Origin of the sequence: Microcoleus sp. T2B6, assembly GCF_036700475.1 — a bacterium.
Taxonomy (GTDB): domain Bacteria; phylum Cyanobacteriota; class Cyanobacteriia; order Cyanobacteriales; family Microcoleaceae; genus Microcoleus.
Genome location: NZ_JAUBOZ010000002.1, coordinates 47,436 through 103,499, shown reverse-complemented (window position 1 = coordinate 103,499; position 56,064 = coordinate 47,436). Strand labels below are relative to the sequence as shown.

Below are 56,064 nucleotides of genomic sequence, written 5' to 3'. Positions count from 1 at the left end.
GGTTTCTTCGGGTGCAGTTGGGGTTGGCTGCGCGCGCTTGGGTTTGACGGAACGCCCGCGAAATATCGCTCTGAAACAGGCTGTGGCGGCTGTGGGCCAAGGGCGACTGATGCGGGTGTACGATGACTTGTTTACTACTCTGCAACAGCCGATCGCTCAAGTATTGCTCACGAGGGGCGATTTAGTGCAGCGTAATGGTTATGTTAACGCTTGCAATACTTTTCAACAACTGCTCAGGTTGGGCGTGATTCCGATCGTCAATGAAAACGATACAGTAGCGGTAGACGAGCTTAAATTTGGCGATAACGACACGCTTTCGGCGCTAGTAGCGAGTTTGGTAGAAGCAGATTGGTTGTTTGTGCTCACAGATGTCGATCGGCTGTATTCCGCTGATCCGCGCAGCAATCCCGACGCGCAGCCGATCGTCCTAGTCCAAAGTATGGCACAGCTAACAGAATTTCAGGTGCAAACAGGAGATTCCCGCAGTGGTTGGGGAACCGGCGGTATGGTGACAAAAATTGAAGCGGCGAGAATAGCAACTGCATCGGGAGTGCGGACTGTCATCACTGACGGCTGCTTTCCTGGTAATATCGAGAAAATACTCAACGGAGAGTCGATCGGTACTCAATTTGAGCCTCAACCGCGCCCTGTAAACGCTCGCAAACACTGGATAGCTAACGTGCTAATTCCGGCAGGAAAACTATATTTAGATGCGGGTGCTGTCAAGGCAATTTCCCACGGCGGAAAATCGCTTTTAGCTGCGGGTATTGCTCAAGTAGAAGGAGAATTTCAAGCTGATGATTCCGTGCAGTTGTGCGATGCTGCCGGCAAGCAAATTGCTAGAGGGCTTGTGAATTATAGCAGTTTAGAATTGAGACAAATCCAGGGCTGCAAGTCAGAGAAAATTGCTGAGATTTTAGGCTATGCCGGCGTAGAAACGGCGGTACACCGAGATAATTTAGTGATTGTTTAAACTAACAAATATCGAGACAGTCGATCGGGCAATGAGCGAAGGTAGAAATTGAGGATATTTGCAGCACAGTCTTGCAAGAATTTGTTTGGCTGTGTTGGAATAGCTCGTTCATCGCTTCTGTAAACAGTTCAAATACATTTTGTGCTAATTCTAAAGCTGCTTGGCATTCCGCATTAGTAAGTTTGATCTCTGCTAAAACTTCCAACATCTCTGGCGCGTTTAAAAGGTGATAATTTTCTAAACCCCCATAACCTCCTCCAAAATCAACATATTCTTTTTGGGTAACTTGCTGTAATTCCATTACCACTGCAAGCGCCGCCTCAAAAAAAACTTTTGCCGTTCCTTCGAGGACTTCCACTAACACCAGTTTCTCAATGGGAGAGGCTTTCCAAGCGTAGCGTTCAAGCACTGAACAGAGCGATCGAGTTTTTTTAGTTTCTTCACCCCAAAGCAGTCTGAAGTCGCCGTAACTCATTAATTGGTTTAAGCCTAGTTCCTCTAGGTATTCTAGATAGTCGTGCCAGTAATAGTTTTTTTTATATGTATATTTATTAATTAGTTCCTGAACTTTGCTATTACTAGAAGATTCTCGCAATACATATTTATTTAAATCGCTCAATCCCACAGCCAAAGGAGCGAGTACAGGTGCAAAAATTAGTCGTTGATTCGCGTGGATGTGTTTATTGGCTAGAAAGTCAAATAAGGGCAATTTTGCAAACTCTTGCTTTTTGGGTTCAATGAATGCTACAATGGATTTCATACTTTTTTCGTCTGAATGGTGGCTGTCAAGATAATCTTCATACCTCTGTTAATTATCTATATTTTTGAGCCTAAATAATTGTGTTTATTATCATACATATTTGTATTTGAGATCATAGGTAAGACTGTTTGCAGTCACAGGAAATTGTGACTTGTATCATATTGTGCCAGAAGTGCGAGCATCTTGTTCGCTAGAGATAAAATGTTCTATAGCAATCCTAAATCATTCATGTAAATTTGTAGGGTAGTGCCTTTCTTTGCCTACCTCCTATCTATCGGGGCAACCACGGGGGGATTGCCCCTACAATAATTACGCGAATGATTTAGGGTTGCTATACATTTAGATTGGATATTTAGGGCCTTGCTCCAAGCCACCCCACAAGAGTTGGATTATTTATTGACCGATAATTTAAAGGCTGATTAACTTAATATAGGCAAATGAGCATTCTGCTCGAACTCCTAAAAAATGCTGTTTACAAAATCGGGATGCTCCCTGCAACTCAGTCCTAGACGCATAGGAGTCTAGAAACCGGGTTTCTTTGCAGATTCATCCCTGCTCAACAAAAATTTATCGTAGAAACCCGGTTTCTTTAACCCTTGCTTTTATTAGACCTCTTGCAAAAATAGCTGGGACGGGCAAGATGCCCATCCCACAAAAAGTTTTTTCTCTCGTGGGATGGGCATCTTGCCCGTCCGAAAATTTGCTTAAAAGGACTTTTGCAAAAAGTCTATTGCTTCTTCCCTCTTTTCTCTTCCCTCTTCTTATTCCTTCTTCCTTCTTCCGGCGGCCATCAGCCTCCAAATGACAATTTCCAATTCTCAGAATTGCCTTTAGGTGCGTTGTGAGTTACTCTATCTTTTGGATCAGTTAACACAATTATAGGAGTTAATCTTGGAACGGACTTTTTTAGCGATTAAGCCAGACGGCGTACAACGCGGACTCGTCGGCGAAATTATCGGTCGTTTTGAAGCCAAGGGCTTTAAGCTAGTTGGTATGAAGCTAATGACGGCGAGTCGCGAACTAGCGGAACAACATTATGATGTTCACAAAGAAAAACCCTTCTTTGCTGGATTGGTAAACTTTATCACTTCAGGCCCTGTAGTGGCGATGGTGTGGGAAGGCGACGGCGTTGTGGCGTCGGCGAGAAAAATCATTGGCGCAACAAATCCTCTGAATGCAGAACCTGCGACAATTCGGGGAGATTTTGCTGTCAATGTCGGCCGTAATCTGATTCACGGTTCTGATGCTGTCGAGACTGCCCGTGCGGAAATTAGCCTTTGGTTCAAGGAAGAAGAATTGAGTGCTTGGACACCTTCTTTAACTCCTTGGATTGTGGAATAGTTTTGATATTCTCCCGATTGATTAATCGGGAGATATAGCCTTTCTCAGATAGATGATATCGATTCCGGTTGCAGCGTCCGTAATTGTTGACTGTTGACTGTTGACTGTTGACTGTTGACTGTTGACTGTTGACTGTTGACAAGGGAAATATTTTACACCTAATTTCCACCTCCCAGATTCATGTGTGGAGTCAAATCTAAAATCTAAAATCTAAAATCTAAAATCTAAAATCTAAAATCGACTGACTGTTGACTCTTGACTGTTGACTTGCTGTCAAAAAAATGAAATTTGCGCCAATTATTTGTTGGCCGCTTGATTCGACTTTACGCCCGATGAATCGCCGATTTGAGATCATTCCGCCGCAGCCGGAATTGATATGAAATATCATGTGGCTGACTCACTCATCACCGTAAAATATAGAATAGTTTGAGATTTCTTCTAGTTACCAGGAGTTTCTTGATAACTAGAAAAAAAACGTTAATCGGAACTTAAAAACTCCAAATAATTATTAGTCAATTCTTTGACTGCTAATTCGTAAAACTGCTGACCTTGTTCGGGGGTTGCTAAGCCCGGATTTGAGCCCATTCTCCCGTCGGGAAATCGGCGGCGGAAGTCAGCAGCACCGAAAATTTTGTGCCCGGAAGCGACTTCTTCCGAAAGCGGAGCTTGCTTGATTGCTTCTGGATAAAGGTACTGGGTTAAGGCGATTTCGCTGGGGGTGGCGTGGGAACCTTCTTGGTTTCCGTACAATTCTTTTGCTAGTTTGTAGACTGAGCCGCACATGAACCAGTTGCCGATTTGACACTGGATTCGATCGGCATTCGGTAAATTTAAGTCAGACAAATGCGCGTAAGTCTCGGAAAATGCTGCTTTCATGGTGGCAATGTTGCCACCGTGACCGTTGATGAAGAAATATTTCTCAAATCCCGCTTTTGCCAAAGATGTGATGTAATCCCTGATTACCAGTATCAGCGTCTGCGGTCGGAGGCTGATTGTGCCGGGAAAGCTGGTGTGGTGCAAGGCCATCCCTACATTAATTGTCGGGCCGATTAAGGCATTGGCAGCTTCGCCGACACCGCGGGCGATCGCCTTGGCAGCAATGGCGTCAGTCCCGATCAAGCCGGTGGGCCCGTGCTGTTCGGTGGAGCCGATCGGGATAATTATGCCTCGGGAGCTTTCGAGATAAGCTTCTACCTCGGGCCAGGTACTCAAATGCAGCAACATGATAGGCAGTCTACAGAATTTTTACTTGCTATCGTCGATCGTAGCCGGCACGGGAAGAAAAAGGAATTTGGAGCAACTTATTATTGTATTCTTAAAAAAAGCTCTACAGTGCGATCGCAACTTTACCGTTATATTACTTAACGTTAATAATTTAACCAATTGATTACCAAAATTTTACCTTTTAATAACCTTTTAAGAGTAGTATAACAAGCATATCCCTATAGATTGGGTGTTATGTGGTCAATTAACAGCGGGCAATGTTTTATGAAATTAACACCGACCCCGAAAAATGACCAGACTTCTGTGGCCTGGACCCAGGCAGACAGCGCGGCTCCGGCAACTGCTCTACGGTTGTATTCCTTGCATGAGCAAGTAGCAAAGGTCGAGCGCGTGTCTGTGGGATGGACTGGCGAAGGATTCTAAGCGATCGAACTTTCTGGCGATCGTACAAACGATCGCAGCGCGAGAGTACCTCAGCTACTGAAGAAGGTACCTCGCGCTAGCCACATACAAACATCACTCCCACTGATATTTATGTCTTCTGCTGAATTAAGCGAAAGTCCTTCAAGGTTGGCTGTTGGACAAGCCGGCCGTATCTTGTTATTGGAAGGTGAAGACCTGTTGCGGGAAATGCTAGCTTTAGCCCTTAAAGAACAGGGCTACGAGGTGGTGGTTACTAGCGACGGGCGCAACGCTCTGCCTTCTGTACAGGCTGCTTCGTCATACCACGGTGAATTTGCCTTTAACCTGTTAATTATGGATTCAATTAACGGTTTGGATCTGTGTCGAATGTTACGGCATCAAGGAAATCCCGTCCCTATTTTGATTATCGGTGCTAGAGGAAGTGCCAACAATTGCGCTTTTTACCTAGAAGCCGGATCGGATGATTATCTGACCAAGCCTTTTGGAATGCGGGAGTTTATCGCTCGCTGTCGGGCGCTGATGCGGCGCCAGCGCCTCAGTCGGTTACCGGAAGCGAGGACGCTGCAATATAAGAGCATAACTCTGTATCCTGAAGAGTGCCGCGTGTTGGTTCGTGGTCTGGAAGTGAAATTTTCTCCTAAACAGTTTCGCTTACTAGAACTATTTATGAGTAATCCCCGGCGAGTTTGGTCTCGCGATCAGTTGCTGGAAAAAATTTGGGGTCAAGATTTTATCGGAGACAGCAAAACAGTTGACGTTCACATCCGCTGGCTGCGCGAAAAGTTGGAAATCGATCCGGGCCAACCGGAATATATCATTACGGTACGCGGGTTTGGCTATCGATTTGGTTAAATTATTAAATCAGTTGTAGAGTGGCAAATTGCAGTCGAATAGACAAATAAGGACACAACATTTTTGTGTCCTTATTTGTCTATGGAGGGTGTGCAATACAATAGCTTGGAGGTGCAACCAGTAGACCTATTCCAGCGACTGTTGCCGTTCTCTTTTACCCTGGGCGATCGGTATAAACTCACCTCTTGCACCATTCTCAGGAACAGGCAAGATGCCTGTTCCACAAAGAGTGAATTTTCTTTCTTGTGGAACAGGCATCTTGCGTCAGCAACAGGCAAGATGCCTGTTCCACAAAGAGTGAATTCTCTTTCTTGTGGAACAGGCATCTTGCGCCAGCAACAGGCAAGATGCCTGTTCCACAAAGAGTGAATTTTCTTTCTTGTGGAACAGGCATCTTGCCTGTTCATAAAAAGCTTATTGATAATGCTGCAACATCTCAGCATAAATTAAAACTCCCCTGTCCACTCCCAACAATGAAGTTTCCAGCAATCTCCTGCAACCGCAACAGCCGCCACCATATCAGAACCGGGAAATAATTCAATTAAAGACCATCTCGATGCTTCTTCGGGGTTTTCTTCAACATTTAACAGCGCTGCAGGTTCTCCTGGTGCGAGGCTGACATCAAACTGATTCAGGGGAATAGAAAGTCCTTTACCAACTGCTTTGATATAGGCTTCTTTGCGAGTCCAGCAGGTGAAAAAAGCGCGGGGTTGGATCTGTTCTGGGAGCGAACGCAACACAGAGTGTTCTAAGGGTGAAAAAAACTTTTCAGCAATTTCTAGGCAAGAAAAGTTTGGATTTATGCTTTCAATATCGACACCAATATCTCGATTTTTGGTAATCGCAATTAGAGCCATGTTTCCTGAGTGAGACAAATTGAAACGGAGGGAATTTCCACCTTGGGCGACGATGAGAGAGGGTTTGCCGTAGGGATTGTAGTCAAAGCGCAAAATGTGAGAACTTATGTTAAGATAGCGACTCAGAATCGCTCTGAGTGCGCCACGACTCACAATAAATTGCGATCGACCTTTGGGAAAGTGAAAACCCTCGGCTTTTGTCCGCTCGTCGGTAGAGAGAGTCTCTTGTAAACTCTGCAAGCAAGATTCTGTTTGAGCCAGAGACACGCGCCAAACATGAATTTCGCCCAGATCCAATGTCATGTTTTGCGGTGGGGACTTCCACGAATCAAAAGCAGCAATCATGTATTTATCTTCTTTTCTGAGTCACCTCATCCAGCATTCCCAGAAACAGGCAAGATGCCTGTTCTACTTTGAGAAACAGGCAAGATGCCTGTTCTACTTTGAGAAAGATGCCTGTTCTACAACAGATGAATTTCAATTGCAAGGGTCAATTAATCCAGGTTTGTACAACTTTTCCTGCTAATTGCTGTCCCAACCAAGGCGTATTTGCCGATCGCGACTTCAGACTTGACCCGTCAACAGTCCAACTCATTGCCGGGTCGAACAAAATCAACTCAGCAGAGACTCCCGGTGCAACCGTGAGGGGGATTTGTCCGAGACAAACGGCAGGGCCTGCGCTCAAAACTCGCCACAGTTCTAAAGCCGAAAATTCGCCAGTTTCTACCAGTCCGTGCCATAGCAAAGGCAAAGCTAATTCCAAGCCGATCGCCCCCGGCGGACTATCAGCAAAAGCCACAGTTTTCTCCTCATAAGTATGCGGCTTGTGGTCGATCGCGATCGCATCAATTACCCCATCTTTCACAGCTTGAATCAGCGCTAATTGGTCGTTGAGATTGCCCAACGGCGGTTCAAGGCGTAAATTCGGATCGTAGGGCAACGAAGCAGTCAGAGCATTTTTCCCGCCGCCGGAATCTTGAGAGTTTCCTGAAATTGCCCCGACATTCAACAGCAAGTGCATCCAAGTCACACTCGCAGTCACCGGCAAACCCCGCGCCTTCGCATCTCGAATCAATTCCACGCTGCGCGCCGTAGAAACCCGCATAATGTGCACTCCTGTGCCCGCAGATGCCACCAACTCCAGGATTGCCGCCAAAGCCGAAGTTTCCGCACTCGCCGGAATTCCCGGTAAACCCAACCGCACCGACACCGCACCCTCCCGCGCCGCGCCATTTCCTGCCAAAGTTCGATCGCACGGCCACAAAGCCACAGACTTGCCCAAAGGCTGGATATACTCAAGCAAACGCCTCACCAGAGCCGGATTAGACAGCGGCAAACCGTCGGCAAAACCCACCACTGCACAGGAGGCCAGCTCCCCCAACTCGGCCATCTGCTGCCCTTTAACGCCCGCTGTCAGCGCACCCCAAAAATACAAGCGGGGCAGGCCGGGCGGCAAATTGCGGATATGTTGCTGCAACAATGCTAAACCGGCCAAATTGTCAACAGGCGGCGACGTATCCGGCAAAATCGCCACTCGCGTAAAACCGCCAGCCACCGCAGCCTGCATCAAAGATTCCAGGGTTTCTCGATCCTCAAAACCCGGTTCTCCGCTGTGACTGTAGATATCTGTTAATCCCGGCCCCAAAATCAGTCCCTGGCAATCCCGCACTTGGGTGTCAGCGGGAAACTCAGCAATTTTTTCTGCAATGGCTTCGATCTGGCCTTCGGTAATTAGAATATCAGCGATGCGATCGCTCCCTGAAACTGGATCTAGCACTCGTACATTTTGTAGCAGTTCGCGGCTCATATAACAGAAGGAAGAAGGAAGTTCGGCAACGGATTATGTAACGGATGTAACGGATGTCAGGAAGAAGGAAGAAGGAAGAAGGAAGAAGCAATCCACCGCATTAGTTTCAGGAATTAAGAACTTCCTAAGCATCGGGCGCGATTGTTATCAAAATTCAAACATTTTTTAGGCGCGAACTCGTAGCGGTGGGCAGTGGTGTTAACTTAAGCCTAAAAGCTTTGATAAATTTCGCTTTGACACGAGTCTCGATCCCCCTAACTCCCCCTTAAAAAGGGGAGTAGGGGTTGACTTTAAGAAGGCTCCTGTCCCACCCCCTACTCCCCTTCGTAGGGGCGGTGCGACCCCTACTCCCCGTGCCCGCCCTAGGCGCCGGGGGGATCGAAGGCCTAATCGTCAAACAGCAGACCGGTTATACGTCTACGGTTTCGCGCCCAGCACTTTACCGATTACAGTGCTCCTGCGGCTGTTTGGTCAAAAACGCCGCCGCTCAAATGAGTTGTGACATTCATCGCTTGTAATACCGGCAAACCATCGGGGCCGTGGGGATAATCTATCACGCTAACGGCTCCGTTTCCTTGTTTGAACTTCCAGAAATGTTCGGGTTCCAAACCGAATAGGTGGCAGAGAATTGCTTTGTTAATGGCATCGTGAGCAACGACAATTCCAGTACCAGAAACTGATTGTACAATTTCTCGCCAAGCTGCGATCGCCCGATCCCAAACGTGCTGCAAATTCTCTCCTTCGGGCATTTGGACTGTTTCAGGAGATGTTTTCCATTCGTGTAACAAACCCGGATAGGATTGTTCTATTTCTGATTCAAACTTTCCTTCCCAAAGTCCGTGGCTGATTTCTCTCAACTCGTCGCGGAGTTCCAGTTGCAAACCGCCGTGATATTGAAGAATAATTTCCGCCGTTTCTTTCGGGCGCAGCATGGAACTGCTGATCGCAAAATCTAATTTTACATCCTTGAGAAATTCTGCTGCTCGCCTGGATTGTTCGCGACCGTTATCGTTGAGAGGTACGTCAATTTGTCCCTGAAATTTACCTGCTTTATTCCAGTCGGTTTCGCCGTGACGCACCAGCAACAATCGCGGCCCTTGGTGTCCGTCCCTCGGTTTGGGAAAAATTTCCCCGGTATGGGAAGTTAAATTGATCGATTCTAATTGAACTGCAACTTTCTTTTTTGGTTCTCCGAGTTCGTCGTTGGTAACAGGGGAAGTTCCAAAATTAATGACGCTAATTCCGCAATTTGACTGTTGAATTGATTGATAGTAATCCGGGGTAATTTCCGACGCGGTGGCGATGAGAGCGCGGTTGATTCCGTTGTGACCTACTACTAGAATTGTGCCGTCTTGGTGGCGCGATAAAAGTTCTTGCCAAAAATGACGGGCGTTAGCAAAAATTGCCAATACGGGAAAGTGTTCGATGTCTCCGTCAGCAGATGGCAGTTTCATGGAAAATTTGTCTGGCTGTTTTTGCCACTGCTGATATGCTTCGGGGAATTTGTCTATAGCATCTTGCCGCAGCATTCCTTCCCACAGAGGCAAATCGATTTCCATCAAATTATCAGTTGGCTGGAGTTGTGGCGGATTTGTCAAGCGCGACAGGATGATTTCCGCTGTTTCTTTGGCTCGTTGCAGGGGACTGGTATAGGCGGCATCAAAGGCGATACTGCTGAGTGTGTCGCCTACTTGCAGGGCGGCGCTGCGGCCTGCTTCTGTCAAAATTGATTTATCGAGGCGGCCTTGGATGCGGCGTTCTTGATTGTAGGTGCTTTTGCCGTGACGGACTAAGATAATGCGAGTCATTCGATTTTAGATTTTAGATTTTAGATTTTAGATTTAGCCTGTTACTGCGCTTCGGGTGCGCGGTGCACCCATTGGTGTCAACAATCGCCTGAAACCCCTGATAAATGTCGCTTTTAGGCAAAGTCTAGATCCCCCTAAATCCCCCTTCATAAGCAGGGCTGTTTCATTCTTGGTAGGGGCCGTGCCCCCGTGCCGGCCCTTTTGGCCTGAAACCCCCATTCGATGGTTGGTGGCGGGGGTAGGCACGGGGGCACTACCCCTACAAAAACCTCATTTTTGGTGAGAATGAAACAGCCCTGCCTTCATAAGGGGAGTAGGGGTTGACTTTGAGAAGACTCCTGTGCCCCCCTTCGTAGGGGCGGTGCCCCCGTGCCCGCCCTTGGCTAGGGGGGATCTGATCTTAATAGTCCAACATCAGTCTATAACTGGGTTTGACGTTAAGTTAACACCAATGGTACGCACCTTACCCATACATGGCGGAGCGAGGATTTGTGGCGTAAGTCTTGTTGAGGCGAGTCAAAAAGATGAGCCAGTGAAATTTTACCAGTTGTCGGGATACTCTCGTCTGCAACGACCTATGATTAAAGACGGAAAAGATTTAGCCACGGATTCGCGCGGGACGGAAAAGCAGGAATGACACTGAAGCGGGTTATTTTAGGTATTTTAACGGCGATCGCGATCGCCCTGGTCGGTTTATCTTTACTTGCTAGTTGGAATCAGCCGCAAATTCAAAGCCGGCTGGAACTCTACCAGACAAATTTGCTGCTGCACGCCTCGGAGTGGCAAGGAGAAAATAATCAGAGTGATAATTTAAGTTCGGCGCGCACCAATATTGTCGGTGCAGATCCTTTAAATACGGCTTTGACGCAATATCAAGAAGCGCGAGACTCGACTCGCAAAACTCTCGAAACATCTCAAGCACAAGTTAAAGAAATTCAGTCTGCCATTGCCTCTAAGTCGGAGGACAATACTCTGAATTTGGCTCAAAATAAGGCGGCGTCCGAGTCGATAAAGCAACAGTCAGTGCTGCTAAATGAACTTGACTTGCGATTGGGAATTTTGCAGGCAAGCAGTGGCAAAACTGAGGCGGCTCTCCAAAGTTGGAAAAATTTAGTTGAGCGCTACAAAACTAAAAGTGATGATGATTCTTCGGTGGAAACTGCTCAAGTTTTAACGGGAATTTGGAGCAATCCGGCTCAACTGCTGCCGGATGCTGAGCCGAGCATTCAAAAGTCTTTGGATGGCTGGTTTCGCTATCGCGCTCTAGCTCAACTTTACAAGCTGCAAGAACGTTCTAAAGAGCTGGCGGCGCTGCAAGCAGCAGAGCAAGTAACGGCCCAGCAAGCTGTAGAAAAGTTGGCAATTATAGTGGGCGTTCCGGCGATCGCACTTTGTATTGGTACGGTTTTGTTGGTTGGTTTGACCGTGCAGTGGTTGTTGCAGCGGAAGCAGTTAGATACAGCAGGTTCCGGCCCGGTGTTGGCGCGAAATGCGAGCTTGACTTGGGATGTGCCTTGGGACGGTGAGATTGTTTGGCAGGTGCTTGTGGTCGGCTTTTTCTTTGTGGGCCAAATCTTGATTCCCTATTTGTTACTGCCTGTTTCTCTGGCTGTTTTAAAACTCAACCCAGCTACTTTTGACCCGCGCGAGAAGGCTTTTTATATCTTTGCTACTTATTTGTTGCTGTCGGCTGGGGGGCTTTCGGTACTGTATTTTTCGGTCAAGTCTTTTTTGCCTTTGCCGGAAGGTTGGTTTCGGATTAATTGGCGGGGAAGTTGGTTTTTGTGGGGTTTTGGTGGCTATTTTGTTGCTTTGCCTTTGGTAGTTTTGGTGTCGCTGATTAATCAGCAATTTTGGCAGGGACAAGGTGGCAGTAATCCGATTTTGCCGATCGTTCTCGAAGGTAGGGACAACGTGGCTTTGGCGGTGTTTTTCGGCACTGCGGCGATCGCGGCTCCAGTTTTTGAGGAAATTGTGTTTCGGGGCTTTCTGCTGCCTTCTCTGACTCGCTATTTGCCTGTTTGGGGGGCGATCGCAGCTTCTGCTTTCTTGTTTGCTGTGGCTCACTTGAGTGTCTCTGAGATTCTGCCTTTGGCGACTTTGGGTGCGGTTTTGGGCTTTGTGTACACGCGATCGCGCAATCTCCTTGCTCCTATGCTTCTGCACAGTCTCTGGAATAGCGGTACTCTTTTGAGTCTGTTTCTTTTGGGCGGCGGGGCGAGTTAATTCGGGCGGTTGTTAATAATTGTGCATTAATCGAGTTTTTGGCAAGAGCGATCGTCAGGGCGATCGACTCTTGCCAAAAACAGCAGTAGGGTACTCGGTGCGCCCCTTATATCTAGCCCGGTAAAATAACCGGAATTTCATTAGGGGCGGGTTCACCCTAATCTGTAATCTCAGCCACAGATCCAGATAGACCCGCCCCGGTCGCTTATTTTAGCGGAAAAACAGGGTTTAACATGGAAGTAATATCTTGTCGGCTGATGATTGAGACACTCACCGGGGCGATCGTACCAAACGGAAGTTGACAAGCCGGCTAATTTATAGGTAAATTTTAATTTAGGATGAGGCTTAAACCCAATGAGCAATTTGAACAGCCACAAGTTCGAGGGAACGCCGAGTTGGATGCGTTTCGCACCCTACGCAGCCTTGGGCATTTTAATATTTTCTCTCAATTCAGGCAGCGAACTAAATTATTTCTTGAGAGGCTACTTGGTCATTCTACAAGCTCAAGTCGGTATAGTTCTGCTGTATTTTGCGATGTCTAAGTTTCGCAAAAACCAAAATAAATGAGTAAAAATTAGTAAGATTACTTAGCTCGATCGTTAAAGGTCGAGGGTTAAAGGTCGATCGCGGAAGTTAAAATAAAAAACTGGAGAAAGTAAAAATGGTAAAAGATAAAAGCGTAGCAGTTGTGTTAGCTTTCTTTGTAGGCCCTTTGGGAGTTCACAAATTTTATTTGGGCAATAACTTAGCAGGGGTATTATACTTGCTATTTTCTTGGACATTAATTCCGTTCGTGCTCGCATTTTTCGATTTTATCGGCCTGCTGCTGATGTCGGAACAAGCTTTTCAGGTTCAGTACAATGGCGGCACGTTGCCGTCGGGGTATGCCCTCAGATCGGCAAAAGATGTAACCGGGGCGATCGGCGAATTGAAAAAACTTTACGATATGGGCGCAATTACGGCCGAAGAATATGAAGAAAAACGCCAAAAACTGTTGCGAGAATTGTAATTAAGAAGGCAGAAGGCAGAAGGCAGGAAGAAGGAAGTTCGGCAACGGATTATGTAACGGATGTAACGGATGTCAGTCCGATGGAAGTCGGAAGAAGGAAGAAGGAAGCCCACTATTAAAAAAGTGGGAGTGAAATAAGTAAGTGTGAGAGCACAACTATTTAAGGATAAAATTAAAGTGTCTCAAGATTTATACTGGCTGCGTCAAACTCCAAACTGGGTGTGGTATTCTTTTATTCCCTACTTCGGCGGATTGGCGATCGCCTATGCAGGCCAAAAGTCAAATATTCGCAGTTGGATGGGATGGGGTGTTGCCATTACTTTAGCAGCACTAGCGGTATCTTCTTCAACTAATTTGGGTACGATCGTTTGGATTGCTCAAATTGTCACTGCTTTTAGTTTGAAAAAGCGCTATCTGATCAAAACTGCACCCAGAGGTTTATTGGTTCCTGCAAGTCCGACGAATGCCGAAGAACTGGCAAACGTGCGCGGCAAAATAGATATTAATGAGTGTACCAAAGACGATATGGTCAGAATCTTGGGTTTGCCGATCGTCTACGCCAACGATATTGAATCTTTGCAAAACGAAGGCTACATTTTTACCCACGCCGAAGAGTTATCAGAAATAGCCGGAGTTCCCGAAAGTCACGTCCGACGCATCGCCCCGATGATTTGCTTCAGCTACAATTATCAAAAAGAATTGCAGTTTACTTGGAAACGGTTAAATATTCTTTCGCCGGAAGAGTTAATCGCCAGCGGTTTAGATCGATATGTTGCGGAAAAAATAGTTAGAGAAAGGCAGAGAAAAGGCGCTTACAAATCAGTTGTAGAAGTAAAGCGGCGGACGGGACTGCCTTTTGATTCATACCGCCATATTTGTTAATTTACAGTTGTTAAGTAAGTCCAAAGCCAAAAAAACAATAATATGCGCTCGAACATTGTAGGGCCGGGTTAGACCAACAATAATTGCCTAAAACCAATCATCTCGTAAACCCGCCCCCGCCCAACTAAAAAGTATTATGACGACAAAATTAGAAGTAGAACGACAAAAATTGTATGATACAGATTACCTGAGATGGATCGAAACCACTGTGGAAAAGTTGCGATCTCGCGACTATTCAAACATCGACTGGGAAAATCTGATTGCAGAAATAGAAGACATGGGGCGAAGTGAACGCCGGAGTTTAGAGAGTAATCTGGTTGTAATTCTCCTGCACTTGCTCAAGTGGCAATTTCAACCGGATCAAAGAAGCGGTAGTTGGAAAGGCAGCATTGCCGAACATCGCAGACGCATTCGCAAAGCTATCAAAGATTCCCCCAGTCTCAAACCATATCTTGAAGAGGTATTGACTGAATGCTATGCGGATGCAGCAGAACAAGCAATTGCTGAAACTGGATTGCCTGTAGAAACGTTTCCGCAATTATGTATCTACACTTCGGTCGAGGTTCTAGATTCTGAATTTTTGCCATATTTTCTGGCAGATGAGATGATTCAAGGGTAGTATGGCAAAAAACTCGATCGCCTCCTGGTAATTGACATTAAATGCACCGGCTGGCAAAAATCTCCCCCTGCAGGCGGGCAAGCGCGAAATTATAAAAAAAAGTATTTATAGCAATCCTAAGTGATTTTCTAGATATGTAAAATCTGAAAGTCTTGCTATATAAGAAGTCTAGGAAGACAAGAAGGCGTGGTGTTGTGAGACTCAGATCGGATTGCTATATCAAAAAACTGGGTTTAAAACCCCGTCCTTCTAGGACGACTTTTATGTAAACTTTTGTTGTACCACCTCTTACTTTGTGCCAGATGATGTAGCATAAGGTGGGAGGTAAAACAATGCTAGTCTTCGAGTTAAAAGCTTACGGAAAATCAAGCCAGTTCACGGCAGTAGACGAAGCAATTCGCACTGCCCAGTTTGTTCGCAATAGTTGTTTACGCTATTGGATCGACAACAAAAAAGTGAACAAGTACGATTTGAACAAATACTGTGCGGTATTGGCAGCATCGTTTCCGTTTGCTGATGAACTCAATTCGCAGGCTAGGCAAGCTAGCGCCGAACGTGCTTGGTCTGCTATCTCCCGATTCTCCGACAACTGTAAAAAAGGAACTCCCGGCAAAAAAGGGTATCCAAAATTCCAGAAAGACTGTCGTTCTGTCGAGTATAAATCGACTGGCTGGAAACTTGCAGACGACAGGAAATCGATTAAATTTAGCGACAAAAAAGGAATTGGCAAGCTCAAGCTAAAAGGTACACGCGATCTGCACTTCTACCAAATCAACCAAATTAAACGGGTTCGATTAGTAAAACGTGCAGACGGTGTATACGTCCAATTCTGTATCGATGTCGATAGAAAGGAAAACACGGAGCCCTCTGGCAATACCATCGGACTAGACGTTGGGTTGAAAGAATATTACACCGATTCAAACGGAGTTACGGTGGAAAATCCTAGATTCCTGAGAAAAGGTGAGAAAGTTCTCAAGCGTTGTCAGCGTCGCGTATCCAGAAAAACTAAAGGTTCCCAAAATAGAGGCAAAGCTAGACAGATTTTAGGTAAGCAGCATCTCAAAATAAGTAGACAACGCAAAGATCATGCAATAAAACTTGCACGGTGCGTAGTGAGCGTCAAGCGACTTGATAGCCTACGAAGATTTGAGAATCAAGAATATGGTGCAAAATCATTGCTTAGCTAAGTCTATTAACGACGCATCTTGGTATCAGTTCCGCATCTGGCTTGAATATTTTGGAAAAGTATTTGAGCGGGTAACGGTTGCGGTAAATCCGCAATATACCAGCCAAGAATGCTCTAACTGCGGAGAAGTTGTTAAGAAAACGCTGTCCACAAGAACGCACGTCTGCAAGTGCGGGTGTACCTTGGATAGAGATTTCAATGCAGCCAAAAACATCCTAAGTCGAGGATTGGGTACGGTAGGGCATACCGGAACCTTTGCACTTGATGCAAGTAACGCTTTGGGAGAATCAATCTCTACTTTGGCTGGAGAAATCCTGTCTCAGCAAATTGACTCGTAGATCAAAGAATCTCTGTGGCTTTAGCCCGGAGAGTGTCAATGAAATGCAAAACGACACAATAGTAGCAGTACCGCTAACATCAAATTATGTCTGACTCTCCTCCATCCCAAATCTCCCCAGAAGCTGCACCGGAAAGTGTTGCTACCGAAAACCGCAGTGCCAAAACTAGGCAACTGTTGGGCATGAAAGGGGCAGCTAGCGGGGAAACTTCCATCTGGAAGATTCGCTTGCAATTGATGAAACCGATTACCTGGATTCCCTTAATTTGGGGCGTGGTGTGCGGGGCGGCGTCTTCTGGAAACTATGTGTGGAACCTAGAGAATTTCTTGATCGCAGCCGCTTGTATGTTGATGTCAGGGCCGTTGTTGACCGGGTACACTCAAACTTTGAACGATTTTTACGATCGCGACATCGACGCCATTAACGAACCCTACCGTCCGATTCCCTCCGGTATCATCTCGATTCCCCAAGTAGTAACGCAAATATTGGTATTATTAGCCGCTGGCATTGGGGTGGCTTATGCTCTAGACTTGTGGGCGGGTCATGAATTCCCGATAATGACTGTTTTGACTCTCGGTGGCGCGTTTCTAGCTTATATCTACTCTGCGCCCCCGCTGAAACTCAAGCAGAATGGCTGGTTGGGAAATTATGCCCTGGGTGCTAGCTACATTGCCCTGCCTTGGTGGGCGGGTCAAGCTTTGTTTGGTACACTAGATCCCACGATTATGATCTTGACCCTGTTTTACAGTTTGGCAGGGCTGGGGATTGCGATCGTCAACGATTTCAAAAGTGTTGAGGGCGATCGGCAATTAGGGTTAAAATCTTTGCCAGTCATGTTTGGCATCAGCACCGCAGCTTGGATTTGCGTGTTGATGATCGACATCTTTCAAGCTGGGATTGCAGGCTACCTGATCAGCATCCACCAAAACCTTTACGCTGTCATTCTGCTGCTGCTGATAATTCCCCAAATTACTTTTCAGGATATGTACTTTTTGCGTAATCCCCTGGAAAATGATGTTAAATATCAGGCAAGTGCTCAGCCTTTCCTGGTTTTGGGTATGCTGGTAGCAGCCTTGGCACTGGGTCATGCGAGTTAAGCAGAGTTTTGAGGTTTGAGTTAAAAAATTTTGAATTCAAAAAATCTAATTCACTTCTCAAAAAAATACCAAGCTCTGCATTGTTAAGAAAAGTTTTGAATTTGAGTTTTGAATTAAAAAGTTTTTAATTCAAAAAATCTAATTCAAGGCAGCGGGTTATTCAAGAAAAAATGTCGAATTAAAAATTAAGAATTAAAAAAGCTAGCTTTTTTCAATTCTTAATTTTTAATCGGACTTGATGAGGTGTGAAGGTCTGAACGTGGCAGAATTTTTCTCAAATATCAAAGATACATTGAGCAAAGTCACTAACGCAATAAGCGGTAATTCCGATCGAGAACCGCCGAAGCCTGCGAAGGGCAATAAGCTCAACTCGCCGGAATCGGAGGCGGAATTTTATACAGGGACAACGGCCCAAAGATCGGAGTATGTGGTATCAGAAGATGCTGCACCTCTAGAAGAGTCTGAATTAGAATCAGAATATTTAGAATCAGAATATTTAGAACCAGAATACGCTCGATATCCAATAGTCAACCGCAGGTGGGAAGGGTTGAAGCGCTTAATCGCTTGGTTGGAAATTGAACCTCAAGTTACCAGCTTGCAAACCAAGGGAAAAGAATTGTTGCGGCCGGGATTAAGTTTGCTGGGAACTAAATCACCCAAAAAATCGGATAGTAGCCAATTGCGGGAAAATAGCGCACCGCAGAACACCGAACTGCAGAGACATACGGAACTACAGGAAATTAGCGCACCGCAGGAAAATAGCGCACCGCAGGAAAATCCTAAAAAACGGATCTCCCGTCGCCCTAGATTTTGGATAAGTTTAGGTGTGGCCAGTATAGGCGGGGGCGCTTTAATCTACGGTTTATGGATTTTGTACACCTTAGACAAAGGTTTGCCGGATGTTAACGATTTGTCGGCCTTTAACCGCGACGGGACACTGACAATTAAGGCGGCAGATAATACGATTTTGTTGCAGTCGGGGCCTGCAACTAGAGATAAACTGAAACTTCAAGAAATTCCCGAAATGTTGGTTAAAGCTTTTATTGCCATAGAAGACCGCCGTTTTTACCAACATCGCGGGGTGGATTATCAAGGTATTGTGCGATCGATTGTTTCTAATTTGATAGCAAGAGATTTAGTGCAGGGCGGCAGTACAATTACCCAACAATTGGCTCGCGTTGTTTTTCTCAATCAGGAAAGAAGTATTAGGCGGAAGGTTCGGGAAGCTCTTTTAGCTCAAAAAATAGAGCGGGAGTTGAGTAAAGACCAAGTTTTAGAAAGATATTTAAATCTGGTTTATTTGGGTTCGGATGCCTACGGAGTGGCAGATGCAGCTTGGGTTTTCTTTAGCAAAACAGTCGATAAATTAACTTTGGCCGAGATGGCAACTTTGGCGGGCTTGCCGCCGGCACCGAGCGAATATTCGCCTTTGGTTAATCCCGATATTGCTAAGAAACGCCGCAATCTGGTGCTGCAACAAATGCAGGAAGCAAAGGTAATTACAGAGGTTCAGGCGAAGGAGGCGATGGCGGAACAGATCGCCGTTAAACCAAGTCCGCCGAAGCGATTTAAAGTAGTCGCGCCTTATTTTGCTAGTTACATTCGGAAGGAATTGCCGCGCTATGTTTCTCAGGATGCTTTGGAAGCTGGCGGTTTGACTGTCGAGACGACGGTGGATTTGAAGTGGCAGAAAATAGCGGAAAAGGTGGTTAAAGATGCGATCGAAGTTGATGGCCGCCGTCAGGGTTTTGAACAGGCGGCTTTAGTTTCTATGGACACTAAGACTGGGGAAGTTAAGGCCCTGGTGGGCGGCGGAAATTATAAAGAAAGTCAGTTTAACCGTGCTACGCAGGCTTTGCGGCAGCCCGGATCGACGTTTAAAGGGTTGGTTTACGCAGCAGCGATGGCCGCTGGTTTTTCTCCCTATGACAGTTACGAAGACGAACCAATTATTATCGACGGCTATCAACCGAATAATTATGGCAAAAAATTTAGCGGTTGGCGATCGATCTCGGATGCTTTGACGAGTTCGGTGAATGTCGTAGCTGTGAAGGTGTTGATGGATGTGGGGTTTGAACCGGCGATAAAATTAGCCAACGATATGGGGATTAAGTCGAAATTGAGTCCGATTTATTCCTTGGCTTTGGGTTCTTCGGAGGTGAATTTGCTGGAGTTAACCAATGCTTACGGTACTTTAGCCGCGCAAGGGAATTTTATTGAAGCCCACGGAATTAAGCGGGTGATTAATCAGCGGGGAGATGTGATTTATCAGGCGAATTTTAAACCGAAGCGGGTTTTGGATAAGGATAGTGCTGCGATTACTACTTGGATGTTGGAGGGTGTGGTGCAAGACGGTACGGGGGGGCCTGCGGCTTTAAACGATCGCGCTGTAGCCGGCAAAACCGGTACTTCGGAAAATGTCAGGGATTTGTGGTTTATTGGTTACATTCCACAGGTTGTGACTGGGGTTTGGCTAGGGAATGATGACAATTATCCCACTTGGGGAACTAGCGGTACGGCGGCCTATAATTGGCGCGATTTTATGAGTCAAGCTGTTAAGGGAATGCCGGTTGAGAAGTTTCCGAAGTTGCCGGAGTTAGAGGGCCGCAAACGCAGTATTAAGCCCAAACCGGTGGAGCCTAAGAGGATTATTCGGGGGATGATTGTGAATGAGGATGGTGCGATCGTACCTTACAATCCCAATCCTCAACCGAAGTATTACCCACCGCAAGAGCCTGCTTATCAAGAACCGGCTTATCAAGAGCCTGCTTATCAAGAGCCTGCTTATCAAGAGCCTGGATATTAAGCGGGTTTTACCAACAATTGCCATCCGTCACCCAACGGTAAATCACAATCTACAAATCTAATCTTGCTTTAGTTTCACCATAAAAAAGCCGTCCATTTGATTTCGGTGCGGCCACACTTTCACCCATCCTTCGGGTGAGGGCTGTACGGGTAAATCAATTGTTGGCGGTTCTATTTGCCAGTGAGGATTGTTGTCTAAGAACGATCGAATAACTGTTTCATTTTCCAAGGGATGAATTGTGCAAGTTGCATAAACTAATACGCCGCCGGACTTGACAAATGTCGCTGCATTTGCTAGCAATTCCGATTGCAGTTGAGATTGTTGTTGAATGTTTTCCGGCGTGTGATGCCAGCGGGCATCGGCGCGGCGGTGGAGGGTTCCGAGGCCAGAACAAGGTGCGTCTAGTAAAACTCTGTCTGCGAGGTTAACAAACTCTGGGAAATGGCGGCTGTCTCCGGTATGAATTTTAATGGATTTCATCTGGAGTCTGTCTGCATTTTCTTTAAGTTTTTTGAGTCTGCTGGCGGTTTTGTCGCAGGCATAAATTGTCCCTTCATCCTGCATTAATTCGGCGCTGTGGGTGGTTTTTCCCCCCGGCGCGGCGCAGGCGTCGATAATAGTTTCCCCTGGCTGGGGCGCTAGTAAATGGGTGACTAATTGAGCGCTACTGTCTTGGATTGTCCACCAACCTTCGCTGTATCCGGGGAGGTTTTGAATTGCGCCGATGCTGCCATTTAGTCTTAATGCTTGTGGCAAGTTGGGGATTCTGTTAGTTGAGATGTTGTGGGATTTGAAGGCAGCTTCGATTTGGGCGATCGAGCTTTTTAAGGGATTGATTCTCAGGTCAATCGTGGGGGATTGGTTGAACCATTCACAGAGTTGTTCGGTTTCGGCTTCGCCTATTTGTTCGATCCACAATTTTACCAGCCATTCGGGGAAGCTGTGCAGAATTCCTAGGCGTTCGACGGTTGATTTATAATTGGTAACTGTTAATGGGTTTAAGTTGTTATCTGTTAAACGGATGTATTGGCGCAACAAACCGTTGACAAAACTGCTGAGTCCTGAAAATCCGTTTTCTTTTGCTAGTTGAACGGTGGTGTTGACGGCGGCGGAGGGGGGAATCTGGTTGAGATATTCGAGTTGATATAAGCCTAAATGTAGGATGGTGCGGAGTTCGGGCGGTTGTTGGGAGGATTTCTTTGTGGCTAGTTTGTCGATGATGAAGTCGATCGATCGCATTCTCCTGACGCTACCGTAAACTAATTCTGTGACTAAACGCCGATCGAGGTCGTTGAGTTGAGAATTGCTGAAAGCGCGATCGAGTGTGGCATCTGCGAATGCACCTCGGCGGTGGACTTCGCGCAGTGCGAGAAAGGCTATTTGGCGGGGATTTTGCATAATTAAGATATGGGGGTCTAGAAACCGGGTTTTTTACGATTAGACGCTTTACAGCCCGCAGATTTGGTGAAAAACCCATTTTCCGATCGCCCGTGATTCGAGGACTATTATAATCTCAAATGTCCTCTGGATTTATGCCCATTTCTCGGAGTTTTTCTGAAAGGCGATCGGCTTTTTGCTGTACTAACTCTTTCTCATCTCGTTCTTGTTCCATTTGTTGCTGCGCTTGTTCCATTTGTCTTGACAACTCCACATAAGACAAAAACTTTAGTCCGTCAGGACGATAAATTTCCAAGTCTCCCGATGCAGTTTGAAAACGTGTCTGCAAACGCGGACTTACCCAACCCTCCATTAATTCAATATAGTTGAGTTTTCCATCAGAACGCAGCCAACCAATTAATTCATTATCCTCTGGACTGTAGACATAATATTCTTCGACTCCATAATCCTGGTAGAAATTAAACAGCTTAAACAGTGCTCCGATTCGATTTCCAGGCGAGAGGATTTCAAAGACAACTTGCGGGGCGATATTATCTTCAAGCCACTGTTGGTAGGAACCTCTGTAACCTTTCGGTCTGCCAAACACTACCATCGTATCAGGTGCTTGGCGAGTTTTGTTATCTCCTTCCACGGGATACCACAGCAAATCACCTGCTACAAAGACATTTTCGTTGTCTTTGTATAAGGCATCTATTCCGCCTTGAATGGTGACAATTAGTTCAAACTGTTTGGTATTGTCTGACATGGGTTTGCCGTCGCTGTCTGGGTAGATGATTTCTGCTGAGGTTTTAGTTGGAATTGTTGCGGTCATGGGGATGAGTCCTTTGCTAGTATCATCAATTTCTATTTTATACCTATTTTATAGGACTTACGCAGGGGGGCCAGAAACCGGGTTTTTCACGAAAAGACTTCGTTGCAATCGGCAGATTAGGTAAAAAACCCGGTTTCTTTGTCGGAGTGCGTAAGTCCTGTTTTACTTATTCTGGTTTGGTTGACACCAACGGTTCTAATAAATTGCGTTCTTCTATGGGAAGTTCTAGCAAAACTCGTCTATCGCCCTTTGTTTCCTTATAGCGGACAGCCGCATTCAGCAGGCGGATGGGAATTTGGAATTGTTCGTACTTGCTGGTTAGTTCTTGCCACAATTCTAACCAAGTGCGTGCGGCTTTGTCGCTTACCATTTCTGACATTAGCGCGGGGATGTTTCGCACAATTCCATTTCCTAAGATTGAGAGATATTCGTGTTTTTCGTAAACTGCGATTATGCTGGTGATGCGAGTTTGAGATATCGATGTATCGTGCGTGTTTGCGAACAGGTTACGGATAATTAACTCGGCATCATCTGGAGTAGCTTCATTGTCTGGTTCGAGTCGTTGGAATGCGTCGTCTAAGGCGGAGATGCCTTTATCCCAACGATTCAATCCGAGAATAGCAAGAGCACGATTGAAGAAGACAGGTGAATCTTGATAACCAAGTTCGAGCGCTCGATCGCCAGATATTAAAGCTTCTTCATAGCGGCCGAGATTATCCAGCACCAAGCCTCGGATAGCCCAAGCCCACTGATCGTTGGCGTCAAGTTCGATTGCTCGATCTAGGGATACTAAAGCTTCATCGTAGCGTTTGAGGTTGTTGAGTACATTGCCTCGGTTAGTCCAAGCTAACTTATCATTTCCATCAAGTTCGATCGCCCTATCAAAGGATTCTAAGGCTTCTTGATAGCGTTTGAGGTTGTCGAGTACATTGCCTCGGTTAGCCCAAGCCCACTGATAATTGGCGTCAAGTTCGATCGCCTTGTCAAAGGATTCTAAGGCTTCTTGATAGCGTTTGAGGTTGTCGAGTACAATGCCTCGGTTAACCCAAGCCGACTGATAATTCGGGTCAAGTTCGATCGCCTTATCGTAAGATACTAAGGCTTCTTCATGGCGTTCGAGGTTGTTGTTTAGAATATCGCCTCGCCTACTCCAAGCCGACTGATAATTCGGGTCAAGTTCGATCGCCTTGTCAAAGGATTCTAAGGCTTCTTGATAGCGTTTGAGGTTGTCAAGTACATCGCCTCGTAAAACCCAAATATGCTGATTATTGTCGTCAAGTTCGATCGCCTTATCAAAGGATTCTAAGGCTTCCTGATAGCGTTTGAGGTTGTCGAGTACAATGCCTCGGTTAACCCAAGCCCACTTATCATTTCCATCAAGTTCGATCGCCTTATCAAAAGATTCTAAGGATTCATCATAGCGTTGGAGCTTGTTGAGTACATTGCCTTGCATACGCCAAGCCCACTCATAATTGGCATCAAGCTCGATCGCCTTACCAAAGGATTCTAAAGCTTCATCATAGAGTTTGAGCTTGTTGAGTACATTTCCTCGGCCAACCCAAGCCCACTGATAATTGGCATCAAGTTCGAGCGCCCGATCTAAGGATGCTAAAGCTTCATCGTAGCGTTTGATGCTGTTGAGTACATTGCCTCGTATACCCCAAGCTAACTGAAAATTGGCATCAAGTTCGAGTGCCCGATCTAAGGATGCTAAAGCTTCATCGTAGCGTTTGAGGCTGTTAAGTACATCGCCTCGTAAAACCCAAAGATACTGATTATTGTCGTCTAGTACAATCGCCTTATCGAAAGATGCTAAAGCTTCTTCATAGCGTTTGAGGTCGTAAAGCGCATTGCCTCGTAAAACCCAAGCCGAGCGATCATTGTCGTCTAGTACAATCGCTCGCTCGAAAGATGCTAAAGCTTCATCGTAGCGTTTGAGGTTGTTGAGTAAACCACCTCGTATACGCCAAGCTAACTGAAAATTGGCATCAAGTTCGACGATCGCCTTATCAAAGGATTCTAACGCTTCTTCGTAGCGTTTGAGGTTGTTGAGTACATTGACTCGGATAGCCCAAACCCACGGATCATTGGCGTCCAGCTCGATCGCCCGATCGTAACATTCTAATGCTTCATCATAACGTTCGAGATTGTGCAAGCAACGTCCTTTTTCTAACCAATCCCGTGCCTTACCGCGAATTGCCACCAGTTTATTTGCTAGATTCAAAGCAGAAACATAATCTTTCTTCTCTTCGCAATTTTCAATTTCCCGCACGTAGGCTGCCACGCGAGAGTCTTCGCAATCATCTGTTTCCCTTGCCTGAAGCGCGCGCAGCAAATATTCTCGCTCAAGTAGCTCATTAGGTGGTAGTGTTTCCCAACTTATCTGATACTTCAAATGACTTTTTTCGGACCTATTATCAATTAGCTCTTTCCCGATCGCAGCAAATCCAACTCCCAAGCGATCCAATCGCTGTTTCAGCTCTTCTTGCGTGTACCACAAACGCAAAAAATCCACAATTAAACTAATCGGCTCGCCCCGATGCTTCTTCACATCCATGCAAAAGCGCATCAGCACTTCTTGAAGTTCATAATACGACTCGCGCCCGATCGACTCGCTCGTCACATAACCCATTCCCGACAGTTGTTTGAGTTGGCTGGATGCTGTCTGATGCGTCATAAAACAGCGTTGGGCAATCTCTTTAACCATCACAGCCCCGCGCCGAGCGCACAAAAATTCAACTATCTTTCTTTGCTGCGGCGAAAGCCACGCCATCCGCGCCTGATAGTAGGGCGTCAATTCATCTAGGGTTTGCAAAAACGGTTTTACCAGTCGATCGAGCGAGTCGCGGGTCAAAAATTCCGCAAAAATCATATAAACGCGGTGGTTGCCGCCAGCCAAGTGATGGATTGCTTCAATTCGAGAACGTCCCTTTGGCGTTTCTATGAATAACTCTAGTTCTTTGTTGTCCTCTAATTTAGCGATATTTTTCAATAAGCCGACAACTTGCTCTAAATTTAGCTTTTCTAAATAATGGAGATTGAAAAAGTTGTAGAAAGGCGCTTTTTTATTGTCAATTCCTTTGAATAAATGCTGAGATGTCGCGAAAATCGTACAGAAATGATAAGTTTCTAAATAGTCTCGGAATTGCTGCTGCCCGCTGTCGCCCAACCCTTCAAACAAGTCATCCAAATTTTCTACAAGTAAAAGCAGAGTGCGCTCGGCCGCAAAATCTTTCAGCAATTCTGCTGCTTTCTGTTGAGCGGTATCGGGTAATTCACCGTAAAGCGATTCTACTCGATCGAACAATTCAGCCTTGTATTCAGCCGGATATTCTGATTGGAGCGATCGCAAAATTCGCAGCAGCAAATCGAGAAACGACGTGACGCCCCACTCTTCCTCCCGCAACCAAGCAATCAGCACTTTTTCCCGCAAATCCGCCATTTTGGAAACGCGGTGATACATTAGCGAGACTAAGTGCGTCTTCCCAATACCTCGCATCCCAATCAATAGGTGATGCTGCTCGATCGGCTGGAGGATGCTCAACCGGATTGACTCGACTAGCTCGTTTGCCAAATCGTGACGCTGCACCAACATCTCCTCTAAATCTTCGTGCTTCATCAGACTGGGCGTGAAGCGAGAAACAAGTGTACCTTTCATACTGTCAACCCCCTGGATAGTAACTGGGAACGAGAAATTCTGGTTGATACGTTTTCCATGAACTGCTTGTTTTACAAGGGTTTTAAGGTTAGTACGTCTAATTTACCATATATTTAAAAAATGTACGTTATTTGTATTGTATATTTTTAAAAGCAGTGTTAGACTGCCCTTAACAAGCAAACAAGCGCCCCTAGCTGTAACTAGAGACGCTTTCGATCGCTTATCAGTTTTCGGGAGCCACTGGCTGCAACCAGTAGCACTCTCATGTTGTGTATGGTCTATATAGACCGAGGATTTCTCATGACTAATTATAACAGCGAACAGCTCAATCTGTTCACCCAGCCGATCGCAGTTTCGGTGGAAATGGGCTGCACTGTTGAACGTGCTGCCGAATTAGTAGATCGCTCAAGAAGCTCAATCTATGATCGGCTAAGGAAAAATAAACCGTATCTGCGGCAGGTTCCCACAGGTACGTGGCAAATTTACTCTACAGGCAAAAAAGATGGCTCAATTCTTGTGAATGTTGCCTTCATTTATTCTCCGAAAGATAAGAATTGGAGACTTGCTTGAACTCAAATCTCAAGGCTGCGTTATTCCAAAGCTTAACGCAGCCTTCTGCCTCTTCGGTTGCTGAGGAAAACAGCAAGCAGAGTCTCCAAATCTACGTCCCCAGGCAGAGCCCGGGAACAAGAAAAAATATAAAAAATATGCTTTAAGACTTGTTACAATACACAAAACTTCATACTTTCCCCAACTCTGGATGACCTTTTTCAACGCCTCCGAACCCGTACTCCGCAGCAAACAAGAACATCTCGATGTACAAGACCTCGAAGGCTTGTTGCGACTCCACTGGCAAATTGGAAATATTACTCTTTTCTCAGGATTTTATACCCGCATCGACCAAACTTTTCTGCTTTGGGGTTTGGTGACAGGGGGGATTTTTTTTACGGCTCAGTTTTTCCCCCTCAGTTGGAGCTTTCAGGCGATTCTGTGGTCAACTTTGACTCTAATTGGCACTGTGGCAATGGCGGTTTTGACTTTGTTTTGGGTAAGAGTCGAGCGTGTTAGCTGGATTCTTTACTCTTGGGCGATTTTGATGATAACTGGTTTGGTTCTGACGGATGGCAGTATTTTTGCCGGTTGGGGAGGTTTGTTGCTGCATCTGTGCGATTTGTGGTTGGGGTTGAGCGCGATCGGCTATTTGTTGACGGGACTCGGTTTGCGATCGCGCACTTTTCTCCTGATTGGACTAACTCATCTATTTAGTATCGGATTATTGCCCTTTGTCGCACCTTGGCAGTATTTGACAACGGGAATTGTTCTGGCAGGCAGTCTAATTTTGCTGTCAGAATGGCAGTGGGATATGCAATCGTCGATCGACAATACAATGCTTAGCGAAGAACAGAAACAATTTAACCGGATTCAACAGCAAATGCGGCAAATAACCGCCACACGAGGCAAATAGGTCAAAAATTCAACAAGTGCCTTTCCTTTCCCCCCTTAGCAAAAAGCGACTGCGGCAAAAATTGTAAAGAATTCTGTACAACAGCTAACAGTTTGCACAAATCGTACACAATAGAAAGATACAGCATCAATAAAAAACAAACTTTAGCCTGAACAGGAGTTTTGCTGTTTGACCTGTGAATCGCCAACCTAAGGAGAACGGTGTCCGGGAGGCGACTGGCGCACAAATGCTGTACTTGCGACGATAAAAGTTAATTCGGGTTGACCGTAGTTGTTGAAATCAAAATGTGGTGCAGGGTTTTTACCGTTTCCCGTGCTTTGCAGTCTTCTCGGAGAGGCTAAACCCTCTACCAGAACAGCCTGAGAAGATTGGCACAAAATTCGACAGTTGGTCAGGCGGATTTTTGAGTCAGCGTGTTTAATAAAATTGGGAAAATACTCGCTTAGAACCTGGCAGGACTTACGATTAAACAAGTCCTGCTTTAGGATGGGAAATTTAAATTATGTTTTACTCTGGCGTGCGTTTTCGCAATATTTCCCTTACTTCCATTAAAATCTGGCCCAACATATTTTTGCCGCTGCCATCTTTACCGCAACCCCAATAGTAATCAATAGGGGAATTTTCGACTATTTCCTCATCGCCAGTAGCGAGTAAAATTTCTCTAATTTCGGCATGAGTTTCAAATTTTCGGACTACGGCTTTTCTCATGATATCATCTTTTACTTTTTCCCAATCTTTGCGGAGGGGACGAGAGCGATCGCGCCCCATTTTTGCGGCATCTTTCGGCGTTTTTGCTTGGCGAATTTGGTCGCAATGAGCCGTTTTGGGAAACTTTTGTGCTTGAAAATAATGTTCGGTAGTTGCCCAATATTCTCCGTCTAACTCGAATCCATGACTGGAAAAATTAGAAAAACAGCCGTATTCGCTGCCAGTGGTGTAGAAGTAGATAGTCATAATATCGGCGATTTCAATTTCGTTAAGAATCTTGGTTTATCGTCAGCTTTACCTCTCTTGATTTTCCACTATCTTCAACCGGAAATCAATAGTTTCAAGATGGGAACCGATGTAAGACAGCAGGGCGTAAATGAATACGATCACCCCTACCATTTCCATAATTTCCTCAACAGAAGTCATCAAACCGTACATCAAGTTTCGCTGACCTACCGCATCTGCATAATAGCCAGTAACCATTTCCATGCCAAGTGCTCCACCGACATATATACTGCCTGCCAGTAAAAAACAATCCCTTGTTTTCCGGGGTAGGTGCAGGAGAAACTTGAGATAAGCCAGCCCAGTAACCACCACAAAAAGCGCCCCCGGAATTACCCAAATGAAGTAAAAAAATCCTCCTAAATGCAGTGCTTTTCCCAAATCGTTAATAATTAATATTTCGTGCAGACTCAAGATTTCATGTCAACAAAAAAATACAAACATGAACCCCAGCGCTTTCCATTGCCCAAAATAGCGATCGCCCTGCTTCTTCTTAGCCGTAGCAATAATACCTAGCCAAATCGCGCAAAACAGCAAAGTAAATGACGAGTACCACGAAGGATAATTTATTTATCTGTCTAATTTAAATCAACTAATCCAGCGTTCTTAATAGTTAAAAACGTAGCGCAGAACTTGTATGATGCAACCAGCAACAGCAAAGAAGAGAACCCAAATGCTGAGAGAGAAAGCAACTCTCTTCGGTGAAACAGAAATAAGGAATTTCCTCAACTTTTTGATAAACTAGAACAAGCAAAATCCAACTAAAAAGTAAAAAGTAAAAAATGCCAAAAGCGGCGCAATCCGCCCCCTCGGATTTTTATCTACAAAAAATCACCAATCACTGACAATGCACCTTCAAATTGAAACCTTCACTGTCCGCAAGCGGTTTGCCCTTACCATCAGCCGCGGTACAACAGCCCAAAGTACGAATTTATGGGTAAAATTAGCACACGAAGGCATCGAAGGCTGGGGAGAAGCTTCGCCGTTTTCCACAGGTTCTCGGCCCCAAACTACCGAAATTCTGCTAGCCGCATTGCAGGAAGTTGCACCGCGGCTAGAAAAGTTTACTCCGTTCGATCGCCAAAAAATCGAACAAGTATTAACAGAGGTCAACTTACCCTCAGCCGCCCGCGCCGGCATCGACATGGCAATGCACGACTGGCTGGGCAAAAAAGCAGGCTTGCCGCTGTGGAAAATGTGGGGATTAGATCGATCGCGCATCGTGCCCACCTCCGTCACAATCGGCATTAATTCGCCGAGGAGTGCAAGAGAAAGAGTGCGCGATTGGTTTGGTAAAGATGCCACAGATCCAGCAAGCATCAAATACCGCGCCGTTAAGGTTAAATTAGGAAATCCCGAAGGAATCGAAGCCGACAAAGCTATGTTAACAGCAGTGCTAGAGGAAGCACCAGTTAACATTCAAATCAGTGTAGATGCTAACGGCGGTTGGAGTTTAAAAGATGCAGCCCAGATGTGTCACTGGCTGGAAAAATACCAGATAAATTATGTCGAACAGCCGCTTTCACCCGTCGCCGATATGGATGATTTTTCAGAACTGTACCGTCAATCGCCGCTGCCAATTTTTGCTGATGAAAGTTGCTTTAATAGTTCCGATATACCCAAGTTAGCGCACTGCGTCCACGGCATCAATATCAAAATGATGAAGTCAGGCGGATTGACCGAAGCAATGCGGATGATTCACACGGCAAAAGCCTGCAATTTGCAAGTAATGTTCGGCTGCTATTCAGATAGCGCGATCGCAAATACAGCAGCAGCACAACTTTCACCACTAGCTGACTATTTGGATTTGGACAGTCACTTAAATTTATTAGACGATCCTTTCACCGGTGCGATCGTCGAAAATGGGTGTTTGCTGCCAAACGGGCGATCGGGATTGGGAGTGCGGCGAATTGACCTTGTAGAATAGAAGTATCGTTAAACAGTTGACAGTTGACAGTTGACAGTTGGCAGTTGACAGTTGACAGTTGACAGTTGACAGATAAAAATAAATCTGGAGATAGTATGATACCAGTAGAATCAATTGGACAGGGAATCGATCGAGAAGCCAAGCTTTTCTTTGAAGAACACCAGCCGCCGACTGATTTAATTTTTGATGATGGTGCAGAAATGGAAAGCAACCGCCACCGTATAGCAATGACCGTTTTAATCCGTTCCGTAGAACAAGGTTTAGCTAACCGGAACGATTTTTTTGTCGGTGGCAATATGTTTATTTATTACAGCGCTAAACAGATTCGGAATCAGGATTTCCGAGGCCCGGATTTTTTCGCTGTGTTGGGTGTTGACAGCAATACTTCCCGACAAGGCTGGGTAGTTTGGGAAGAAAACGGACGTTACCCGGATGTCATTGTGGAACTGCTGTCGCCGTCAACGGCAAATCAGGACACAGGCAAAAAAAAGGATATTTACGAGCAGGTTTTTAGAACTCCTGATTACTTTGTTTTCGATCCTTTCGAGCCGAATTCTTTGCAAGGATGGCGTTTAGATGTCACCCTGCGTTATCAGCCGTTAGTGCCCAACGAGCGGGGTTGGCTGTGGTGCGAAACCCTAGGTTTTTGGTTGGGCACTTGGGAAGGAATTGTCGATCGAGAAACAGCGACTTGGGTGCGTTTTTTCGATGAATCTGGCAATTTAGTTTTGTTGCCAGAGGAAGCCGCTCAACAGCAAGCCGAAGCCGCTCAACAGCAAGCGGAACAGGAACGCCAGCGAGCCTCGCGACTAGAGGCCAGATTGCGAGAATTGGGAGAAGATCCGAGTGATCTTACCCTGAACCCAAATCACAGCTAACACCTAATCGATTTTAGATTTTAGATTTTAGATTGAAGCTAAAATCTAAAATCCCCCTCTTGAAAGTGAATCAATGACTAAAAACTATCCGATCAAAAATGGTAAAGTTGCAATCCTGCTGCACGAGGGTATTCTTGGTTATTCCGGCAAAACAGGTTTAGCATTTTTGCGCTACAGCGAAGCACAAATTGTAGCAGTAATAGACCGCCAATGTGCAGGACAATCTTTGGCTGAATTAACGGGCATTCCTCAACAAGTACCGATAGTTGCGTCCGTTGCAGAAGCACTGAAATTTGCGCCGGATATTCTGCTAATTGGTATCGCTCCTTCCGGCGGTGTTTTGCCTGCAGAATGGCTGCCAGAAATTAATCAAGCGGTAGCAGCGGGTTTGTCAGTTGTCAATGGTTTGCACGCGAAACTTGCACCTTTGGTAACAGTTCCTTTAACCGAAAATCAATGGATTTGGGACGTGCGTCAGGAACCGAAATCTGTGGGTGCGATCGCCTCTGCTGCCGCAGCTAAATTAAGTTGTCGCCGCGTATTAACTGTCGGCACAGATATGAGCGTTGGCAAAATGTCAACCAGTCTGGAACTCAATCGCACTTGCTTGCGGCGGGGTTGGCGTTCCAAATTTTTAGCAACGGGACAAACTGGTTTAATGATTGGAAATGAAGGCCTTCCTTTGGATGCAGTGCGAGTTGATTTTGCGGCTGGTGCTGTCGAAGAAATGGTGATTAAATTGGGTTCTGAGTGCGATATTCTGCACGTAGAAGGGCAAGGTTCGCTATTGCATCCGGGTTCGACGGCGACTCTGCCGCTGCTGCGGGGTTCGCAGCCAACTCACTTAATTTTAGCGCACCGAGCCGGACAAACTAGCATTCGCAATCACCCGCACGTATCGATTCCCAGGTTATCAAAAGTGGTTGAATTGTACGAAATGTTAGCTGCTGCTGCGGGTGCTTTTGCAGGGGGAAAAGTGAGCGCGATCGCCCTCAACACTCATCACTTAAATGAGGCAAATGCGCTGTTAGCAATAGCTGAAGTTCAAGCAGAAACGGGATTGCCTTGTACCGATCCGGTAAGGTTTGGCGCGGAGGTTTTGTGGGAGGCGATCGACAGTTGATATGCTACAATTAACACCAACCAGCAAATAGCTACATAAAACTATGACACAAAGCATTCAAGCAAAAACACTGACACTGCTAGATGTCGAAACAAAATTTAATTTTCAACTTTGTGAAGATGAGCAATTCTTCCGGGAGTGGATTGACGATTTACCGGAAATTAGCGATGACAAAAAGCGAGCGCTCGACAACGTAAAAGCAGGTTATATCAACAGTGTCAAGTACGCGATGCTGGAAGATACCGTAAAAATGGTGGTACTGGCTCCCTTGCTATTTTTAGCAGATTTCTACTTGACTCCGTTTCATATAGAGGCAGAAAAATCAGTAGAACTGACTATTGAAGATGAAGATACAATTGTCAGGGGTAGCATCGATGTCCTGCTATTGCTGAAATCTTTTTGGGTAGTTGCGATCGAAGCCAAACGCTCTCAATATTCCGTTGAAGCTGGGCTTCCTCAGTTACTATTTTATATGCTGAATGACCCCAGCCCAGAACCAGTAACATTTGGGCTTCTGACAAATGGCAGCAGCTTTCGATTTATCAAAGTGACCAAACAAGGCACACCGCAGTATGCCGTGTCTAAACTTTTCGATATTGGGAGTCCAGGAAACGAACTTTACGAAGTCTTTCGCATTTTGAAGCAGCTAGCTGGTATAATTTCCAGTAACACCTCTTATACTTAAATACATAATATGGAACTAGATTCTGAAAGTAACAATAAATTCACTAAAGCTCACTTTGACTTTAACAATTTGCCCCAACTCACCAACCCTTGGCGACAGCTAAATCTACAAGGAGTAGCTTTAGGTTTGATTCGCTTGCCTGCTGGTGATGGCTACACATTTACTCACAGCCACGCAGAACAAGAAGAAGTTTATATTGTAGTTGAAGGCAAAGGCCTGATGGTTGTAGATGGGGAACTATTGACACTTGAGGGCGGCGATATTGTGAGAGTTTCTCCCGCAGCAAAGAGAGCATTAAAAGCTGCTGAAAATACAGCCTTGTTTGTTATCTGTACTGGAGGATTGGCTGCAGGTTATCCCAAGCAGCCCAACGCGCGCTATCTGATAGATGATGGAATTCCCGATTATGACGATGTTCCGCCTTGGTATAAGGGAAATCCAGAAATTGCCGAGAGAAATGTGCGGTTAAAAGAAAGGATGTTGAAAGCTCAATCCAAACGAGACAGTCAACAGGAATCACAATGAATGAAAGTTCTTTTTCGTTGCCGCCACAATGCGCCATCCGCCCGGCCTGTGCTCAAGACATCAAATCAATTAGAATGTTAGTGTGGAGCGCCAAACTCGATCCAACTCAGTTGCGCTGGCAGCAATTCTGGGTCATCGAATGCGAGGGAAAATTGGCAGCTTGCGGACAGTTGCGGAAATTTGCGGGGGCGCAAGAATTGGGCAGTTTGGTGGTGGCGAAAGATTGGCGCGATCGAGGTTTGGGAAGTTACCTCACAAAATATTTAATTCAACAAGCTACAGAACCGCTATATTTAGAATGTTTGGGAAAGCGACTCGCATCATTTTATACTCGCTTTGGCTTCGTAGAAGTTTCCGTACAAGAATTGCCGCAGTCGCTTAAATTTAAGTTTGGTTTGTCTCAATTAGCTAAAACTTTATTCAAAATTCCTGTAACAATTATGCAGTATCAAGCAGGTTCTCTATAATTATGACTTTTATGAATTTAAGATTCTGAATTTATGAATGGATTTTAAGTTCGACCTGTTCCATAATTGCGATTACAGGGTGCGATCGACCTGCATCGATCAAAAACTCCTACCGCCTCCTGATATCTGCGTAAGTCTCGATCGCCTATTTTCTATGCCTAAATAGGTAGGTACACCTCAATATCGCATGGGGAGGGTGGGTGAGTTGCCAAGTTTACTGGCTTATATCATAGATCCGCTTACGGGCCCCTAATGGCGCACAGGGTGTCAGAAACCGGGTTTTTAGGGGTTTGGTGCGTCAGTTACGGACTAGATATTTATGGATATTCCGGATTGGGCGATCGAGAATGCGTAAGTTCATAATTCACCGTTCGCGGTAGTCCAGTTGGCTAAATTGGCACAGCTACCAGCCTGATAGCTAGGCAGAAACCCTTGCAAAATCGTTGTTTGCAGGTTTGAAAGTGTCCTGTGCCAGTACCAGACTCGGAAAGTGGACTGGCGATCGCCCCAAAGATATTGGACTCCTGGCAAATTAGTAAGTGTAAAGCAAGTGAGTCACAACCCAATCAAAACATAAAACCCAAAAATAAAACATTTTCACAGCAGCAGTAATGCGGAATCAGCCAATCTCTAATGTAGCTAACAACATCTACCCTTAAGGTAAATCTCACCAACTGCTCAACCACTAAATCCTTAATTCAATACCTCGGAATTACTGGATTTAGACTCCCCGCAACCGCTTCTCAAATCCCCTCAACATTTCAAAAATTCTTTGCCTTTTATCCTGATAAAACCACGGAAGGCAAGAACAATGAAATATCAAGGCAATCAATCAATCTTAACCGAGGAAATGCAGCCTCTCAAATAGCATAAACCGACAATTACACATCCCCATATATTTTAACACAACAGGAGTAAATATCATGTTCAACGTAGTAAAAGCTTTCGGCTCGATTTTCTCTACCCAAGGATACAGCACAGCTAACAATATGCTTATCAAAAATTACGTCAACACCAATTTTAACTACTTCAACGAAGAAGCTGTCGTCGATGAATCGATTTACCCGAATCAAACAGGTCGCGTCCGCTTCCAAGGTAGCTGGTGGCCCGCACGGTGCGATCGCCAAATCACCCTCACACCGGGAGACACGGTTTATGTCATCGGCGTTGACAACATCACTCTGTTAGTTTCCCTCGCTCCCGCAGACTAAATCAGAGCATGAGAGACCTGGTAATCAATTTTAACCAGGAAATGCTACTTTTCAAAGAGCCTCAAATAAGCCATAAAACTTCGATATATATTAACACAAAAGGAGTCAACAAAATGTTTAACGTAGTAAAAGCTTTCGGTTCTATTTTTTCTCTTCACACCTACAGCACAGAAAAGAATATCTTAATGGATAACTACATCAACACCAATTTCCACTACTTCAACGAAGAAGCAGTCGTTGATGAATCGATTTACCCGAATCAAACAGGTCGCGTCCGCTTCCAAGGTAGCTGGTGGCCCGCACGGTGCGATGGCCAAATCACCCTCACACCGGGAGACACGGTTTATGTCATCGGCGTTGACAACATCACTCTGTTAGTTTCCCTCGCTCCCGCAAACTAAACTAGAAAGTAATCTCAACTTTTTCACTGTCAGAACCCCGACTTCTTAAATAAGTCGGGGCTCAGACTATTTTGTTTTTTAGTGGCAATTTGGCTTAAATATCCCCTTTATTTCTTAGCCCGCGGAGGCGGGCATTGTTTGTGTAGTAGCGGTTTCAACCGCCGAATTATAAAGGAGGTAAGCGGTTGTACACTAAAATACAATGGCATTTTTGAGAGCTTGTTTGTTGAGGCGATCGCGGAGTTGAGATTCGCTACTTTCTGGGGTGACTGCTGCTTTTTCTGATGCCTTAGCGATCGGCGGTAGTGGTTCGAGCAGTTTGGCTTGAGCTTGCTGAATTGAAGGGTAATTTTCCGCCCAGGATGAAATCGCTTCTGAAAGGACATCGATCTCATCGGATAAGGGTTCAATTAGCTGGGCTAGTTCGGTTAATTGTTCGGCCCCGAAGAGCGATCGCTGCTGAGTTAATAGTTCAATAAACGAGTCGATCTTTTGTTCGGGGAGTGACATCGATTCCCGTTGGATTTTGTTAATTGTTTGCCGAACAAATTCGAGAGACAAATCTAATAATTGGGCGATCGTCTCTAAATTTATCCCCAGCCCTATCGTGCGACGAATGGCTTCTAACTTCGCCTGCCTCTCACCTTGTTCGAGTCCTTCTTCTAAGCCTTCTTGCTTGACTTCCTGGTAAAATCGAGTTTGTCTGAGTTCGCTTAAATTCAACATGGCGGCAATTTCCTCGCGGCTTTTCTGGGGGAGTTTGTAGACGATAATTGTTTCGATGAGGTTAATTAAATCGCGTTGAACGGTGGGATCGGATATCTGTTGTTGGGCCATTGCGATCGACTGGCGTGCTTGTTCTGCTGCTGTCTCTGCTGGCTCGATTACCAGTTTAACAACTTTGACTCCCAGCGAGCGATCTGCTGCTTCTGGCAATTCATCGAGGTAAATCCGTTGGACGCGCTGACTGGTTAAGAGTTCCTGAAATTGCAGCATCTGTTCGTGTTCGATGCGACGATTGGGATAGATGACAACGACGCGCCAAGGATTGAGTGGTTTGTATTGTCGCAAATAGAGAAAGAGTTCGCCAAAGATGCGGTAGTACAAGTCGGCATCGGGTTGAAACTGAACTTCAGCCAAGTAAAATGGTTTTTCAGGTTCTTCGGTTTTGGGGAGAAATAACCCGTCGATGCGGAATGCGAGTTGTTTGATTTCGCGGGAGGTGAATTCATAGGCGGTGGCTTCGTCTGGGGAACGATCGATCAGTTCAAAGAAGAAGCTGGGAAATTCTTGAAACAGGCTGTAGAAAATGGTGTCTGTTTTCATGAGTTGTCGATGCGAATCGAAGATGGGTACTATACCATGCCAAGAGAGAACTATGACACAAGAACCGATTTTTGAAGAAAGCAGTGGCAACGTATTCGCTGACCTCGGTCTGAAGGATACAGATGAACTTTTTATTCGGGGAAAAATAGGGATTCAAGTAATCCGTATTATGAAACAACGCAATTTGAAACAGCGCGAAATTAGTCAAGTTATTGGCATTCCACAGCCAGAAGTATCTCATTTAATGAACGGAGAGTTTCAACGGTTCAGCGAAGGCAAACTACTGCTTTTCCTCAAGCGACTCGATACGGAAATTACCTGACATCTTCGCTCTCGTAATGGGGGAAATGAATCTGCTGAAATTGCGATCTCGCTATAGGAGTTTGGGGAACCGATCGCCCTGTTGAATTTTTTCACCAAGGCGATCGGGGACTTCTAGCTTTTATCTGTTTCACTCGGATCGTCTTTCTGTAATGCAGTCAGGACTTGAAAGCACAGCTTGAGCAGAAACAGCAGAAATCCTGCGTGGGGATTGAGGCAAGTGGCAACGCCAACCACTGCAAACTCGGTTACTTTGAGCCATTTTTTCTTATTTGAAATCTTCATGTTGGTCATCTTTGTTGAAACTCTCAACAATCTGCCAAATGCAAGATAGGAGGCTGGTTTTAGATCCGATCGCCTACCGCTCAGGTTATGTACAAGTTTGTCCAAGTTACGATCGCGTCGCTATAATTGGAGAAACCTGAAACCACTACATGACAGAACGTACCGGGCGATCTCTGAGGTTATCGCCAACTCAACTGAAAAACGCGGACAGCGCATTAGCAAAATTTGGTAGCAAATCCGATTTGGCTGCTGAATTAAAGATGTCGCGTACTACCATCCACAAATTTTTCAAAGGTGAAGCTGTTCAGCGCAAGCAGTTTCTTTGCATCTGCAAAAAGCTCAAACTGAAATGGGAACCCGACGCTGAACAGGTTCAGGAGAAAGGTAAACCACCGAATTCACTGTCAAATCTGCCTGCCGAGAGCGTCAAAGATCCTGTTGATGCGTTGGTTCAGCAGGTACGATCGCGCCTCCACGATGACATCCAACCCTTGCACGGCAGAATGCCGCTTTGGGGTGTCGATCGTTGCGTGCCGTTGAGTGACTTGTTTGTGGATGTCAATATTCTGGAGGAACTCAGTAGTAGTCGTAGATCGGAATTGGATGACTTGTGGCAGGACTTTAGCCAAAATCGCAGCTACCGCAGTTTCGATCGCATTGGTTTGGGCAAAAAGCTAAAACGGGTATCAGGTTTAAAGGTGCTGGCAAAGAATGCGAACCTGATGGTAGTGGGCAAACCGGGTTCGGGAAAGACCACGTATTTGCAGCGAGTGGTGATGGAGTGCAACGCAGGTAATTTACAAGCGCACCGCATTCCGGTTTTGATTAAACTGCGAGATTTTGTCGAGGATGGGGGTGAGGTTGCCTACTCGCTAGAGCGTTATCTAGAAGGGTGCTGGCGGTTATCGGATGCCGAAACTCAATTGGCGTTAGATCGAGGTCGGGCGCTGGTGCTGCTGGATGGGTTGGATGAAGTGACGGGAGAAGATGGGAAGAGCATCGCCAAGGAAATCAAGCGGTTTGCTCGCACTTATCCGCAGGTGCAGGTAATTGTGACCTGTCGAACGCAGAGTCAGGAATCACAGTTTGAGCGATTTGATTATGTGGAAGTAGCTGATTTTAATGAGTCGCAGGTGCGATCGTTTTCAGAACATTGGTATAAGGCGGTGATGCGGGATGAGTCGGGGGGACTGGCAAAAGCGAAGGAGTTTTTAGAACAACTATTTTTAGAGGCAAATAAGCCGATTCGGGACTTGGCAATTACGCCGATTTTGCTGAGTTTGACTTGTGCAGTGTTTCACCCGACGGGGAAGTTTCACTCGAAGCGTTCTAAGCTTTATGAAGAAGGGTTGAAGTTATTGCTGGAGCAATGGGATAAGGATCGGGCGATCGATCGGGATGAAATTTATCGTGATTTGTTGCTAGAGCGGAAGCTGGAGTTATTGAGCTTTCTAGCAGTGAAGAAGTTTGAGCAAGAGCAATATGTGTTGTTTGAGCAGGCGGAAATTGAGAGATATATTGCGGAGTTTTTGGGAATTGGGCAGCGGGATAGTCGATCGGTGTTGAGGGCGATGGAAGCGCAGCATGGATTGTTGATTGAGCGATCGCAACAAATATGGTCATTTTCGCACTTGACATTTCAAGAATTTCTTGTAGCAAAATGGTTCATTCAGCATCAAGATTTGCAGCAACTCATTTGTTATATGTATCAAGGACATTGGAAGGAGGTATTCCCACTAATCGTAAGTATGTTATCAGCTTCTGATTCAGAAAAGTTATTGACATTGCTCCAAGATCGTATTAATGATTTAATTAAACATAATAAGCAGCTTCAAAAATTCTTGCTTTGGGCACAAAATAAAACTGATTCTCTCCGAGATGCCCGATATAAACCAGCAGCCATACGGTCATTTTATATTTATTTTGCAGAGATTCATTTTAATTGTATTCAATATTTTCTTCATCCTGCTATTAGGGATATTCTTGCCTATAAAATCGATCCTAATTTTAGGCAAGATGTAGCTGATAGTTACAAACGCCACAATACCGCTCCTAGCGAATTTGTCTTTAGTCTGTCAAATGACATTGCAATTGATATTGCTTTTGCTCTTCTTTTTGATGCCGATGTTCTATTAACTTGGGCTATCAGGTATATGCAACAAGCTATAGTTGAGCTTGAAACCCCTCCTCAGTTAAAACTCGTTCTACAGTCTCTTATAGATGATATTTTACTTGCTCTAGTTACCTCACCTACAGAGTGGAAAAGATGTAGAAGTATAATGCGCTCTATCATGATTAAGTATCGTAACATTGGACAACATAAAAGATTTACTAATTCTCAGCAAAGTCTGTTTGACAAGTATTATAATGCCAATGTATTGTTGTGGAATTGCTTGCATTCAAGTAATTGCAGCTTCGCAATTAGGCAACAAATTGAAGACGCTCTACTATTACCGATCGCCGAAATCGAAAAACGCAAACGTGAAAAAGCAGAGTAGGGCAATTCGCTATAAATCCTGTCTTATCTAATTTCGGCAGGGTTTATTTCAATAAACCGTGCCTTGAGTATGGTTAAATAAGTTTAGACACTCGCTAACCATATTTAAACCAGTGAACTTTCAATCAGTCATTGCCACCTTAAACAAATTCTGGAGCGATCGAGGCTGCCTGATCGCCCAATCCTACGACACGGAAAAAGGTGCAGGAACCATGAATCCCCACACCTTTCTCAGAGCAATCGGCCCCGAACCTTGGTCAGTCGCCTACATCGAACCCTGTCGCCGCCCCACCGACGGACGCTACGGCGAAAATCCCAACCGCTTCCAACATTACTATCAATATCAAGTTTTAATTAAACCCTCTCCTCCCAACATCCAAGACATCTATTTAGACTCCCTCAGAGCATTAGGAATTCGCCCAGAAGACCACGACATTCGTTTCGTAGAAGACAACTGGGAATCGCCCACCCTCGGAGCTTGGGGCGTCGGCTGGGAAGTCTGGCTCGACGGCATGGAAATCACCCAATTTACCTACTTTCAACAGTGCGGTAGCATTGACTGTCGCCCCGTCTCCATTGAAATTACCTACGGACTAGAACGCCTAGCAATGTATCTCCAAGAAGTCGATGCCATGACCAAAATTCAGTGGAAAGATGGCATAACTTACGGCGATGTTCACCTGCAAGGAGAAATAGAACAGTGTACTTATAACTTTGAAGCTTCCAATCCAGAATTGCTGTTTACTCTATTTGGATTGTACGAACAAGAAGCCGAACAATTGACAAAAAAAGGATTGGTTTTGCCTAGTCTTGATTATGTGTTAAAATGTTCTCACACTTTTAATTTACTCGATGCTAGAGGTGTAATTTCGGTAACGGAAAGAACCCGCTACATTACTAAAATTCGCAATTTGGCGCGGCGAGTTGCTCAGCTTTATTTGGAACAGCGCGAAAAGCTGGGTTTTCCTTTAGAAAAAGCTGTAAAAGTTTGAGTTTGAGTTGGATTGTGGGGCGGGCATCTTGCCTGCCTCAAGAACGGGCAAGATGCCCGTTCCACAAAGAGTGAATTGGATTGTGGAGGGGGCATCTTGCTTGCTTCCAGAACGGGCAAGATGCCCGTTCCACAAAGAGTCAGTTGGATTGTGGAGGGGGCATCTTGCTTGCTTCAAGAACGGGCAAGATGCCCGTTCCACGAAGAGTCAGTTGGATTGTGGAGTGGGCATCTTGCCTGCTTCCAGAACGGGCAAGATGCCCGTTCCACAAAGAGTGAGTTGGATTGTGGAGTGGGCATCTTGCCTGCTTCCAGAACGGGCAAGATGCCCGTTCCACAAAGAGTCAGTTGGATTGGGGAGTGGGCATCTTGTTTGCCTCAATAACGGGCAAGATGCCCGTTCCACGAAAGCCATATTTTTAATTAATTAAATGCCTAATTATTCGGAAAATAATACAGAAACAAATCCTCAACTGCGAATTGACAGTGTAAGCTTGAAAACACCGATCGCCTCAAGTCATTTGTTGGAAAATATATCGTTTCAGGTACACAAGGGATCTCGCGTGGCAATTGTGGGCCCTTCAGGTGCCGGCAAAACAACGCTGTTGCGGTTGCTAAATCGGCTCAGCAGTCCCACCAGCGGCTCGATTTATCTGGAAAATACAGAATATCGCCAAATACCTGCGATCGAACTCCGCAAACAAATCACCCTCATCCTGCAAGAATCGAAGCTTTTGGGAATGTCGGTGCGAGAAGCATTGGCTTATCCTTTGAAGCTGCGGGGGGTGACTGCATCAAACATTGCTGAGAGAATTAGCGGGGCGATCGAACAACTGCACATACCCCAAGAATGGCTCAATCGCACCGAATTGCAGCTTTCCACAGGCCAAAAACAGCTCGTGGCGATCGCCCGCGGCATCATTCTGCAACCAAAAATATTGCTTTTAGACGAGCCAACATCCGCCTTAGACGCAGGAAAAGCCGCCCACCTTTTGCAAGTATTTACACAGCTAACAAACGGCCAAACCACAATTGTAATGGTAAACCATCAATTAGAATTAGCCGAGCAATTTAGCACCAGAATTCTGCATTTACAGCGCGGAAAGCTCATCGAAGACTCGCCCTCTCATCAAATAAATTGGGTGCAACTGCGGCAAAATTTAATTCAAGCAGAAGCAGAAGCCCAACAAGAATGGTGAATAAGCTAAAAAACGTTTTCTGCGACGGGTTGCGGAATTAATTTGGATGTTTTAACCGCAGAGGGCGCAGAGGGCGCAGAGAAAGAGAAGAGAAGAGATCAAGAGAGAAGTTTACCAATTGTTGAGGATTGCTAGAGATACTGTCAGATATTAGCTTTGGGAATGTTGTTTAATGTTGGCCTTTGTGCTTTTACGCTAAATTGTTACTGCGGAATTAAACCCATTTTATGATAAAGTGGCCGGACGAACTTTTTTAAAGCTGGCAACTGTTTGGTAAAAACTATGGAGCCTAAAACACAAATTATACCTCCAATGATCACTGTATTGGGAGCGCCGATATAATTTGCCAATCCGCCGGCAACTAAATTCCCAAACGGTGTCACTCCAAAAAATGCCATTGTGTATATGCTCATCACTCTTCCGCGTTTGTCGTCTTCCACAATTGTTTGCAAAAATGTGTTTCCTCCGGCAAATTGGATAATGAAACCAAACCCCACAAACAACATCATGATTAATGACAGCCACAAGACGCGGGACAAACCAAAACCTATCAGTCCGAATCCCATAATGGCCGATGACATCGCAATCAATTTGCCGAGGCCAACTATACTTTTGCGCGAAATCAAATAAATCGCGCCCGCGAAGGCTCCGACTCCCGAAGATGCCATCAAAAAGCCGAGGGTTTGTGCGTCGCCTTGCAGTATTTTGGTGGCAAAAATTGGGACTAAAACTGTGTGCGACATTCCGGCAAAACTGACTAATGCTAATAGCAGTAAAATTGCTCGAATCGGGGGAAACCCGAAGGCATAAACGAATCCTTCTTTTAATCTTTGTAATGGTTTGGTATTAGTTGCTGCAATTTTACGGGCTTTGATCTGCATCGCTAATAAGCCTGCAATTACAGCGATGTAGCTGAGTCCGTCAATGAGAAAGCAATAACTTGCCCCGACTGTAGCTATTAGCAAACCTGCAATTGCTGGGCCGATTAATCTGGCGCCGTTGAACATGGAAGCGTTGAGGGCGATCGCATTTGCTAAATCTTCTTTCTTTTCTACAAGTTCCGGTACAAAAGCTTGCCGTGCCGGCGCGTCAAAGGCATTAATTGCGCCTTGGAAGAAACTCAGTACCAGCATCTGCCAAATGTTAACGACTCCTGTTAGCGCTAAAAATGCTAGCGCTAAGGATTGAACCATCGCTAATATTTGAGTGGCAATTATGACTCGATGGCGGTTCCAGCGATCGATTAAAACTCCTGCAAAAGGCAGTAAAATTAATGTGGGGATTTGACTGGTAAATCCCACCACGCCGAGCATCCAAGGTGAATCGCTCAAATTGTAGACAAGCCAAACAGTAGCGACTTGCGTCATCCAACTGCCAATCAGTGAGAGCCCTTGTCCTGCAAAAAACAGGCGATAATTTCTCGATCGCAGCGCTGGAGGAAGTTGTATTGTTTTAATTTTTGCTAGTAGATTCATGCTGCAAGTACGGCTAGAGCAATCCTATTTGATTGGTAAACATTTTTTAGGGGTAGCGCCCCAGGGCCTACCCCTAATTAGCGAAGGGCAACTATCGGGGGACTGCCCCTAGACTCATTATTACGAATCATTGAGAATTGCGATATGAGCCGGAGGTTCTATTTTACAACTCCCGAAAACTGAGATGTTGACCATTCTCAATAAGCTTTTTATGAACAGGCAAGATGCCTGTTCCACAAGAAAATTCACTTTTTGTGGAACAGGCATCTTGCCTGTTCTTGAGAATGGTGCAAGATGTGAGGAAAACCAAGATTTGAGGAGAGTTAAATTTTTGCCCGTAGGAAAACGATCGCCACATTTAAATTTTTCTGTCGCGATCGCTTGATTAACGAGAAATTCCTTCCGTCAATTAATGCTCAACAGCCAAGTACCGAGGTAACGCAGCAAGGGAACGTCGCCAGGGGTGCGGATGCGGACGTTGAAATGGTACATTCCGCCGGGAGATGGGTTTCTGACGTTGGAGAGTACAACCTCAACATTGTTGCCGGCGGCAATTGGTTCTTTGGGATAAATTTCTATGAATCGATTTTCTTTGTCCCAGATTACTTCTTGCAATTCTATTGTTTTGTCTTTGACGCGCACTTTAATGTCTTTTTGGTCAAATTCGCCTTTGTAGTAGTCGGGATAGGATATGTTGAGTTGGGCGATCGCCAAACTTACTTTTTTGGAAGGAATTCGCAGCCGATATCTATCGCCACTCATCCCGGCTGTACCGTAATCCAAGCGATAGTTTAATTGGTTGGCGCGATCGGGGCCGCCGAAAATCGTGAATCCTGGCATTGACTGGGCTAAACTGATGGCGGGTAATCCAGCCACCAAGCAACCTGTAACCGCTAGTGCTGAAAATAATCGTCGCATAACAACTCCTCTAATTAAACTCTTGGTGAACCTTAAATATTGCTCGCCCGAAATTTGCGATCGTGCCTACAATATATCGAATGTCTCAGCAATTTGATGAGGGCGAGGAACCGCCGGCTGAGGTCACTTTTTTTTGCGGAATTTTTGCGTAATACTGATAACAGACATTCAAACTACAGAATTAGGCGACATAAAATTATATCATAATCGGTGGCAAACTTAACCATTTAGCGAATTTGAATGTATAAGATAAGTTAAAGATACGGGTCGAATTTGGGCGATCGGCTTTAGTATCAACGAGAGAAGTTTAGGGCAAGGGCTGCTTCAATGTAAAGCAAGGCATCGGGCGATTAAAAATCGCACTTCAAGAAACCTGCGGAGGCAGGTTTTGTCTGTGTAGGCGCGGCTTCAACCGCCCTGGGAAGGCTTAAATAAGGAGAGTTCATGAAATTAGCGATCGCAAAAGAAATAGCAGCAGGGGAACGCCGGGTGGCTTTAGTACCCGACGCTGTAGCCCGATTAGTCAAACAGGGCGTCGAAGTTTGGGTTGAAGCCGGTGCCGGCGCACAATCCTTTTTCTCGGATCTTGCTTACGAAGAAGCGGGAGCTCAGGTTGTCGCCGATACCGCTAGGCTGTGGGGCGAAGCCGATGTCGTAGTCAAAATCGGGGCCCTGCAAGAATCAGAAGTTCATCAACTCCGGGAAGGAGGCGTTTTCATCGGATTTTTGAATCCTCTGGGAGATCCAGCTTTAGTGCAGCGTTTAGCCGATCGCCAAGTAACGGCCTTCAGCATGGAAATGATCCCGCGCACCAGCCGCGCTCAAAGCATGGATGCACTGTCATCTCAGGGCAACGTTGCCGGTTACAAAGCGGTATTGATCGCAGCCGCCGCTTTGCCGAAATATTTTCCGATGCTGACAACGGCGGCGGGTACAATTCGCCCCGCGAAAGTATTGGTAATGGGTGTGGGCGTTGCTGGCTTACAGGCGATCGCCACGGCGCGTCGTTTGGGTGCGGTAGTCGAAGCTTTCGACATCCGCCCGGAAACAAAAGAACAAGTGCAAAGTTTGGGCGCTAAATTCCTTGATGTCGAACTCAAGGAAGAAACCGTCGCCGCCGGAGGTTATGCTAAAGAGCTATCAGAAGCGGCTAAAGAATACACCCGCCAAGTGCTCACCCAACACGTCAGCGCTTCCGATGCAGTGATTACAACCGCTCAAGTTCCCGGCAGAAAAGCACCTATTTTAGTTACTAGAGAAATGGTTTCTCAAATGAAGCCCGGATCTGTAATTGTTGACCTCGCGGGCGAACAAGGCGGCAATTGCGAATGCACGGAAGCGGGGAAAGATGTTGAATGGAACGGCGTTAATGTCATCGGCCCGATTAATGTGCCCTCGTCGATGCCTGTCCACGCTAGCGAAACTTACTCGAAGAATATCTCCTCTTTACTTCAGTTGATGGTGAAAGATAAGGAACTCAATTTGAATTTTGAAGACGATATCATTGCTGGTGCTTGTGTTGCCCGCGACGGTGAAATTAGCAATCAGCGAGTTCGGGATGCTTTGGCAGCTCAGGCTTCAGCCGTCAGTTAGATTCTGTCGTTATGAGGCAAAGTCCGGCAGTCCGATAGTCCGGCAGTCCGATAGTCCGATAGTCCGGCAAGGGTTGAAACCCCTGCCTCAAAGCTCAAGTCCTCTGAAGAGGACTGAAGAACTGATTAAATATCTCCAAAAAAGGCTTTTTTGAACAGGCAAGATGCCTGTTCCACAAGAATTATGGGAGATGTTTATTAGTCCTCTTAAGAGGACTTTTGCTATGAGTCAGGGAATTCATTCCCTGGCGGACTGGCGGACGCAACCGGGAACGAGTTATTTCCAATTACCAATTACCAATTGTTATGGCAGAAGGATTGATTGCAGGTTTAGTGGTGTTTACTCTAGCGTCGTTTGTGGGATTTGAAGTAATTAATAAAGTCCCGCCGACGCTGCACACACCTTTGATGTCGGGATCGAATGCGATTTCTGGAATTGCCGTTTTAGGTGCAATTCTGATTTCTGGCCAAGGCAATGTGACTGTTACTTCGATTTTGGGGACGATCGCGATCGCCCTGGCCACAATTAACGTAGTCGGCGGTTTCTTAGTAACCGATCGAATGCTGCAAATGTTCAAGAAAAAAGAGGTTAAAGCGTGAGCGATTTTCTGCCCAGTGGCATTCAACTAGGTTATTTAGTTGCCGCATCTTTGTTTATTATCGGTTTGAAACAGTTGGGTTCCCCTGCAACTGCGCGTCAAGGGAATGTGTTAGCTGCGATCGGGATGTTAATTGCGATCGTCGGTACGTTGCTGGAAAAGCAAGTAGTCAGCTACGAATTGATTGCTGTCGGAATTATCGTCGGTTCCATTTTGGGAACGATTATGGCGAATACCGTGGCGATGACGGATATGCCGCAGATGGTGGGTTTGCTTAACGGTTTCGGGGGCGCGGCTTCTGCACTCGTTGCTGTGGGCGAATTCTGGCGCTATCTCAGCATCCCGGAATCGCCAACTCCAGACGCGACAATCACGATCCTTTTGGGTGTGTTGATTGGCGGGATTACTTTCACTGGTAGCCTTGTGGCGTTTGCGAAACTGCAAGAATTGCTACCGGGTGCGCCAATGACGTTTCCGCTGCAACAGCCGTTTAATGCCATGCTGGCGATCGCACTTTTAGCCGGCAGCGGTTATATGCTGTTTAATCCGGAGGATGTGCCGGTATTCCTGGCTTTGGTGGCGATTTCCAATATTCTGGGAATCATGTTTGTGCTACCGATTGGCGGTGGCGATATGCCGGTGGTGGTATCCCTGCTTAACTCTTATTCGGGGATTGCGGCGAGTGTGGCTGGGTTCATTTTGATGAACAATATGCTGATTATCGCTGGTGCATTGGTGGGCGCGTCGGGGATTATTTTGACGCAAATCATGTGCAAGGCGATGAATCGATCCTTGGGTAGTGTGCTGTTTAGCGCCTTTGGTAGCGGTGGCGGAAGTGCTGCGGGTACTGCTGGGGCTGCTGGTACTACTGACAAAACTGTTCGCAGCATCAATCTCGAAGAAAGTGCGATGATGTTGGGTTATGCGCGATCGGTTGTAATTATTCCGGGTTACGGGATGGCTGTAGCGCAAGCACAGCACGCGGTGCGCGAGTTAGCCGACGGTTTGGAAAAAATGGGTGTTGACGTGAAATACGCAATTCACCCGGTGGCTGGGCGGATGCCGGGACACATGAATGTGCTGTTGGCGGAAGCAAACGTGCCTTATCCGCAGTTGTACGATATGGACGATATCAATCCGCAGTTTGAAGAAACGGATGTGGCGTTGGTGATTGGTGCGAATGATGTAGTGAATCCGGCGGCGCGTCACGATACGGCGAGCCCGATTTACGGGATGCCGATTTTGGAGGTTGATAAGGCCAAACATACGATCGTGATTAAGCGCGGGATGAGTGCTGGTTTTTCCGGGGTAGACAATGAGTTGTTCTACAAGGATAAGACGATGATGTTGTTTGGTAGCGCTAAGGATGTGGTTGCCAAATTGGTTTCTGAGGTGAAGCAGTTGTAGGATTTTTTAACAGCAGATGAACGCGGATTAACGCGGATGCTTAAACCCGGTTTCTTGGAGAAACCGGGTTTTTGTTTTGGGTTTGTTTTGAGAAAGTCGGCGGTTGAAACCGCGTCTACACAAACAAAGTCCGCCTTCGCGGACTAAGAAAATAAGCGAGGTATTTAAGTCTGATTTGATATCAATATTCTTCAGTCGGCGGAGGCCGACTTCGTTTGTGTAGAAGCGATTTCAATCGCCGAATTTTATAAGCTATAATAGCATTAAACGAATTCAGGAAACATTTTCATGAACCGACAAAAAATACTCCTAGATCCGGTTTTACCGACAGAAGCAGAAACAAAAGCTATCAAATTGTTGGATAAAATGCTATGTCTCCAGACAGAAAATGGTGATTCTGAAACATCCAAAGTAAAACTTGTGGAAGTTGGCGGGGAAGCGATCGCACTTCCTGAATCTCTCTATCAATTGTTGTGTCAAGCTGCACATTTAATGGCGGCTGGTAAAGCAGTGTCTTTAGTGCCAATTGAGCAAGATATGACTGTTGAAGAAGCTGCGACTTTGCTCAATGTGTCGCCAGAATTTGTGGTCAAATTACTCGATGATGGGGAAATTGCCTATGGAAAAGTAGGAAACCAGCGGCGGATAAGTTTGGCAAGTGCGATCGCCTATAAACAGCAGCGTAGTGTTAAGCGCCGTGAAATTCTCAAGGAATTAGCTGAGTTTAGCCAAGAAGAGGAATTGCATGAGACTAGAGTATACAGCTAGCAGGTTGATTCCTTATCCTGTAGTTTTGGATTCCTGCGTGATATTTCCTATGCACTTGCGTGATACGCTCTTCCGTGCTGCGGAGATTGGGTTGTATGATTTATATTGGTCGCAAGAAATTTTAGACGGTGCAACTCGCAATCTTGTTAATACTGGAAGGATGAAAAGTGAGAGGGCGGCGCGTTTTGAGGCTGCACTTAAAGAAGCTTTTCCTAATGCAATGGTTGAAGTTCCAGAGAATTTGATTCAACAGATGACTAACGATCCAGGCGATCGCCATGTCGCTGCGGCTGCGGTAGTTGCTAAAGCTGAAGTTATTGTTACATCCAACCTGAGAGATTTTCCACGAGAGTCTTTAAACCCTTGGGGAATTACGGCTATGCACCCCGATGTTTTTCTGAATCGTCTTTATGAGGTTGCACCGGATTTGATGGCTAATGTAGTCAGCCAACAAGTTGAGGATTTGAAAAATCCACCCCTGACAGTTGATGAATTACTTGTCAGGTTGAGGGAAGAAGTTCCGGTTTTTGCAGATAAGATTCAACGTTATTATGAAAATATTTCGTAAGTTGTAGTTAAGGGCGATCGCTATGCAGTCGATTTTTGACTTCAGAAGGATCTGCTGTCCCAAAAAATAGTTCCAACGCCTCGATGAGATTCTGTCGCGCTTCTTCTATAGCAAAACCATTTGATTTGTAAACAATGGATTCAATCATCACAACCGTTTCAGGTTGTTCTACATTCACGACTCAAATAGACTTGCTATATATTGTCACCTTGGCTGGCAATATCAATTTCTGGGCAAAGGGATACATATCCGTCGCCTTCTCGTTCAATAATTGCTGTCAACTGTTGTGTTGACTTCATAATTTGAAGTGGCGGACTGCCAAGCTCAAACAATTATAGTTTTACTTGAGATTATATCACATCTTTCGCTGTTCGGTGGAGACGGGCGATCGCCCTATACAATGCTAGCTTGGTTTAAATAGTCACGGGCGATCGCTGCTAGTCAAATATACCTGCGATCGGAGATTATTTAAATATAAGGAAATCCTAAAGAATTAATATAACGGCAAAAATTGTACTAACCTTAGAGCTAACGTCAATTAAATTAAAAAATTTTCAACTATGTCAGATCAACCTTTTAATATCCGCCAACTCAATGACCTAGATTATGACGAAGCAGAACCACTCCTGGAAGATTATCAGGAAACGCTAATCGAGCTATTTGTCAATTCTCCCGAAGGAGAAGAATACTGTAAAACTTATCCAGACGTTGGATTTTGGATCTCGCAGTTCATTTATTACGGTTTCGGCTATGAAGGTTTTACGCTGCCTCGCATGAAAGTGGAAGATGTGGCAACTGTAGTCGAAGAGTTGTTTCCCAGGAAAGTGAGTTTGCTTTCGGCGGAAGAAGGTGAAAATGCTATCCCGGAATTATTGGCGTTCTGGCAATTTTTGAAGCGAGAATTTAAACTGCGAAATGCCACTTCAATTATCAAATACCTGCGGGATATCGAGCCGGAATTTAAGGAGATTATGGAAGATTCCTCTAAATTTGGATTTGCCAAATCCTTTGTAACGCTCGGTCATAAAGCAGGGTTTGATATGAGTACGGGGGAAGGTCTAACACAATTTCAGGAGATATATAATGCTAGCATTGCTCCTCTACTTGCAGCTAAAAACTCCGATACATCGGGATTTTCCAGCCAACCGATAAGTGGTAGTGCTGTCAATGAATCTAAAGCAAGTAAAGAAAAACAAAAAAAAGCAAAAAATACGGCTGCTGAATCGAGAAAACGCAACCGCACTAAGAAAAAATGAGGTTTAGCAAGTATCTATCCTCACTTCACTCTTCTTCTGATTCTTCTCAGCATCTTGTTAGCTTCTTCCCTCCCGCGAAACTTCCAAACTAATAAATAACACATCAAACAAAACCCGAAAATTCCTAACACGATCGCACTTTCTTCCGGTGAGTTGGTAGTTCTATCGAACTTCCCACTCTTCGGACTTGCTTGGATGTTGTTAGTTCGATCGCTCGTGCGATCGCTTGCAAGTTAAAATTGTGTTGTTCAATCGCATTACTATTTTTAAATTTTCGATCTATTTCTTGAAATGACCAATAATTTATTGGTGGTACCCGCCACATGATTTATCCGTGGAATCAATCCAAAATCTAAAATCTAAAATCCTCAAGAAAGAGCATTTATCCGTGGGGTCAATCCAAAATCTAAAATCTAAAATCTAAAATCGATTGACTTCGCCTGTTCGCAGCTTGTTAAGGATAATCCCATAAGGATAAAAATTAGGAAATAACAGGGCGATTTCACGATTTTTACTGCGAAATACTTCGTACACAGCGACCGATTCTCTAAAAAACGCGGTTTCTTTGGTCTGAGTGCGTAATTCCTGCGAATAATTTCTACAATAGCGGTGTATGATTTTCTCGATCGCACATTAATACGATCGTACCATTTTTTTCAAGTCGCAGCTACGGGTAAGGAATCAGTATTGCCGAGATGTGGTAACAAAACGGGCGATCGCGCTGATTCAAGCGCTATAATCTAGCTAATAGATTGCATTCAAATTCTGTTGGTTAATTGCAGATATTTGTCAGGATACGGCACTGGCGTATCCCTAGCCGAATTGTTTGTAGAGACAGGGCACTGCGGTGTACTCTAACCTGGATGTTATTCAATCTTAATTAGATAGCAAACAATGACACTGAAAGAATTAGAAAAACACCTGCTTGCCTTAACTACCGCTGAAAAAACTCAGGCAATACAGCTATTAGTTCAAAGTTTAAGGAATACTTAGCAAGGAATATAAAAAACTCCGGGCGTGTGCGGTGGCGATGCTAGAATTGCCAAAACTAGCATACCTATTTGGTCGTTAGTAAATTATCGCCATCTGGGTGCAAATGATGTGCGAATTTTGCAAGATTTTCCTCAGTTGAGTGCAGCAGATTTGGCGAATGCTTGGGCTTATGCTGAGGCACACCCAGAGGAAATTGAAGCAGCGATCGCTAGAAATGAGGAAGCCTAAAACATGGCGGAAATTTGCTATAATATAACTAATATATTCCGGCGATCGCACTTATGACTATACAAGAATTAGAAACTCAAGTCTTAACCTTAAATGCGGTTGATAAAGCTAAACTAATCAGCATCCTCACTCAAACTTTAACCAACGGTTCTCTAGGCATTAAAAAAACTCCTGGTGTGTGCGGAGGCGATGCTTGTATCAGCAATACTCGCATACAAGTTTGGGTACTGGTGGGTTATCGCCGTCTCGGATGCAGCGAGGCGGAACTTTTTAACTGCTATCCCCATTTGACTGCGGCTGATTTAGTCAATGCTTGGGCTTATGCTGATGCTTACCCAGAAGAAATTGAACAAGCAATTACAGAAAATGAGGCTGCTTAAAACATGGGGCGAATTTGCTATAACAAGACTTACGGACTCCGACAAAGAAACCGGGTTTTTACCGAATCAGTCCGCAGCAACAAAGTATTTTCGTAAAAAACCCGGTTTCTGGGCCCCCATGCGTAAGTCCTTATAATTAAATCCCCCATTGCTCCCAAGATTAGGTAAAATCATTTGGGTGTCTGAGGATAAACTATATGCGCTTGGTTAAATATATTGCGATCGCCATTATCAATACTTTCGGTGTCGTCATCGGTATTATTTGGGTTGCAGTCCCCACAACCGTGGCTCAACCTTCCCTAAACTACCAACTCGCAATCTCTGGGCGACAGCCAGACAGCGAAACTCCGCAAGCGCTCCCGGAACTCTACAAATTGCGCGATCGCCTGAAAGTACAATTAGATAACCTTGCCAAAACTTCCGACAGCGCCCCGTTTCCTGGTGAACTTTGGAAATCAGCAATCCACCGCCAGCAATCCCAAACTCTGACGCAGCAACTCCAAAACGTTCAAATTCAGATTCAAATAGAAGAAAGAGCCAAATATAATTGGGACGAGGCTGCTAAATTGGCCGCCCAAGCTGTCTTAATTGGACGCACTTCTAATCCTTCTTCTGCTACTTGGGAAGAGTCCCAGCGGCTGTGGGAGTTGGCTATCAATACCCTGCGACTCATTCCTCACGATTCTTTTTTGGCCGATCGGGCGATCGACAAAACCATCGAATATCAAGGAAACCTCAGTGTCGCTACCTATGAAATGCAAGTCGCACGTTCAGTTGAGAAAATTAGAGCCGAGGAAGAACAGGTAAGAGAGTTAGCCCGAAAAGAGCAAGAGAAAAAAGAATTAGCTCGTCGAGAAATAGAGAGAAAAGAGCAAGAGAAAAAAGACCGGGCTAGAAAAGAACTTGAAAGGCAAGAGTTTGAAAAGCAAGAATTAGCCCGTAAAGAACTTGAAAGGCAAGAATTAGAAAGGCAAGAGTTAGCCCGTAAAGAACTTGAAAGGCAAGAATTAGCCAGACAAGAATTAGCTAGACAAGAACTTGAAAGGCAAGAATTAGCTAGACAAGAGTTAGCTAGACAAGAACTTGAAAGGCAAGAGTTAGCCAGACAAGAATTAGCCAGACAAGAACTTGAAAGGCAAGAATTAGAGAGAAATCAGCAAGCAACTCCTCAACCAACTCCTGAATCAACTGCAACACCAACTCCCGCCCCAGTTACGCCTGCTGCGTCCCCGTCGAACTTTTTCTTTGCGGGAGATACTAACAGAGATGGCCAAATTAACCAGCAAGACGACGCCGGAAAAGAACAATGGTCTTTGTCCAAGGGCGCGCTAATTTTATTTAACGATCGCAATAACGATCGCGGCAAGATACCGACTTGGAAACAAACCAAAGTTAGCGCGCCCCGCCGTGCAGCAATGCTTTCTCAAGTTAACTTAACACTGTCTGAAAACTTCAAAACCTCTCAATTATTTATCACTGCTGACAGCATTGCCAGCCCTCACATCAGCGTTTTTCAGAAGACGGGCGACGGCTGGCAACCTGTAGATATATCCGGTGCTAAACCTCTAGTTTTCAGCACGAATATTGTTTTAGGTGTCGAAGCAAAACAATTTGCCGATCGCAACTGGAACGGCACTGTTAATCTCAAAGCAACTGCCCAAAACAACGGTCAAGAAATCGCCTCCACAACAATCCAAATGGGCGTTAGTCCTTGGATGATAGCGCCCAATACAGCACCAGTAACCGAAGTTCAGGTCAGCGACAGAGGCGCGGTAAACAGCGAATTTATCTCGCAACTAAAACAAGCAGTAGAACCCACGGGCGCTAAAGTAAAAATTCTCCAGGGCGATCGCACTTGGATGCAAGATACCCAGAAAAACGGATTCGTTCAACTCCCCGAAGAATCGGAGATACGCCAGTTTAATGTAGCCCTACAAAGCAATAGTGAGCCAGAGAAAAACCCGCCTATTAAATCAACTCAAAACCGGGATTTGAAAGTAGTTAAAATTGGCAATCCTCGTTCTTTAGACCCTGTAAGTCAGTGGTCTGACGGATACGGCAATTTGCAGGTGACACCGCCGATTCCCGGACACCCAATGGGTCGAGTTTATTACGGGAATTCGGGAAATGCTAGTTTTAATCCAGAGGTACTTGATTTTATTCAAGCTCAGAGAATTCAAGGGCCGCCAGTGGATATTGATACTTCTTGGCTTTTGACTCGCCAAGTCGATGAAATTATCAATTTTATTCCCACTCAAACTCCCGGACAATATGTAATGGCGATCGCCAGTCCCGAAGCCGGAGTTAAGCTATTGGAAGAATTGGAGGGAAGAGGTTACGGCGATGTGACGCTCAATCGTGGTTTGAGCACTGAAACAACTGTCAGCGCCGCCTTAAAAAACCGTGCTTTAATTCAACACAATCTCTATTTGCAAAATCAGAAACTTAATCCGATTATAGAGAAGTTGAAAAGAGAGTTTTTACTCGGAGACGACCAAATTATTCAAGTTCCGGTGATGTTTGGCTACAGCGGTTATGCTTGGTGGCCGAATATGGTCAATTCGGTGCCAGTTAACGGCAAGTTGTTAGTTTCAAATCCGCGCGGGCCAATGATTGACGGTGTAGATTACACTCAGGAAAGATTGCGCCAACTGCTGCTTCCTGCTGGCGTTAGCGTTAGTTTTCTGGATGACAGGTATTATCAAGAATTAAAAGGAAACGTGCAGTCGGCGACGAATACTGTGAGGAAGCCAGAAGAGCGGCCTTTTTGGCAGTCTTTGCCTAATAATTACTAATGGGTAATTGGTAATGAGGAATGGGTAATTGGGAATGGGGAATGGGTAATTTGTAGGGGCGGGTTCACCAACAATACTCGCCTGTAACTGACATCTTGCACCCTTCTCAATTAGCCTTTTAGGAACAGGCAAGATGCCTGTTCCACAAGAAAATCTACTCTTTGTGGAACGGGCATCTTGCCCGTTCTTGAGAATGGTGCAAGATGTGAGCTGTAACGAACAATCTCGTAAACCCGCCCCCACCCAACAGTAAATCTCAATATACCTCCTAAACCCGCATTCCTATGCTAATATTTAGGAAAACTATGCTAGGAGTTTAACAGATGGCTACCCTACAAATAGAAAATATACCAGAGGAATTGTATACGAGGCTGCAAGAGTTAGCCGCGGCTCAAAACCTCTCGATTACCGCGTTTGCGATCGCCATTTTAGAAGCCGAGTTGTCAACACAGACAAAACCCCTCTCAGGAAAAAATAAAAACTCTGTAACAGAAATATTGGCAGAAATCAGCCACCGTCGCGAGTCTCGTCCGGCGAATATGGGGATGATACTAGATAGTACCGCTTTAATTAGAGAGGAGCGCGACAAATAATATCTTGCACCATTTTTATGAACAGGCAAGATGCCTGTTCCACAAAAGTACCATTTTTATGAACAGGCAAGATGCCTGTTCCACAAAAGTACCATTTTTATGAACAGGCAAGATGCCTGTTCCACA

At 45.4% G+C, this 56,064-nt stretch carries 57 protein-coding genes and 2 pseudogenes (1 of these 59 cut by a window edge); 39 read left to right on the top strand and 20 right to left on the bottom strand.

Annotation, left to right across the window (positions count from 1 at the left end):
- Positions 1-973 carry the 3' portion of a glutamate 5-kinase gene (gene proB, locus QUA00_RS01495; protein WP_333408467.1) on the top strand. 200 nt of this gene lie to the left of the window's left edge, so 973 of the gene's 1,173 nt are visible here — the last part of the coding sequence; the start codon falls outside the window, past its left edge; it ends in the stop codon at positions 971-973.
- Between the two features lies 1 nt (position 974).
- Here the strand turns inward: proB and QUA00_RS01490 are convergent, their stop codons facing one another.
- Positions 975-1,733 carry a hypothetical protein gene (locus tag QUA00_RS01490; RefSeq protein WP_333408466.1) on the bottom strand — a complete coding sequence of 253 codons (759 nt, stop codon included), beginning with the start codon at positions 1,731-1,733 and terminating at the stop codon, positions 975-977.
- A gap of 891 nt (positions 1,734-2,624) precedes the next feature.
- On the opposite strand from QUA00_RS01490, the gene ndk reads away from it, so the two are divergent.
- Complete coding sequence (ndk, locus tag QUA00_RS01485) at positions 2,625-3,074, top strand: nucleoside-diphosphate kinase (RefSeq protein WP_333105548.1); 450 nt, start codon at positions 2,625-2,627, stop codon at positions 3,072-3,074.
- Positions 3,075-3,551: 477 nt separating this feature from the next.
- Here the strand turns inward: ndk and QUA00_RS01480 are convergent, their stop codons facing one another.
- Positions 3,552-4,298, bottom strand: a complete 747-nt coding sequence (locus tag QUA00_RS01480) for a creatininase family protein (protein ID WP_333408465.1) — start codon at positions 4,296-4,298, stop codon at positions 3,552-3,554.
- Here QUA00_RS01480 and QUA00_RS01475 point away from each other — a divergent pair.
- The gene (locus QUA00_RS01475; RefSeq protein ID WP_333408464.1) at positions 4,287-4,439 is read left to right on the top strand and encodes a hypothetical protein; all 153 of its coding nucleotides are present in this window, start codon (positions 4,287-4,289) and stop codon (positions 4,437-4,439) included. The two genes, QUA00_RS01480 and QUA00_RS01475, sit on opposite strands and share 12 nt — an antisense overlap.
- Before the next feature lie 393 nt (positions 4,440-4,832).
- Positions 4,833-5,573 carry a response regulator transcription factor gene (locus tag QUA00_RS01470; RefSeq protein WP_333280518.1) on the top strand — a complete coding sequence of 247 codons (741 nt, stop codon included), beginning with the start codon at positions 4,833-4,835 and terminating at the stop codon, positions 5,571-5,573.
- 126 nt (positions 5,574-5,699) lie between these two features.
- On the opposite strand, the gene QUA00_RS01465 is transcribed toward QUA00_RS01470, so the two are convergent.
- The 5 genes from QUA00_RS01465 to QUA00_RS01445 form a co-directional block, all read right to left on the bottom strand.
- Positions 5,700-5,831, bottom strand: a complete 132-nt coding sequence (locus QUA00_RS01465; RefSeq protein ID WP_333408463.1) for a hypothetical protein — start codon at positions 5,829-5,831, stop codon at positions 5,700-5,702.
- Positions 5,832-6,019: 188 nt separating this feature from the next.
- A complete protein-coding gene (locus QUA00_RS01460) occupies positions 6,020-6,733 on the bottom strand; it encodes a 4'-phosphopantetheinyl transferase superfamily protein (RefSeq protein WP_333408462.1) in 714 nt (237 codons plus the stop codon).
- Positions 6,734-6,779: 46 nt separating this feature from the next.
- Complete coding sequence (locus tag QUA00_RS01455; RefSeq protein ID WP_333138659.1) at positions 6,780-6,917, bottom strand: hypothetical protein; 138 nt, start codon at positions 6,915-6,917, stop codon at positions 6,780-6,782.
- Between the two features lie 3 nt (positions 6,918-6,920).
- Positions 6,921-8,237, bottom strand: coding sequence for a dihydroorotase (locus QUA00_RS01450; RefSeq protein ID WP_333408461.1), 1,317 nt, complete (start codon positions 8,235-8,237; stop codon positions 6,921-6,923).
- A gap of 446 nt (positions 8,238-8,683) precedes the next feature.
- On the bottom strand, positions 8,684-10,045 hold the full coding sequence (locus QUA00_RS01445) for a histidine phosphatase family protein (RefSeq protein WP_333408460.1): 1,362 nt from the start codon (positions 10,043-10,045) through the stop codon (positions 8,684-8,686).
- A gap of 451 nt (positions 10,046-10,496) precedes the next feature.
- On the opposite strand from QUA00_RS01445, the gene QUA00_RS01440 reads away from it, so the two are divergent.
- The 9 genes and pseudogenes from QUA00_RS01440 to QUA00_RS01400 all read left to right on the top strand — a co-directional run bounded on the left by QUA00_RS01440 (position 10,497) and on the right by QUA00_RS01400 (position 20,208).
- Positions 10,497-10,682, top strand: coding sequence for a hypothetical protein (locus QUA00_RS01440; protein ID WP_333408459.1), 186 nt, complete (start codon positions 10,497-10,499; stop codon positions 10,680-10,682).
- Positions 10,679-12,271 carry a CPBP family glutamic-type intramembrane protease gene (locus tag QUA00_RS01435; RefSeq protein WP_333408458.1) on the top strand — a complete coding sequence of 531 codons (1,593 nt, stop codon included), beginning with the start codon at positions 10,679-10,681 and terminating at the stop codon, positions 12,269-12,271. Before QUA00_RS01440 ends, QUA00_RS01435 begins: the two co-directional genes overlap by 4 nt.
- A gap of 354 nt (positions 12,272-12,625) precedes the next feature.
- On the top strand, positions 12,626-12,838 hold the full coding sequence (locus QUA00_RS01430) for a hypothetical protein (protein ID WP_333408457.1): 213 nt from the start codon (positions 12,626-12,628) through the stop codon (positions 12,836-12,838).
- A gap of 94 nt (positions 12,839-12,932) precedes the next feature.
- Positions 12,933-13,280 carry an NINE protein gene (locus QUA00_RS01425; RefSeq protein WP_333105559.1) on the top strand — a complete coding sequence of 116 codons (348 nt, stop codon included), beginning with the start codon at positions 12,933-12,935 and terminating at the stop codon, positions 13,278-13,280.
- Positions 13,281-13,457: 177 nt separating this feature from the next.
- A complete protein-coding gene (locus QUA00_RS01420) occupies positions 13,458-14,162 on the top strand; it encodes a helix-hairpin-helix domain-containing protein (protein WP_333138647.1) in 705 nt (234 codons plus the stop codon).
- A 136-nt stretch (positions 14,163-14,298) separates the two neighbouring features.
- On the top strand, positions 14,299-14,781 hold the full coding sequence (locus QUA00_RS01415) for a DUF29 domain-containing protein (RefSeq protein ID WP_333408456.1): 483 nt from the start codon (positions 14,299-14,301) through the stop codon (positions 14,779-14,781).
- Positions 14,782-15,113: 332 nt separating this feature from the next.
- Positions 15,114-16,305: pseudogene (locus QUA00_RS01410) on the top strand (RNA-guided endonuclease InsQ/TnpB family protein).
- 86 nt (positions 16,306-16,391) lie between these two features.
- Positions 16,392-17,402, top strand: a complete 1,011-nt coding sequence (gene chlG / locus QUA00_RS01405) for a chlorophyll synthase ChlG (RefSeq protein WP_333138645.1) — start codon at positions 16,392-16,394, stop codon at positions 17,400-17,402.
- Between the two features lie 238 nt (positions 17,403-17,640).
- Positions 17,641-20,208, top strand: a complete 2,568-nt coding sequence (locus tag QUA00_RS01400; RefSeq protein WP_333408507.1) for a penicillin-binding protein 1A — start codon at positions 17,641-17,643, stop codon at positions 20,206-20,208.
- Positions 20,209-20,265: 57 nt separating this feature from the next.
- On the opposite strand, the gene QUA00_RS01395 is transcribed toward QUA00_RS01400, so the two are convergent.
- The 3 genes from QUA00_RS01395 to QUA00_RS01385 form a co-directional block, all read right to left on the bottom strand.
- Positions 20,266-21,606: a 16S rRNA (cytosine(967)-C(5))-methyltransferase gene (locus tag QUA00_RS01395; protein ID WP_333408455.1), complete on the bottom strand. Its 1,341-nt coding sequence runs from the start codon at positions 21,604-21,606 to the stop codon at positions 20,266-20,268.
- A gap of 115 nt (positions 21,607-21,721) precedes the next feature.
- Entirely contained in the window at positions 21,722-22,417 is a 696-nt protein-coding gene (locus QUA00_RS01390) for a Uma2 family endonuclease (protein ID WP_333408454.1), read from the bottom strand.
- Positions 22,418-22,583: 166 nt separating this feature from the next.
- On the bottom strand, positions 22,584-26,075 hold the full coding sequence (locus QUA00_RS01385) for a tetratricopeptide repeat protein (RefSeq protein WP_333408453.1): 3,492 nt from the start codon (positions 26,073-26,075) through the stop codon (positions 22,584-22,586).
- A gap of 300 nt (positions 26,076-26,375) precedes the next feature.
- On the opposite strand from QUA00_RS01385, the gene QUA00_RS01380 reads away from it, so the two are divergent.
- On the top strand, positions 26,376-26,645 hold the full coding sequence (locus QUA00_RS01380; RefSeq protein ID WP_333408452.1) for a hypothetical protein: 270 nt from the start codon (positions 26,376-26,378) through the stop codon (positions 26,643-26,645).
- A 190-nt stretch (positions 26,646-26,835) separates the two neighbouring features.
- Complete coding sequence (locus QUA00_RS01375; RefSeq protein WP_333408451.1) at positions 26,836-27,540, top strand: hypothetical protein; 705 nt, start codon at positions 26,836-26,838, stop codon at positions 27,538-27,540.
- A gap of 188 nt (positions 27,541-27,728) precedes the next feature.
- On the opposite strand, the gene QUA00_RS01370 is transcribed toward QUA00_RS01375, so the two are convergent.
- From QUA00_RS01370 to QUA00_RS01360, 3 genes are all read right to left on the bottom strand, one after another.
- On the bottom strand, positions 27,729-27,917 hold the full coding sequence (locus tag QUA00_RS01370; RefSeq protein ID WP_333408450.1) for a hypothetical protein: 189 nt from the start codon (positions 27,915-27,917) through the stop codon (positions 27,729-27,731).
- A gap of 130 nt (positions 27,918-28,047) precedes the next feature.
- The gene (locus tag QUA00_RS01365) at positions 28,048-28,494 is read right to left on the bottom strand and encodes an NADAR family protein (RefSeq protein ID WP_333408449.1); all 447 of its coding nucleotides are present in this window, start codon (positions 28,492-28,494) and stop codon (positions 28,048-28,050) included.
- A gap of 48 nt (positions 28,495-28,542) precedes the next feature.
- Positions 28,543-28,944 (bottom strand): hypothetical protein, encoded by a 402-nt coding sequence (locus tag QUA00_RS01360; RefSeq protein ID WP_333408448.1) that lies wholly within the window; start codon positions 28,942-28,944, stop codon positions 28,543-28,545.
- Between the two features lie 433 nt (positions 28,945-29,377).
- Between QUA00_RS01360 and QUA00_RS01355 the strand changes: the two genes are divergently transcribed.
- From QUA00_RS01355 to QUA00_RS01320, 8 genes are all read left to right on the top strand, one after another.
- A complete protein-coding gene (locus QUA00_RS01355) occupies positions 29,378-30,457 on the top strand; it encodes a dipeptide epimerase (protein ID WP_333408447.1) in 1,080 nt (359 codons plus the stop codon).
- 95 nt (positions 30,458-30,552) lie between these two features.
- A complete protein-coding gene (locus QUA00_RS01350; RefSeq protein WP_333309128.1) occupies positions 30,553-31,335 on the top strand; it encodes a Uma2 family endonuclease in 783 nt (260 codons plus the stop codon).
- Positions 31,336-31,408: 73 nt separating this feature from the next.
- Positions 31,409-32,458 (top strand): DUF1611 domain-containing protein, encoded by a 1,050-nt coding sequence (locus QUA00_RS01345; RefSeq protein WP_333138624.1) that lies wholly within the window; start codon positions 31,409-31,411, stop codon positions 32,456-32,458.
- A gap of 43 nt (positions 32,459-32,501) precedes the next feature.
- Positions 32,502-33,143, top strand: a complete 642-nt coding sequence (locus tag QUA00_RS01340; protein WP_333138622.1) for a type I restriction endonuclease — start codon at positions 32,502-32,504, stop codon at positions 33,141-33,143.
- A gap of 9 nt (positions 33,144-33,152) precedes the next feature.
- The gene (locus tag QUA00_RS01335; RefSeq protein ID WP_333138620.1) at positions 33,153-33,668 is read left to right on the top strand and encodes a cupin domain-containing protein; all 516 of its coding nucleotides are present in this window, start codon (positions 33,153-33,155) and stop codon (positions 33,666-33,668) included.
- Entirely contained in the window at positions 33,665-34,135 is a 471-nt protein-coding gene (locus QUA00_RS01330) for a GNAT family N-acetyltransferase (RefSeq protein WP_333408446.1), read from the top strand. Before QUA00_RS01335 ends, QUA00_RS01330 begins: the two co-directional genes overlap by 4 nt.
- A 923-nt stretch (positions 34,136-35,058) precedes the next feature.
- Positions 35,059-35,346 carry an NfeD family protein gene (locus tag QUA00_RS01325; RefSeq protein WP_333101688.1) on the top strand — a complete coding sequence of 96 codons (288 nt, stop codon included), beginning with the start codon at positions 35,059-35,061 and terminating at the stop codon, positions 35,344-35,346.
- A gap of 113 nt (positions 35,347-35,459) precedes the next feature.
- A complete protein-coding gene (locus QUA00_RS01320; protein ID WP_333408445.1) occupies positions 35,460-35,747 on the top strand; it encodes an NfeD family protein in 288 nt (95 codons plus the stop codon).
- A 192-nt stretch (positions 35,748-35,939) separates the two neighbouring features.
- Here QUA00_RS01320 and QUA00_RS01315 read toward each other — a convergent pair whose 3' ends face one another.
- Complete coding sequence (locus tag QUA00_RS01315; RefSeq protein WP_333408444.1) at positions 35,940-37,073, bottom strand: Rpn family recombination-promoting nuclease/putative transposase; 1,134 nt, start codon at positions 37,071-37,073, stop codon at positions 35,940-35,942.
- A gap of 52 nt (positions 37,074-37,125) precedes the next feature.
- Here QUA00_RS01315 and QUA00_RS01310 point away from each other — a divergent pair, with 52 nt between their 5' ends.
- A complete protein-coding gene (locus tag QUA00_RS01310) occupies positions 37,126-37,395 on the top strand; it encodes an XRE family transcriptional regulator (RefSeq protein WP_333408443.1) in 270 nt (89 codons plus the stop codon).
- 113 nt (positions 37,396-37,508) lie between these two features.
- Here QUA00_RS01310 and QUA00_RS01305 read toward each other — a convergent pair whose 3' ends face one another.
- On the bottom strand, positions 37,509-37,688 hold the full coding sequence (locus QUA00_RS01305; protein ID WP_333408442.1) for a hypothetical protein: 180 nt from the start codon (positions 37,686-37,688) through the stop codon (positions 37,509-37,511).
- A 140-nt stretch (positions 37,689-37,828) separates the two neighbouring features.
- On the opposite strand from QUA00_RS01305, the gene QUA00_RS01300 reads away from it, so the two are divergent.
- The 4 genes from QUA00_RS01300 (at position 37,829) to QUA00_RS01285 (ending at position 42,366) form a co-directional block, all read left to right on the top strand.
- The gene (locus tag QUA00_RS01300; RefSeq protein ID WP_333408441.1) at positions 37,829-40,177 is read left to right on the top strand and encodes an NACHT domain-containing protein; all 2,349 of its coding nucleotides are present in this window, start codon (positions 37,829-37,831) and stop codon (positions 40,175-40,177) included.
- Between the two features lie 112 nt (positions 40,178-40,289).
- Positions 40,290-41,168, top strand: coding sequence for a glycine--tRNA ligase subunit alpha (gene glyQ, locus QUA00_RS01295; protein ID WP_242720870.1), 879 nt, complete (start codon positions 40,290-40,292; stop codon positions 41,166-41,168).
- 52 nt (positions 41,169-41,220) lie between these two features.
- The gene (locus QUA00_RS01290) at positions 41,221-41,598 is read left to right on the top strand and encodes a hypothetical protein (RefSeq protein WP_333408440.1); all 378 of its coding nucleotides are present in this window, start codon (positions 41,221-41,223) and stop codon (positions 41,596-41,598) included.
- A complete protein-coding gene (locus tag QUA00_RS01285; protein WP_333408439.1) occupies positions 41,599-42,366 on the top strand; it encodes an ATP-binding cassette domain-containing protein in 768 nt (255 codons plus the stop codon).
- Between the two features lie 203 nt (positions 42,367-42,569).
- Here QUA00_RS01285 and QUA00_RS01280 read toward each other — a convergent pair whose 3' ends face one another.
- From QUA00_RS01280 to QUA00_RS01270, 3 genes are all read right to left on the bottom strand, one after another.
- Positions 42,570-43,841 carry an MFS transporter gene (locus tag QUA00_RS01280; protein ID WP_333408438.1) on the bottom strand — a complete coding sequence of 424 codons (1,272 nt, stop codon included), beginning with the start codon at positions 43,839-43,841 and terminating at the stop codon, positions 42,570-42,572.
- Positions 43,842-43,961: 120 nt separating this feature from the next.
- Positions 43,962-44,108 (bottom strand): hypothetical protein, encoded by a 147-nt coding sequence (locus QUA00_RS01275; protein WP_333408437.1) that lies wholly within the window; start codon positions 44,106-44,108, stop codon positions 43,962-43,964.
- A 138-nt stretch (positions 44,109-44,246) separates the two neighbouring features.
- Positions 44,247-44,759, bottom strand: coding sequence for a DUF2808 domain-containing protein (locus tag QUA00_RS01270; protein ID WP_333101700.1), 513 nt, complete (start codon positions 44,757-44,759; stop codon positions 44,247-44,249).
- A gap of 444 nt (positions 44,760-45,203) precedes the next feature.
- On the opposite strand from QUA00_RS01270, the gene QUA00_RS01265 reads away from it, so the two are divergent.
- From QUA00_RS01265 to QUA00_RS01240, 6 genes are all read left to right on the top strand, one after another.
- Positions 45,204-46,352, top strand: coding sequence for a Re/Si-specific NAD(P)(+) transhydrogenase subunit alpha (locus tag QUA00_RS01265; protein WP_333101701.1), 1,149 nt, complete (start codon positions 45,204-45,206; stop codon positions 46,350-46,352).
- A gap of 163 nt (positions 46,353-46,515) precedes the next feature.
- Positions 46,516-46,719: a hypothetical protein gene (locus QUA00_RS01260; RefSeq protein WP_333138591.1), complete on the top strand. Its 204-nt coding sequence runs from the start codon at positions 46,516-46,518 to the stop codon at positions 46,717-46,719.
- The gene (locus QUA00_RS01255) at positions 46,658-46,951 is read left to right on the top strand and encodes an NAD(P) transhydrogenase subunit alpha (RefSeq protein ID WP_006633295.1); all 294 of its coding nucleotides are present in this window, start codon (positions 46,658-46,660) and stop codon (positions 46,949-46,951) included. Before QUA00_RS01260 ends, QUA00_RS01255 begins: the two co-directional genes overlap by 62 nt.
- The gene (locus QUA00_RS01250) at positions 46,948-48,357 is read left to right on the top strand and encodes an NAD(P)(+) transhydrogenase (Re/Si-specific) subunit beta (RefSeq protein ID WP_333408436.1); all 1,410 of its coding nucleotides are present in this window, start codon (positions 46,948-46,950) and stop codon (positions 48,355-48,357) included. Before QUA00_RS01255 ends, QUA00_RS01250 begins: the two co-directional genes overlap by 4 nt.
- A gap of 288 nt (positions 48,358-48,645) precedes the next feature.
- Complete coding sequence (locus tag QUA00_RS01245; RefSeq protein ID WP_333408435.1) at positions 48,646-49,125, top strand: helix-turn-helix domain-containing protein; 480 nt, start codon at positions 48,646-48,648, stop codon at positions 49,123-49,125.
- A complete protein-coding gene (locus QUA00_RS01240) occupies positions 49,103-49,693 on the top strand; it encodes a PIN domain-containing protein (protein ID WP_333101705.1) in 591 nt (196 codons plus the stop codon). The genes QUA00_RS01245 and QUA00_RS01240 overlap by 23 nt, the downstream gene beginning before the upstream one ends.
- A 7-nt stretch (positions 49,694-49,700) precedes the next feature.
- Here QUA00_RS01240 and QUA00_RS01235 read toward each other — a convergent pair whose 3' ends face one another.
- Positions 49,701-49,871: a hypothetical protein gene (locus QUA00_RS01235; protein ID WP_333101707.1), complete on the bottom strand. Its 171-nt coding sequence runs from the start codon at positions 49,869-49,871 to the stop codon at positions 49,701-49,703.
- 382 nt (positions 49,872-50,253) lie between these two features.
- Between QUA00_RS01235 and QUA00_RS01230 the strand changes: the two genes are divergently transcribed.
- A complete protein-coding gene (locus tag QUA00_RS01230) occupies positions 50,254-50,949 on the top strand; it encodes a hypothetical protein (protein ID WP_333408434.1) in 696 nt (231 codons plus the stop codon).
- 124 nt (positions 50,950-51,073) lie between these two features.
- Here the strand turns inward: QUA00_RS01230 and QUA00_RS01225 are convergent, their stop codons facing one another.
- Complete coding sequence (locus QUA00_RS01225; RefSeq protein ID WP_333408433.1) at positions 51,074-51,274, bottom strand: hypothetical protein; 201 nt, start codon at positions 51,272-51,274, stop codon at positions 51,074-51,076.
- Positions 51,275-51,843: 569 nt separating this feature from the next.
- Between QUA00_RS01225 and QUA00_RS01220 the strand changes: the two are divergent.
- The 4 genes and pseudogenes from QUA00_RS01220 to QUA00_RS01205 all read left to right on the top strand — a co-directional run bounded on the left by QUA00_RS01220 (position 51,844) and on the right by QUA00_RS01205 (position 55,938).
- Positions 51,844-52,170: pseudogene (locus QUA00_RS01220) on the top strand (DUF433 domain-containing protein).
- Positions 52,171-52,223: 53 nt separating this feature from the next.
- Entirely contained in the window at positions 52,224-52,550 is a 327-nt protein-coding gene (locus QUA00_RS01215; RefSeq protein WP_333408432.1) for a DUF433 domain-containing protein, read from the top strand.
- Between the two features lie 197 nt (positions 52,551-52,747).
- Entirely contained in the window at positions 52,748-55,345 is a 2,598-nt protein-coding gene (locus QUA00_RS01210) for a protein-arginine deiminase family protein (protein ID WP_333408431.1), read from the top strand.
- 323 nt (positions 55,346-55,668) lie between these two features.
- Positions 55,669-55,938, top strand: coding sequence for a FitA-like ribbon-helix-helix domain-containing protein (locus tag QUA00_RS01205; RefSeq protein ID WP_333138559.1), 270 nt, complete (start codon positions 55,669-55,671; stop codon positions 55,936-55,938).
- The last annotated feature ends 126 nt before the right edge of the window (positions 55,939-56,064 follow it).

What these genes read in the sequence shown, in the direction of transcription:
- QUA00_RS01385 (WP_333408453.1), bottom strand. Translation starts at nt 26,075, where the DNA reads ATGAAAGGTACACTTGTTTCTCGCTTCACGCCCAGTCTGATGAAGCAC.
- QUA00_RS01475 (WP_333408464.1), top strand. Translation starts at nt 4,287, where the DNA reads ATGCAGCAACATGATAGGCAGTCTACAGAATTTTTACTTGCTATCGTC.
- QUA00_RS01365 (WP_333408449.1), bottom strand. Translation starts at nt 28,494, where the DNA reads ATGACTATCTACTTCTACACCACTGGCAGCGAATACGGCTGTTTTTCT.
- QUA00_RS01355 (WP_333408447.1), top strand. Translation starts at nt 29,378, where the DNA reads ATGCACCTTCAAATTGAAACCTTCACTGTCCGCAAGCGGTTTGCCCTT.
- QUA00_RS01460 (WP_333408462.1), bottom strand. Translation starts at nt 6,733, where the DNA reads ATGACATTGGATCTGGGCGAAATTCATGTTTGGCGCGTGTCTCTGGCT.
- QUA00_RS01440 (WP_333408459.1), top strand. Translation starts at nt 10,497, where the DNA reads ATGGTACGCACCTTACCCATACATGGCGGAGCGAGGATTTGTGGCGTA.
- QUA00_RS01480 (WP_333408465.1), bottom strand. Translation starts at nt 4,298, where the DNA reads ATGTTGCTGCATTTGAGTACCTGGCCCGAGGTAGAAGCTTATCTCGAA.
- QUA00_RS01350 (WP_333309128.1), top strand. Translation starts at nt 30,553, where the DNA reads ATGATACCAGTAGAATCAATTGGACAGGGAATCGATCGAGAAGCCAAG.
- QUA00_RS01255 (WP_006633295.1), top strand. Translation starts at nt 46,658, where the DNA reads ATGGCAGAAGGATTGATTGCAGGTTTAGTGGTGTTTACTCTAGCGTCG.
- QUA00_RS01260 (WP_333138591.1), top strand. Translation starts at nt 46,516, where the DNA reads ATGCCTGTTCCACAAGAATTATGGGAGATGTTTATTAGTCCTCTTAAG.
- QUA00_RS01390 (WP_333408454.1), bottom strand. Translation starts at nt 22,417, where the DNA reads ATGACCGCAACAATTCCAACTAAAACCTCAGCAGAAATCATCTACCCA.
- QUA00_RS01285 (WP_333408439.1), top strand. Translation starts at nt 41,599, where the DNA reads ATGCCTAATTATTCGGAAAATAATACAGAAACAAATCCTCAACTGCGA.
- QUA00_RS01380 (WP_333408452.1), top strand. Translation starts at nt 26,376, where the DNA reads ATGACTAATTATAACAGCGAACAGCTCAATCTGTTCACCCAGCCGATC.
- QUA00_RS01205 (WP_333138559.1), top strand. Translation starts at nt 55,669, where the DNA reads ATGGCTACCCTACAAATAGAAAATATACCAGAGGAATTGTATACGAGG.
- QUA00_RS01275 (WP_333408437.1), bottom strand. Translation starts at nt 44,108, where the DNA reads ATGCCTGTTCCACAAAAAGTGAATTTTCTTGTGGAACAGGCATCTTGC.
- QUA00_RS01395 (WP_333408455.1), bottom strand. Translation starts at nt 21,606, where the DNA reads ATGCAAAATCCCCGCCAAATAGCCTTTCTCGCACTGCGCGAAGTCCAC.
- QUA00_RS01210 (WP_333408431.1), top strand. Translation starts at nt 52,748, where the DNA reads ATGCGCTTGGTTAAATATATTGCGATCGCCATTATCAATACTTTCGGT.
- QUA00_RS01215 (WP_333408432.1), top strand. Translation starts at nt 52,224, where the DNA reads ATGACTATACAAGAATTAGAAACTCAAGTCTTAACCTTAAATGCGGTT.
- QUA00_RS01465 (WP_333408463.1), bottom strand. Translation starts at nt 5,831, where the DNA reads ATGCCTGTTCCACAAGAAAGAAAATTCACTCTTTGTGGAACAGGCATC.
- QUA00_RS01245 (WP_333408435.1), top strand. Translation starts at nt 48,646, where the DNA reads ATGAACCGACAAAAAATACTCCTAGATCCGGTTTTACCGACAGAAGCA.
- QUA00_RS01225 (WP_333408433.1), bottom strand. Translation starts at nt 51,274, where the DNA reads ATGTGGCGGGTACCACCAATAAATTATTGGTCATTTCAAGAAATAGAT.
- QUA00_RS01310 (WP_333408443.1), top strand. Translation starts at nt 37,126, where the DNA reads ATGACACAAGAACCGATTTTTGAAGAAAGCAGTGGCAACGTATTCGCT.
- QUA00_RS01490 (WP_333408466.1), bottom strand. Translation starts at nt 1,733, where the DNA reads ATGAAATCCATTGTAGCATTCATTGAACCCAAAAAGCAAGAGTTTGCA.
- QUA00_RS01470 (WP_333280518.1), top strand. Translation starts at nt 4,833, where the DNA reads ATGTCTTCTGCTGAATTAAGCGAAAGTCCTTCAAGGTTGGCTGTTGGA.
- QUA00_RS01375 (WP_333408451.1), top strand. Translation starts at nt 26,836, where the DNA reads ATGACCTTTTTCAACGCCTCCGAACCCGTACTCCGCAGCAAACAAGAA.
- QUA00_RS01435 (WP_333408458.1), top strand. Translation starts at nt 10,679, where the DNA reads ATGACACTGAAGCGGGTTATTTTAGGTATTTTAACGGCGATCGCGATC.
- QUA00_RS01320 (WP_333408445.1), top strand. Translation starts at nt 35,460, where the DNA reads ATGTTTAACGTAGTAAAAGCTTTCGGTTCTATTTTTTCTCTTCACACC.
- QUA00_RS01345 (WP_333138624.1), top strand. Translation starts at nt 31,409, where the DNA reads ATGACTAAAAACTATCCGATCAAAAATGGTAAAGTTGCAATCCTGCTG.
- QUA00_RS01415 (WP_333408456.1), top strand. Translation starts at nt 14,299, where the DNA reads ATGACGACAAAATTAGAAGTAGAACGACAAAAATTGTATGATACAGAT.
- QUA00_RS01445 (WP_333408460.1), bottom strand. Translation starts at nt 10,045, where the DNA reads ATGACTCGCATTATCTTAGTCCGTCACGGCAAAAGCACCTACAATCAA.
- QUA00_RS01335 (WP_333138620.1), top strand. Translation starts at nt 33,153, where the DNA reads ATGGAACTAGATTCTGAAAGTAACAATAAATTCACTAAAGCTCACTTT.
- QUA00_RS01330 (WP_333408446.1), top strand. Translation starts at nt 33,665, where the DNA reads ATGAATGAAAGTTCTTTTTCGTTGCCGCCACAATGCGCCATCCGCCCG.
- QUA00_RS01265 (WP_333101701.1), top strand. Translation starts at nt 45,204, where the DNA reads ATGAAATTAGCGATCGCAAAAGAAATAGCAGCAGGGGAACGCCGGGTG.
- QUA00_RS01325 (WP_333101688.1), top strand. Translation starts at nt 35,059, where the DNA reads ATGTTCAACGTAGTAAAAGCTTTCGGCTCGATTTTCTCTACCCAAGGA.
- QUA00_RS01240 (WP_333101705.1), top strand. Translation starts at nt 49,103, where the DNA reads ATGAGACTAGAGTATACAGCTAGCAGGTTGATTCCTTATCCTGTAGTT.
- chlG (WP_333138645.1), top strand. Translation starts at nt 16,392, where the DNA reads ATGTCTGACTCTCCTCCATCCCAAATCTCCCCAGAAGCTGCACCGGAA.
- QUA00_RS01425 (WP_333105559.1), top strand. Translation starts at nt 12,933, where the DNA reads ATGGTAAAAGATAAAAGCGTAGCAGTTGTGTTAGCTTTCTTTGTAGGC.
- QUA00_RS01400 (WP_333408507.1), top strand. Translation starts at nt 17,641, where the DNA reads ATGAGGTGTGAAGGTCTGAACGTGGCAGAATTTTTCTCAAATATCAAA.
- QUA00_RS01305 (WP_333408442.1), bottom strand. Translation starts at nt 37,688, where the DNA reads ATGACCAACATGAAGATTTCAAATAAGAAAAAATGGCTCAAAGTAACC.
- QUA00_RS01300 (WP_333408441.1), top strand. Translation starts at nt 37,829, where the DNA reads ATGACAGAACGTACCGGGCGATCTCTGAGGTTATCGCCAACTCAACTG.
- QUA00_RS01270 (WP_333101700.1), bottom strand. Translation starts at nt 44,759, where the DNA reads ATGCGACGATTATTTTCAGCACTAGCGGTTACAGGTTGCTTGGTGGCT.
- QUA00_RS01280 (WP_333408438.1), bottom strand. Translation starts at nt 43,841, where the DNA reads ATGAATCTACTAGCAAAAATTAAAACAATACAACTTCCTCCAGCGCTG.
- QUA00_RS01290 (WP_333408440.1), top strand. Translation starts at nt 41,221, where the DNA reads ATGCCCGTTCCACAAAGAGTGAATTGGATTGTGGAGGGGGCATCTTGC.
- QUA00_RS01230 (WP_333408434.1), top strand. Translation starts at nt 50,254, where the DNA reads ATGTCAGATCAACCTTTTAATATCCGCCAACTCAATGACCTAGATTAT.
- QUA00_RS01315 (WP_333408444.1), bottom strand. Translation starts at nt 37,073, where the DNA reads ATGAAAACAGACACCATTTTCTACAGCCTGTTTCAAGAATTTCCCAGC.
- QUA00_RS01340 (WP_333138622.1), top strand. Translation starts at nt 32,502, where the DNA reads ATGACACAAAGCATTCAAGCAAAAACACTGACACTGCTAGATGTCGAA.
- QUA00_RS01450 (WP_333408461.1), bottom strand. Translation starts at nt 8,237, where the DNA reads ATGAGCCGCGAACTGCTACAAAATGTACGAGTGCTAGATCCAGTTTCA.
- QUA00_RS01430 (WP_333408457.1), top strand. Translation starts at nt 12,626, where the DNA reads ATGAGCAATTTGAACAGCCACAAGTTCGAGGGAACGCCGAGTTGGATG.